Below are 57,361 nucleotides of genomic sequence, written 5' to 3' on the forward strand. Positions count from 1 at the left end.
AGGCGATAACGTGTCGATCACCGTCAAGCTGATCAACCCGATCGCCATGGAAGAAGGTCTGCGTTTCGCCATCCGCGAAGGCGGCAAGACCGTCGGCGCCGGTGTTGTGGCCAAGATCATTGCGTAAATATTGAAGGTTAGATGGAGGGGTATAGCTCAATTGGCAGAGCGTCGGTCTCCAAAACCGAAGGTTGTAGGTTCGATTCCTACTGCCCCTGCCACCCGGCGGTTGCCATGTTGATGTGACGGGTGGTTTGAATAGAAGGTAAAGCGAGCCCGCCGGGGGTGAAAACTCCAGGTGGGCTTAAGCGTCTGAGAGGACGCGTGAAGAAGAACAGGAAATCAGGCAATCATGGCCACTTCTCAAGTCGAAACCGTCAGCACAACTGCTGACAAGGCCAAACTGGCCCTAGCGCTGGCTTTGGTGGTCGGTGCATTGGCGGGCTTTTACCTGCTTGCCAAGCAAGGGCAAGTTGTCCAGTGGGGCGGCCTGATCGCTGGCTTGGTGGCTGCTGTGGTTGTTTTCTTGACTTCCGAGCCCGGCAAGCAGTTTGTGGCTTTTGGCCGTGATTCCTGGCGCGAAGTCAGAAAAGTGGTGTGGCCGGCCCGCAAGGAAGCCATGCAGATGACGGCTTACGTGTTTGCCTTCGTGGTGATCATGGCCCTCTTTTTATGGCTCACGGATAAAACACTCGAATGGGTGTTTTACGACCTGATTTTGGGGTGGAAGAAATAATGAGCGATATGAACGGTGACGTGGTCAGCGAAGTGGCGGCTGGCGCATCCCTGCATCCGGCTCCCGGCATGCAGTGGTATGTGGTGCATGCCTATTCGGGCATGGAAAAAGCCGTTGAGCGCAATATTGTCGAGCGCATCAACCGTGCCGGCATGCAGGCCAAGTTTGGCCGCTTTCTGGTGCCCACCGAAGAGGTGGTTGAGATCAAGAACGGCCAGAAAAAAACAACGGAGCGCCGTTTCTTTCCTGGTTATGTGTTGGTCGAAATGGTCATGGATGACGAAACCTGGCACTTGGTGAAACACACCAACAAGGTCACCGGTTTTGTCGGTGGGGCTAAAAACCGCCCTGCGCCCATTTCTGAAGAAGATGTGCAGAAAATTGTCGACCAGATGCAGGTGGGCACCGAGAAGCCGCGCCACAAGGTCGAGTTTGAAACGGGCGAATACGTTCGCGTGAAGGACGGCCCGTTCACCGACTTCAACGGCACAGTCGAAGAGGTCAATTACGACAAGAACAAAGTGCGGGTATCGGTCACGATTTTCGGTCGTGCCACACCTGTTGAACTGGAGTTCAGCCAGATCGAAAAGACCTGAGTTTTCGGTCGGCAGTTAAAAATTTCGCGCCTTGCAACTCGGCGCGAAGGGTTCTTCGGAATCATGATTGAGTTGTGTAACCCCCGGGGAGCCCGGGCCTGCTTCTTTGCGGTGCCCAGGCGTTATGACCCGCAAGGAGAAAAGTATGGCGAAAAAAATCGTCGGCTTCATCAAGCTGCAAGTGCCAGCTGGTAAGGCCAACCCGTCCCCCCCGATTGGCCCGGCTCTGGGTCAGCGCGGCCTGAACATCATGGAATTCTGCAAGGCATTCAATGCCCAGACCCAGGGTGTTGAGCCCGGCCTGCCATTGCCTGTGGTGATCACTGCATTTGCAGACAAGAGCTTCACCTTCATCATCAAGACCGCCCCGGCCGTCACGCTGATCAAGAAAGCCATCAAGCTGGACAAGGGCTCTGCCACGCCGCATACCGTCAAGGTCGGCAAGATCACTCGCGCCCAGCTGGAAGAAATTGCCAAGACAAAAATGAAAGACATGACTGCCGCCGATCTGGATGCAGCCGTGCGTACTATTGCCGGTTCTGCCCGTTCCATGGGTGTGACGGTGGAGGGTGTTGTATGAGCAAGCTGACCAAACGTCAGAAAGCTGTTGGGGACAAGATCGACAGCAACAAGTTGTACCCTGTGGCTGATGCCCTCGGTCTGGTCAAGCAATTCGCTGTCGCCAAGTTCGATGAATCTATCGATGTGGCAGTGCAGCTTGGTGTGGATGCCAAGAAGTCCGATCAGGTCGTTCGCGGCGCTGTCGTGCTGCCTAACGGCACCGGCAAGACCAAGCGGGTTGCCGTGTTTGCGCAGGGCGCCAAGGCTGAAGAAGCCAAAGCCGCCGGTGCCGACATTGTCGGTATGGATGACCTGGCTGCTGACATCAAGGCTGGCAAGATGGACTTCGACGTTGTGATTGCATCTCCGGATGCCATGCGTGTCGTGGGTACCCTGGGTCAGATCCTCGGCCCACGTGGCTTGATGCCCAACCCGAAAGTCGGCACGGTGACGCCTGATGTGGCCACAGCGGTGAAAAACGCCAAGGCTGGCCAGGTTCAGTTCCGCGTCGACAAAGCCGGTATCGTGCATGGCACCATCGGTCGCCGTTCGTTTGATACCGACAAACTGCAGGGCAACCTGGCAGCGCTGATCGATGCACTGACCAAGGCCAAGCCTGCTTCGAGCAAAGGCGTGTATTTGAAGAAAGTCGCGGTTTCGTCAACGATGGGTGTGGGCGTTCGCGTCGACACGCAAACCATCGCAGCGTAATCGCAAAAATTTGGATGGCCTCGCAAGGGCTGTTCAAAGTGGTGGGCTGCCGGGGCTGAACTTCCGGCAGGCCATCCAGGACCGTTGGTGTGGCAGATGAAAGTCCGTCACTTAATCCTCGAAAGACAGCCAACGCAGATGGCGGTCCCGCTGCTTGAATGGTTTTGAAAAGAATCTGAAAACAGTTGGTCGCTGAACATAGGCGTGTTGATGGGGTGGCGCGAAGGCATCACCCGAAAGACACAATACTAAGGAGTAGACCTTGAGTCTCAACCGCAGTGAGAAACAAGCCGTCATTGATGAAGTGACCGGCCTCGCCGCTAAAGCTCAAACGCTCGTGGTGGCGGAATACCGTGGTATCACGGTCGCTGACATGACCAAGCTTCGCAGCCAAGCCCGCGACAAAGGCGTGAACCTGAGCGTGTTGAAAAACACCCTGGCTCGCCGTGCCGTGGCAGGCAGCGCGTTTGATGTCCTGTCCGACCAGATGACCGGTCCGCTGATCTACGGCTTTTCAACAGACGCTGTTGCTGCCGCCAAGGTGGTAGCTGACTTCGCGAAAACCAACGACAAGTTGGTGATTCGCGGAGGCGCAATGGCTGGAAAAGTCCTGGACGTGAACGGCGTGAAGCAGCTCGCAAACATCCCTTCGAAAGAAGTGTTGCTTGCTCAGCTGTTGGGCCTTATGCAATCGCCCATTTCGCGTACGGCACGAGTGCTGGCCGCGCTGGCGGAGAAAAAAGGCGGCGGCGAAGCGGCCGCATCGCCCGCAGCAGAAGCTGCAGCGGCGTAACTTGTACCCAACTTTTTTAGGAAATCAAAATGGCATTCGATAAAGACGCATTTTTGACCGCGCTCGACAGCATGACGGTCCTCGAACTCAACGACCTGGTGAAAGCCATCGAAGAGAAATTTGGCGTGAGCGCTGCAGCCATGTCAGCTCCTGCCGCTGGCGGCGGCGGTGCTGCTGCAGTTGCAGAAGAGAAGACTGACTTCACGGTCATGCTGCTCGAAGCCGGCGCCAACAAGGTGTCCGTCATCAAGGCAGTTCGTGAAATCACCGGTCTGGGCCTGAAAGAAGCCAAAGACCTGGTCGATGGCGCCCCCAAGGCTGTCAAGGAAGCCGCTCCAAAGGCCGACGCAGAAGCTGCCAAGAAAAAACTCGAAGAAGCCGGCGCGAAAGTCGAACTCAAGTAATTCTTGTGTTTCGCGAAGGCTGGAAGTCCGGATTCGGCTTCCAGCCTTTCGTGCTTTCAAGGAGTGCCGTTCAAGCGCGTACTGGCGTGCTTTATGGCCTTCCTGGAATCACCGGCAAGCAGATTTCATCGAATCTGCTTGCCAGTGTTTCCTGACCCCGACTGCAGGAAATGCCTTGGTTCGGGCAACGTGCAATGCGTTGCCGTCCGCCATGGTTGGTAGTGGCCAACCACCAAGTCTGTTTGAGTACGTGGTGTATTCATTCAAGACAGTCGCCAGAGCTTAACAAACCAGTTGTTGTACTTGTTTGTGTCCCATCAAAGCGGAGAACTCATGGCCTATTCATATACCGAACGCAAGCGAATTCGCAAAAGTTTCGGCAGCCGCGAGAGCGTGCTGAAAGTCCCTTATCTGTTGCAGATGCAGAAGGACGCCTACACGGCGTTCCTCCAAGCTGACCGCGCACCTCAAAAGCGCGAAATCGAAGGCTTGCAGGCTGCCTTTGACAATGCTTTTCCCATCGTCTCGCACAATGGTTTTGTCGAGATGAAGTTTCTCGAGTACAACCTGGCCAAGCCCGCCTTTGATGTGCGCGAATGCCAGACACGCGGCCTGACTTTTGCCTCGGCCGTCCGCGCCAAGGTCCAGCTGATCATTTATGACCGCGAGTCGTCGACGTCGCAGTCCAAGGTGGTCAAGGAAGTCAAGGAGCAGGAAGTCTACATGGGCGAAGTTCCGCTCATGACTGACAAGGGCTCGTTCGTCATCAACGGCACTGAGCGCGTGATCGTGTCCCAGTTGCACCGCTCGCCTGGCGTGTTTTTCGAGCATGACAAGGGCAAGACCCATAGCTCGGGCAAGCTGCTGTTTTCGGCGCGCATCATCCCTTACCGTGGCTCCTGGCTGGACTTCGAGTTCGACCCGAAGGACATCCTGTACTTCCGCGTCGACCGTCGCCGCAAGATGCCGGTCACCATCCTGCTCAAGGCCATCGGCCTGAACCCGGAGTCCATCCTCGCGAACTTCTTCGTGTTCGACAATTTCCGCTTGATGGACAGCGGTGCGCAGATGGAATTCGTCGCCGAGCGCATGCGCGGCGAGGTCGCCCGCTTCGACATCACCGACAAGAACGGTAAGGTTGTTGTTGCGAAAGACAAGCGCATCACCGTGCGCCACACACGCGAGCTGGAGCAAAGCGGTACGTCCACCATCAGCGTCCCGGAAGACTTCCTGATCGGCCGCGTCGTCGCCAAGAACATCGTTGACGCAGAGACCGGCGAGATCATCGCCAAGGCCAACGATGAATTGACCGAAATGCTGCTGAAGAAGCTGCGTGTTGCCGGCGTGCAGGACCTCCAGGTGCTGTACACCAACGAACTCGACCAGGGCGCCTACATTTCGCAGACCCTGCGTTCCGATGAAACCGCGGACGAGTTTGCTGCACGCGTGGCGATCTACCGCATGATGCGCCCCGGCGAGCCGCCTACGGAAGATGCCGTTCAGGCCCTGTTCCAGCGCCTGTTCTACAACCCGGACACTTACGACCTGTCCAAAGTCGGCCGCATGAAGTTCAACGCCCGTGTGGGCCGCGACACTTCCACCGGCCCCATGGTCATGACCAATGAAGATATCCTCGCGGTCGTCAAGATCCTGGTGGATTTGCGAAACGGCAATGGTCAGGTTGACGATATCGACCACCTGGGCAATCGCCGCGTGCGTTGTGTCGGTGAACTGGCGGAAAACCAGTACCGTACCGGCTTGGCACGGATTGAAAAAGCCGTGAAAGAGCGTCTGGGTCAGGCCGAGCAAGAGCCGCTGATGCCACACGACCTGATCAACAGCAAGCCGATTTCTGCCGCGCTGAAGGAATTCTTTGGTGCATCGCAGCTGTCCCAGTTCATGGACCAGACCAATCCGCTGGCCGAGATCACCCACAAGCGCCGTGTTTCGGCCCTTGGCCCGGGTGGTTTGACCCGCGAACGTGCCGGCTTTGAAGTGCGTGACGTGCACGTGACCCATTACGGCCGCGTGTGCCCGATTGAAACGCCTGAAGGCCCGAACATCGGCCTGATCAATTCGCTGGCCCTGTATGCCCGCCTGAACGAGTACGGTTTCATCGAGACGCCGTATCGACGCGTGATTGACGGCAAACTCACGGACCAGATCGATTACCTGTCTGCCATCGAAGAAGGCAAATATGTGATCGCCCAGGCCAATGCGCTGCTTGACGACGCAGGCAAGTTGACAGGCGACCTGGTATCTGCCCGCGAAAACGGCGAATCCGTGTTGGTCGGAGCAGAACGCATCCAGTACATGGACGTGTCCCCCGCGCAGATCGTGTCGGTGGCGGCCTCGCTGGTTCCTTTCCTGGAGCACGACGATGCCAACCGCGCGCTGATGGGTGCCAACATGTCGCGTCAGGCGGTGCCTGTGCTGCGTCCGGAAAAGCCATTGGTGGGTACCGGCATCGAGCGCGTGGCCGCCATTGACTCCGGCACGGTCGTCACGGCTAACCGCGGTGGCGTGGTGGACTATGTGGACGCCACCCGTATCGTGGTGCGCGTGAACGACGCGGAAGCGCTGGCTGGTGAAGTGGGTGTGGACATCTACAACCTGATCAAGTACCAGCGTTCCAACCAGAACACCAACATCCATCAGCGCCCCATCGTCAAGATTGGCGACAAGCTGGCCAAGGGTGACGTGATTGCCGACGGCGCATCGACCGACCTGGGTGAGATCGCCATCGGCCAGAACATGCTGATCGCCTTCATGCCCTGGAACGGCTACAACTTCGAGGACTCGATCCTCATTTCCGAGCGCATCGTCGCCGAAGACCGCTACACCTCGATCCACATCGAGGAACTGGTGGTCATGGCGCGCGACACCAAACTCGGTGCGGAAGAGATCACCCGTGACATCCCGAACCTGTCCGAACAGCAACTCAACCGTCTTGACGAGTCCGGCATCATTTATGTCGGCGCTGAAGTCCAGCCGGGCGACACGCTGGTTGGCAAGGTTACGCCCAAAGGCGAGACCACGCTGACCCCGGAAGAAAAGCTGCTGCGCGCCATCTTCGGCGAAAAAGCCAGCGATGTGAAAGACACCTCGCTGCGCGTGAGCCAGGGCTCGCAGGGCACCGTGATCGACGTGCAGGTCTTCACCCGTGAAGGCATCGTGCGCGACAAGCGTGCCCAGCAGATCATCGACGACGAGCTCAAGCGCTTCCGTCTGGACCTGAACGACCAGCTGCGTATCGTGGAAGCCGATGCGTTCGACCGTATCGAAAAACTGCTCAACGGCAAGGTCGCCAATGGCGGGCCGAAAAAGCTCGCCAAAGGCACGAAGATCGACAAGGCCTACCTGGCCGATGTCGAGAAGTACCACTGGTTCGACATCCGCCCGGCGGACGACGAAGTGGCTGCGCAGCTCGAGAGTATCAAGAACTCGATGGAGCAGACGCGCCACAGTTTTGACCTGGCTTTTGAAGAAAAGCGCAAGAAGCTCACGCAGGGCGACGAGTTGCCAGCGGGCGTGCTGAAGATGGTCAAGGTCTACCTGGCTGTCAAGCGCCGCCTCCAGCCTGGCGACAAGATGGCCGGCCGTCACGGCAACAAGGGTGTGGTGTCCAAGATCGTTCCGGTCGAAGACATGCCCTACATGGCCGACGGCACGCCTTGCGACATCGTGCTCAATCCGCTGGGCGTGCCCTCGCGGATGAACGTGGGCCAGGTGCTTGAAGTTCACCTCGGCTGGGCCGCCAAGGGCCTGGGCCAGCGCATTGGCGACATGCTGCAGGCCGAAGCCAAAGTGGCTGACCTGCGCAAGTTCATGGACACGTTGTACAACAAGTCCGGCCGAGTGGAGGATCTCTCCAAGCTGTCCGACGGCGACATCCTGCAGATGGCCGGCAACCTGACAGGCGGCGTGCCGTTTGCCACGCCGGTGTTCGACGGTGCGTCCGAGGCGGAGATTATGGGCATGCTGCAGCTGGCTTACCCGGACGACATCGCCAAGATCAAGGGCCTGACGGCAACGCGCACTCAGGCGCAGCTGTACGACGGACGCAATGGCGACCCGTTCGAGCGCACGACCACTGTGGGCTATATGCACTTCCTGAAGCTTCACCACCTGGTGGACGACAAGATGCACGCGCGTTCGACCGGCCCTTACTCGCTGGTCACGCAGCAGCCGCTGGGCGGCAAGGCGCAGTTCGGTGGACAGCGTTTCGGCGAGATGGAGGTCTGGGCGCTGGAAGCGTACGGCGCCGCCTACACGCTGCAGGAAATGCTCACCGTCAAGTCCGACGACGTGCAGGGCCGTACCAAGGTGTACGAAAGCATTGTCAAGGGCGAGCACGCGATCACCGCCGGCATGCCGGAGTCGTTCAACGTGCTGGTGAAAGAAATTCGTTCGCTCGGTATCGATATCGAGCTGGAACGCAGCTAATCAACAGGAAAGAAAAGGATTTAACTCATGAAATCATTACTCGACCTGTTCAAGCAATTCACGCCGGATGAGCATTTCGATGCCATCAAGATCGGCATGGCTTCGCCCGAGAAGATCCGTTCGTGGTCTTTCGGCGAAGTGAAGAAGCCTGAAACCATCAACTACCGTACCTTCAAGCCAGAGCGCGACGGTCTTTTTTGCGCCAAGATCTTTGGCCCCATCAAGGACTACGAATGCCTGTGCGGCAAGTACAAGCGCCTCAAGCATCGCGGTGTGATCTGCGAGAAGTGCGGCGTTGAAGTCACGCAGACCAAGGTTCGCCGCGAACGCATGGGTCACATCGACCTGGCTGCACCATGCGCGCACATCTGGTTCCTGAAGTCGCTGCCGTCACGCCTGGGCCTGGTGCTCGACATGACGCTGCGCGACATCGAACGCGTGTTGTATTTCGAAGCTTATGTGGTGACCGATCCCGGCATGACCCCGCTGAAGAAATTCAGCATCATGTCGGAAGACGACTACGACGCCAAGCGCAAGGAATACGGTGACGAGTACACCGCCAAGATGGGCGCCGAAGGTATCAAGGACCTGCTCGAAGGGCTGGACCTCGACGTCGAGATCGACAAGCTGCGCAACGACTTGACTGGCTCCGAAATCAAGATCAAGAAAAACGCCAAGCGTTTGAAATTGATGGAAGCCTTCAAGAAGTCCGGCATCAAGCCGGGCTGGATGGTGCTGGACGTTCTGCCTGTGCTGCCGCCGGACCTGCGTCCGCTGGTGCCGTTGGATGGTGGCCGCTTCGCGACCTCCGACCTGAACGACCTGTATCGCCGCGTGATCAACCGCAACAGCCGTCTGCGCCGCTTGCTGGAGCTGAAGGCTCCCGAGATCATTGCCCGCAATGAAAAGCGCATGCTGCAGGAAGCTGTGGATTCGCTGCTCGACAACGGCCGCCGTGGCAAGGCCATGACGGGCGCCAACAAGCGTGCACTGAAGTCTTTGGCCGACATGATCAAGGGCAAGTCGGGCCGTTTCCGCCAGAACTTGCTGGGCAAACGCGTCGATTACTCTGGCCGTTCAGTCATTACCGTGGGCCCGACGCTCAAACTGCACCAGTGCGGCCTGCCCAAGCTGATGGCGCTTGAGCTGTTCAAGCCTTTCATCTTCTCGCGCCTCGAAGCCATGGGCATCGCGACAACGATCAAGGCTGCCAAGAAGGAAGTCGAATCCGGCACGCCAGTGGTGTGGGACATCCTGGAAGAGGTGATCAAAGAGCACCCGGTCATGCTGAACCGTGCGCCCACGCTGCACCGCCTCGGCATTCAGGCCTTTGAGCCCATCCTGATCGAAGGCAAGGCGATCCAGCTGCACCCGCTCGTCTGCTCGGCCTTCAACGCCGACTTCGACGGTGACCAGATGGCTGTCCACGTACCGCTGTCGGTGGAAGCGCAGATGGAAGCCCGCACCCTGATGCTGGCTTCGAACAACATCCTGTTCCCTGCCAACGGCGAGCCTTCCATCGTTCCTTCGCAGGACGTTGTGCTGGGTCTGTACTACACGACCCGCGACCGCACAAACGGCAAGGGTGAAGGCCTGGTGTTTTCCGACACCGGTGAAGTGCGCCGCGCCTTTGACGCCGGTGAACTCGACCTGAACGCACGCATCAGCGTGCGCCTGACCGAGTACACCAAGAACAAGGAAACCGGCGAGTTCGTGCCATCGACCAAGCTGTGGGAAACCACGGGTGGCCGTGCACTGCTGTCGGAAATTCTGCCCAAGGGTCTGCCCTTCTCGAACCTGAACAAGGCGCTGAAGAAGAAAGAGATCTCCAAGCTCATCAACGTTTCTTTCCGCAAGTGCGGATTGAAAGAGACCGTGGTGTTTGCCGACAAGCTGCTGCAGTCGGGCTTCCGTTTGGCAACCAAGGCCGGCATTTCGATCTGCATCGACGACATGCTGATCCCCAAGGAAAAGCCGAGCATCATTGCGCGCGCCCAGAAGGAAGTCAAAGAGATCGAGCAGCAGTATGTCTCGGGCCTCGTGACCTCCGGTGAGCGCTACAACAAGGTGGTGGATATCTGGGGCAAGTCCGGCGACGAAGTGTCCAAGGTGATGATGGCCCAGCTCTCGAAAGAGAAAGTCATCGACCGCCATGGCAAGGAAGTCGAGCAGGAATCCTTCAATTCCATTTACATGATGGCCGACTCCGGCGCCCGCGGTTCCGCTGCCCAGATTCGTCAGGTCGCCGGTATGCGCGGTTTGATGGCCAAGCCTGACGGCTCGATCATCGAAACGCCGATTACGGCCAACTTCCGCGAAGGCCTGAACGTGCTGGAGTACTTCATCTCCACCCACGGTGCCCGAAAAGGCCTGGCTGACACCGCGCTGAAAACCGCCAACTCCGGTTACCTGACACGCCGCCTGTGCGACGTGGTCCAGGATCTGGTGGTGACGCAGGACGACTGCGGAACGCAGGACGGCTCGCTGATGCGCGCTATCGTTGAAGGCGGTGAAGTCATCGAATCCCTGCGCGACCGTATCCTCGGCCGCACCACGGTGGAAGATGTGCTGCACCCCGAAAACCGCGCGGTGCTGGCGAAAGCCGGCGTCATGTTGGACGAAGACCTGATCGAGGAACTCGAAGCGGCCGGTGTGGACGAAGTCAAGGTGCGCACGGCATTGACCTGCGAAACCCGCTTCGGCCTGTGCGCCAAGTGCTACGGCCGTGACCTGGGTCGCGGTGGTCTCATCAACATCGGCGAAGCAGTCGGTATCATCGCTGCGCAGTCGATCGGTGAGCCGGGTACGCAGCTGACCATGCGTACCTTCCACATCGGTGGTGCAGCGTCGCGTGCGGCCATTGCCTCCAGCGTGGAAGCCAAGTCCAACGGCGTGATCGGTTTCAATGCGCCGATGCGTTACGTGACCAACACCAAAGGCGAGCTGGTTGTGATTGCCCGTTCCGGCGAGATCGTCATTCATGACGAGCATGGCCGTGAGCGTGAGCGCCACAAGGTACCTTATGGTGCCATCCTGGCGGTCAAGGCTGACCAGCAGATCAAGGCCGGTGCCATTCTGGCCAACTGGGATCCGCTGACGCGCCCCATCATTACCGAGTTCGCCGGCAAGGTGGCCTTCGAGAATGTGGAAGAAGGCGTGACGGTGGCCAAGCAGCTCGACGAGGTGACCGGTCTGTCCACCCTGGTGGTGATTGATCCGAAACGCCGCGGTGCGACCAAGGTGATTCGTCCCCAGGTCAAGCTGATTGACGCTTCCGGCCATGAAGTCAAGATCCCCGGCACCGATCACTCGGTGACGATTGGCTTCCAGGTGGGTGCACTGGTTCAGGTGCGTGACGGCCAGGATGTGGGCCCTGGCGAAGTGCTTGCACGTATTCCGGTTGAAGGCCAGAAAACGCGAGACATCACCGGCGGTCTGCCGCGTGTGGCCGAGCTCTTTGAAGCCCGTACGCCGAAAGACAAGGGTACGCTGGCAGAGATGACCGGTACCGTGTCGTTTGGTAAAGAGACCAAAGGCAAGGTTCGTCTGCAGATCACCGACCCGGAAGGCAAGGTCTGGGAAGACCTCGTGCCCAAAGAGAAGAATATTCTCGTGCACGAAGGCCAGGTTGTGAACAAGGGCGAGTCGATCGTGGACGGCCCGGCCGATCCACAGGACATCCTGCGTTTGCTGGGCATGGAGGAGCTGGCCCGCTACATCGTCGACGAAGTGCAGGACGTTTACCGCCTGCAGGGCGTGAAGATCAACGACAAGCACATTGAAGTGATTGTTCGCCAGATGCTGCGCCGTGTTGTTGTCGAAAGCGTGGGTGATTCCAGCTACATCGCCGGTGAACAGGTCGAGCGTTCCGCCATGCTGGATGCCAACGATGCCCTGCGCGCCGAAGGCAAGATCCCGGCAACCTTCAGCAATCTGTTGCTTGGTATCACCAAGGCATCGCTGTCGACCGATTCGTTCATCTCTGCGGCTTCCTTCCAGGAAACCACCCGCGTGCTCACCGAGGCTGCCATCATGGGCAAGCGCGACGAGCTGCGTGGTTTGAAAGAGAACGTGATCGTCGGCCGCCTGATTCCTGCCGGTACCGGCATGGCCTACCACGAGGCGCGCAAAGCCAAGGACCAGATGGACGACGCCGAGCGACGCGCCATTGCCGAAGCGGAAGCTGCCGAACTGGAGGCGATGCCCGAGCAGAGCAGCGAAGGTGCTGCCAGCGAATAATCGCTGTTTTCTGACGCTATAAAAAGCGAAGCGCCTCGCGCCCTGTAGACAAGGGTCCGAGGCGCTTTTTATTGGGCATTCAAGGCTGCGTTGGCCGCCCTGCACGCCAGATGGCCGAAAAGCTGTACGGGCTCTGGCTTGTCGGCTAAAGTCGCGGTGCCAGTTTTTTGGCCCGCTGCGAAAGGAAAATGCCTCATGTCCACCCAGTCCCTGGTTCTCATCGCTGTATTTGCCTTGCTGCTGTTCTGGGCCGTCGGCGCCTACAACCGGCTGGTGCGGCTGAAAAACATCATTGCCAATGCCTTTGGCCAGATCGATGTACAGCTCAAGCGCCGTTATGACCTGATTCCTAATTTGGTCGAAGCCGCCAAGAAATACCTGCTGCATGAGCGTGAAACGCTGGAAGCTGTGATCGCGGCTCGCAATCAGGCTCGATCAGCCAGCGACGCAGCACGCAGCCGCCCCACGCGCGCGACGGAAGTCCTGGCGCTGGCTGCCGCCGAAGAGGCGCTGAGTGGCAGCCTTGGCCGCCTGTTTGCAGTGGCTGAGGCTTATCCCGAACTCAAGGCCGACGACACCATCCGTGAGCTCAGCGAAGAACTGACCAGCACCGAAAACAAGGTTGCGTTCGCCAGGCAGGCTTATAACGATGCGGTCCTGGACTACAACAATGCGCAGGCCCAGTTTCCCGCGCTTCTGATTGCCCGGCTGTTCGGTTTCGCGGCGTCGGCCATGTTGCAGGCTACGCAGGCACCCGTCGAGCGCGAGACGGTACGCATCCAGATGTAGGCCTTAACCCGGCATGCGTTTTTTTGAACACCAGGAGCAGGCCCGCGCCGAAACCCGGCATCTGCTGATGCTGTTTGCCTTGACGGTGGTTGCGCTGGTGTTGGTCGTCAACGCTGCATTGGGCTTGACCTGGTACCTGCTCACACCTGGCTTCAGCGGTTATCCGGCGTATTTTTTCAGTGTCAACACGGCGGTAGCCCTGCTTTTTATCCTGGGCGGTTGGTGGCTGGAAACCTCCAGCCTGCACGGTGGCGGGGAAAAACTGGCGCGTCGCGTGGGCGCGCGGGAGGCCTGGCCGTCCAGCCGGCTCGATGAGCAAAAGCTTTGCAACATCGCCAGCGAGCTGGCCATTGCCGCCAGCATGCCTGCGCCCCAAGTCATGGTGTTGAACCGTGTGGAGAGCATCAATGCCTTTGCCGCCGGCTGGGATGAAGAAGACGCGGTGATTGCCGTGACGCGCGGCGCGCTTGATGGTTTGACCCGTGACGAGCTGCAAGGCTTGGTGGCCCATGAGTTGAGCCATATCCGCGAAGGCGACACCCGGCTCAACATGCGCCTGGCCGGCATGGTGTTTGGGCTGGAGATGATTTTCAACCTGGGTGTGGGCATGTGCGAACGCGATGAGAACAACCGCCGTTCGGTGCTGGTATTGCCCGGGCTGGCCATCATGGGCGCCGGATTTCTTGGATGGCTCGCTGGCCGCGCGCTGAAAGCTGCGGTGTCGCGCCAGCGCGAGTTTCTTGCCGATGCGCGAGCGGTTCAGTTTACGCGCAGCAAGGATGGCCTGGGCGGTGTGCTGCGCAAGGTGGCCAGAGAGCAGGGCGCAGGCGCCACGGCCAGCTTTCATCCGGCGGTGCAGCACATGTTACTGGTCGGCCAGGCCAGAGCGCATTGGCTGGATTCCCATCCGCCGCTGTCCGAGCGAATCCGCCGGATCTATGGCCGTTCCATGCCGGTGCTGGCCCAGGACGACATGGCCCCGACCCGGCCCGGGGCCCTGTTCTGAGCTTTCATCGCGAATAAGCAAATCACAAAAGGTTCGAATGCCGGTGCAGCGCAGGAAGTGCTTTGTACTGGATACTCCCTATGGCTCGCCGGACCCGGCGCGTTAAATTGACCTGCTGTAGCAACTGCGAGGAGAAGCTGTGAAGATTGCCCTACCCACTCTGGCACTGGCGTTCTGTACGCTTGCTGCGCCTTCCCTGAGCCATGCCCAAAATGCACCGGCCCAGGCTCTGCATGTGCGCAGTCTCGCCGCCACCTGCGCCAACTGTCATGGCACCGATGGAAAAGTGGTGCCTGGCTCCCCTGTTCTGTCCATCGCCGGCATGGAGAAAAACTACATCGTGGCCCAGCTCAAGGCCTTCAAATCCGGCACCCGGCCAGCTACTGTCATGCACCAGATCAGCAAGGGGTTCAGCGATGCCCAGATCGAGGTCCTTGCCGGCTACTTTGCCGCGCAGAAAAAATAAGGAGAACACTCATGCAAAGACGTTCCTTTCTCCAGTCCACTGCCGCGTTGAGCCTGCTCGGCCTGGGCGCATGCGCCACCACTTCCGTTCCGGCCAAAGCCAAAGTGGTCGTGATTGGAGGTGGTTATGGCGGCGCCACTGCGGCCAAATATGTACGCCTGCTGTCTGATCACAAAATCGATGTGGTGCTGATCGAGCCGCAAGCGGTCTTTGTCTCCTGCCCCATTTCCAATCTGGTGCTGGGCGGCAGCAAGCAGCTTGCCGACATCACCACGCCCTATGTGGGCCTCACAAAAAATCACGGCATCACCGTTGTCCGGGACATGGCAAACGCTATCGATACCGCAAAGAAAACCGTGACGCTGGCTGGCGGCGCAACCATCGCTTACGACAAGCTGGTTGTGTCTCCGGGTGTGGATTTGATGTATGACAGCATCCAGGGCCTGAAGGAAGCCCAGGCTTCCGGCCAGATCTTGCAAGCCTGGAAAGCAGGTCCCGAGACCGTGGCGCTGCGTAAACAACTCGAAGCCATGCCCGACGGCGGGGTGTACGCCATCACCATTCCCGAGGCGCCTTACCGCTGCCCGCCCGGTCCGTACGAGCGCGCTTCCGTCATTGCAGGCTATTTCAAGGCCACCAAGCCGCGCAGCAAGGTGCTGATCCTTGACGCCAATCCGGACGTCACGTCCAAAGGCCCGTTGTTCAAGAAGGTGTGGGCCGAGCAGTACAAAGGCATCATCGAGTACCGCGGCCAGCACAAGACAACGGCGGTTGACGCGAAGGCCGGTGTCATCAAGTTCGACGTTCAGGACGATGTGAAGGCCAACGTCATCAATGCCCTGCCGTCCATGCGTGCAGGTGCCATCGCGGTGCAGACCGGCCTGAACAACATGGCCAACAACCGCTGGTGCGGCGTCAACTACCAGACCTTCGAGTCCACCGCTGCGAAGGACGTTTTTGTTCTGGGCGACTCCATTCAAATCGCGCCCGGCATGCCAAAGAGCGGCCACATGGCCAATAACCAGGGCAAGGTGGCGGCCGCGGCAATTGTTGCGCAGCTCTCGGGTTGGGACGTCAATCCGACACCGATGCTGACCAACACCTGCTACAGCTTTGTCGACAGTAAAAATGTCATCCACGTTGCCAGCGTGCATGAGTACGTGGCTGCCGAGAAGACCTTCAAGACAGTGGCCGGATCGGTCGGCGTCAGTACTGGCCCCACCGAGCAGGAAGGCGCTTACGCCATGAGTTGGGCCAGCAATATCTGGGCCGATAGTCTGGCTTAGCCCCCACGGTCGCTCACTGCGTGTAGCTCCCGAGGCCTTGCAGGCCGCGCCTCGCCAGAGGCTTCGTCTTTGTCGCCCGTCCAAAGCTGCACGGGCAGCTTTGGAGCCGCGGGCTCCAGCCCCTTGGGGGCCGCTGCGCCTGCGGCCCGGCTAAGCCGGTTCCGCGGCCCCTGCTTGAAACAGAGGGAAGTGGCACCCTCCGGCTGGTCTAATACGGGAGAACGCCTGTTTCGGGCGAATAGATTCGCCGCATGCAAGAAAACTCCACTCAAGTCCCTTTGTGGCGCCAGCTTCAGGGAGCCGCTTTTTTACTGATGGCCGTTCGTCAGGGCCGCTCCATGACTGCCGCGCTCGAGGATGTCGATCACACGGTCAGGCCTGGCGTGCAGGCGCTCGGCTTCCATGCCCTGCGCTGGCTTGGCCGGGCTGAAGCCCTGCGCCGGCAGCTGGCACAGCGGCCGCCGCCTCCCGAGGCTGATGCCTTGTTGTGCGTTGCGCTGGCTCTGGTCTGCACAGAAAGTGAGTCCGGCGCGCCCGCTACGGAGCATCCATCCGGCGACAGCAGCCCCCGCTATACCGCCTATACCCTTGTGGACCAAGCCGTCGAAGCCGCCAAAAGGGACGAGGCTACCGTGCACCAGGCCAGCTTCATCAATGGTTGCCTGCGTCGTTTCCTGCGCGAGCGCGATGCATTGATGGCTGCCACGGAAAGGCATCCGCAAGCGGTGTGGAATCACCCCCAGTGGTGGATTGACCGGGTGCGCAAGGATCATCCCGCGAGCTGGCAGGAAATTTTGCGGGCAAATAACGCCAAAGCACCGCTGATTCTTCGTATTAATACAAGAAAAACGACTTTGGCCCAGTATTTACGGGCGCTAGCAGCTATGAATATAGTAGCAAACCCGATCGGCCCGTGCGGCGTGGTTCTGGCATCGCCAAGTCCGGTGACGGCGTTGCCGGGTTATGCGGAAGGTCATTTTTCGGTGCAGGATGCCGCGGCGCAGATGGCGGCGCCGCTGCTGCTCGAAGGCCTCTCCCCTTCTGAGGGCAGTACGCGCCTGCGTATTCTCGACGCTTGCGCGGCGCCCGGTGGAAAAACAGCCCACTTGCTGGAGCTTGCAGATTGCGAGGTTCTGGCTCTTGATATCGATGCACGGCGCTGCGAGCGTATTGGCCACAATTTGCAGCGGCTGGGGCTGATTGCGGATATCAGGGTGGGGGATGCGGCGCATCCCGATGGCTGGTGGGACGGGGTGGCCTATGACGGCATCCTGCTCGATGCGCCGTGCACGGCCTCAGGGATCGTACGGCGCCATCCGGACGTACGCTGGCTGCGCCGGCCGACCGACATTGCCCAGCTTGCCGCATTGCAGTCGCGCATGCTGGAAACGCTCTGGCCGCTGCTCAAACCCGGAGGCCGTTTGTTGTACTGCACTTGCTCGGTTTTCCGGGCCGAAGGCGAGCAGCAGGCGCAAACGTTTGTTGCGCACCACAAAGACGCCCAATTCATGCCGTCGCCCGGTCATTTGCTGCCCCAAAGTAGCACCCGGGTGACCGACTTCCCGGACAATTTGCAAGGTGAGCACGACGGTTTCTATTACGCGGTTTTTGAAAAGCGCAAAGCCTGAAACGGTGTTGCGGTGGCTACGGGCGTTTTTGACATGCACCCTGATGGTTTTTGCCGGCCATGGGGCCTGGGCAACCGAGATCACTCAGCTCAAAATGGAGCGCTCCGACGAAGGCGTTTATCTGTCAGCCACGGTCAAATTCGACCTGTCGCCGGTGGTTGAAGACGCCCTGCTCAAGGGCATCCCCATGTTTTTTGTGGCCGAAGCCGATATCTACCGCGGCCGCTGGTACTGGTATGACAAACGCGTCACCACCGCCACCCGCACCGCGCGCCTGGCCTACCAGCCGTTGACCCGGCGTTGGCGCCTCAATGTGCTGCCAGGCGCCATCAGCGTCACGGGCCTGCGTGCGGCCTTCAGCCAGAACTACGACACCCTGGACGATGCAATTGCCTCGATCCAGCGCTTTTCGCGCTGGCGCATTGCCGATGCCTCGGAAGTCGACGCCGACGTCCGGCACAACGTGGACTTCCGTTTCCGCCTGGACTTGTCACAGCTGCCGCGTCCTTTCCAGATCGGCGTGGCCGGCCAGAAAGACTGGGCCATTGCAGTTGAAACAAACCGCGAGCTTGTTGCCGAGCCGATTCGGGACATGCCCAAGGATGCCGCCAAGGAGCCCGCTAAAGAATCGGCCAAAGAGGCGGTGAAGTGAGCTCCGCGGGTCGCGGCTCCTCCCTCAAATCAAGCCCCGCCTTTCGCTGGACTGTGGGCGTAGGTGTTGGCGCCATGGCCGCGCTGGGCCTGGTGCTGATGTTTTTGCTGACCCAGGCCACTGGCAATCGCGAACTCTACGAGCGCAACTACCCCCTGCTACTGGGCTTGAACATCGCGGTGGCGGTCTTGCTGCTGCTGGTGATCGGCTGGATTGTGCTGCGCCTGGTTATGCGGCTGCGCAAAGGCAAGTTCGGCAGCCGCCTGCTGGTCAAGCTGGCCGCCATCTTTGCCCTTGTGGGGCTGCTGCCCGGCATGATGATCTACGTTGTGTCCTACCAGTTCGTTTCGCGTTCCATCGAAAGCTGGTTCGATGTCAAGGTCGAGGGTGCACTCGACGCTGGCCTCAACCTGGGCCGCGTCACGCTGGACACGCTGGCCGCCGAGCTGGGCAACAAGACCCGTGCCGCAGCAACCCAGCTGATGCAGACGCCCGATACCTCTGCCGGCTTGGCCCTGGAGCGCCTGCGCGAGCAGCTTGCCGTCAGCGATGTGGTGCTGTGGACGGCCTCCGGCCAGTTGATCGCCAGCGCGGGCGACTCCCGGTATTCACTCAAACCGGAGCGCCCGCCAACCCAGTTGCTGCGCAACGCCCGCAGCCAGCGCGTGGCCACGCAAATCGAAGGACTTGATGAAGTGACCTTGCCCGGTGCCGAGCCGGGCAGCGCAGCGAGCCTGGCGGCAGGGGGCACTCCGCCACGCATCAAGGCGCTGGCGCTGGTCAGTAACCCGAACGTCGGCTTGTTTGGAGAGAGCCGTTTCCTGCAGGTAACGGAAGTGCTGCCGGCCAGTCTGGTTGCCAACGCCTTTGCCGTGCAAGAGGCCAACCGCGAATACCAGGAGCGTGCGCTGGCCCGGGGAGGTCTGCGCAAGATGTACATAGGCACACTCACGCTCAGCCTGTTCCTGGCGGTGTTTGGAGCAGTGCTGCTGGCGGTGGTTCTCGGTAACCAGCTGGCGCGGCCCCTGCTGCTGTTGGCAGAAGGGGTTCGGCAGGTGGCCCAGGGCGACCTGACGCCCAAGGCAGCCCTGCAGGGCAAGGACGAGCTGGGCGGTTTGACCCGCTCCTTTGCCGACATGACCCAACAGCTGGCCGACGCGCGCGGGGCGGTGCAGAAAAGCATGGACCAGGTCGACGCTGCGCGCGCCAACCTGCAGACCATTCTGGACAACCTCACCGCCGGTGTCTTGGTGCTGGACCTCAAGGGCCGTATCCAGACCAGCAACCCCGGAGCCACGCGTATCCTGCGCGTACCGCTGGCGGCCTACCATGGCCGCACGCTCAGCGACATTCCCGGGCTGGAAGCGTTTGCACAGGGGGTGCAGTCGCAGTTTGACACCTACTTTGGCGAAAACGTGCAACACGACATCGAGCACTGGCAACAATCCTTTGAGCTCAATGCAGCGCAACCTGGCGCGCCGGACAACGCCATCACCCTGATTGCCCGCGGGGCCAAAATGCCCGGCAACGAATGCCTGCTGGTGTTTGACGACGTGTCCGAGATGGTGTCCGCCCAGCGCGCCCAGGCTTGGGGAGAAGTGGCGCGTCGCCTGGCCCACGAAATCAAGAATCCGCTGACGCCGATCCAGCTGTCGGCCGAGCGGCTTGAAATGAAACTTACCGGCAAGGTTGCTGAGTCAGAGCAGATCCTCCTGACCAAATCCGTCAAGACCATTGTTGACCAGGTCGACGCCATGAAACGGTTGGTGAACGAGTTCCGCGACTATGCACGCCTGCCGGCGGCAGAGCTCAAACCACTGGATCTGAACGCACTGGTGACCGACGTATTGCAGCTGTATGCCAGCGAAAACGCCGTGGTGCCTGTCAGGACCGAGCTTGACCCGGCTTCTCCCGAGATCAAGGGGGATGCGCAACAGATTCGGCAGGTTATTCACAACTTGTTGCAAAACGCCCAAGACGCGCAAGAAGGCAGGCCTAGCGGCAGCGTCCTGCTTAAAACGGAATACTCCGAAACCTCGAAACGGGTGCGCCTGACGGTACGCGACAACGGTACCGGCTTCCCGGAACACGTGCTGAAACGGGCGTTTGAGCCCTATGTGACCACCAAGGTCAAAGGCACAGGTCTGGGGCTCGCAGTGGTCAAAAAGATTGCCGATGAGCACGGCGCCCGCGTTGATATTTCAAACCGGGTGGTCGACGGCGCCGTGCAGGGCGCTCAAGTATCGTTATCATTCGCGGTTGTGACTTAACAACAGTGCGGCCCGGGAGCCGGGGATCGCACAATTGACAACTGCAGGCAGGGGTAGCGATTCAACATGGCAAACATTCTGGTAGTCGACGATGAGCTGGGCATACGCGACCTGCTCTCAGAAATTCTTAACGACGAAGGGCATCAGGTCGAGCTGGCAGAAAACGCTGCCCAAGCGCGTGCCGCCCGGTCCCGGTCCCGGCCCGACCTGGTTCTACTTGATATCTGGATGCCCGACACCGACGGCGTCACCCTGCTCAAGGAATGGTCGTCTAGCGGGCTTCTGACCATGCCGGTGATCATGATGAGCGGCCACGCGACCATAGACACCGCCGTCGAGGCCACCAAAATCGGCGCGATGGCCTTCCTGGAAAAACCCATTACCCTGCAAAAGCTGCTGAAGGCCGTGGAGCAGGGCCTGGTTAAGTCGGCCGGCCGCAAGCCATTGGCGACGACGCCTGCCGCGCTGCTGCATGCCGTAGACATGACGGTCGAAGCGGCCATGACCGGCAACGCCATGCCCGCCGCGGTAGACCTCGGCCCCCAGGCCACCCAGAGTTTTTTGCTGGAAAAGCCGCTGCGCGATGCGCGCGACGAATTCGAAAAAGCCTACTTCGAGTTTCACCTCGCCAAAGAAGGTGGCTCCATGACCCGCGTGGCCGAGAAAACGGGGCTGGAGCGAACCCATTTGTACCGCAAGCTCAAGCAACTGGGCGTTGACCTGACCCGGGGCAAGCGCGCTGCCTGATATATAATGTGAGGCTCAGTCAGGCCCGGTAGCTCAGTCGGTAGAGCAGAGGATTGAAAATCCTTGTGTCGGTGGTTCGATTCCGCCCCAGGCCACCAGTCTTCATGCGCCTCAGCACCCTGTGTGGGTTCTGAGGCGTTTCTACATGCCAGGCCGCTTGTTTGTTTATTCAGGTGGGGCGTCAGTGCAGAAAGCTGCACTATTGCGCCGTGCCCATCACATCTGCCAGCCAATCCACGAACACGCGTACTCTAGGTGACAGGTGCCGGTGGTGGGGGTACATCACCGAAACAGGGAGGGGCGCGGGTTGCCACTTGCCGAGCACTTGGCAGAACGTGCCATCTTTCAGTCGCGATTCCACGTGATAGCGCGGCAATTGGACAAAGCCGAGATGTGCAGCGCAACAGGCGACGTAGGCATCGGCGTCCGTCACGCTGACTGAGCCTGGCAGGCGAACCGTACGTGCTTGGCCATCCACCAAGAAGTCGAAGGGCAGGGCCTTGCCGGTCGCAGTCGAGAGAAAGTTCACGGCGCGATGCCCGGCTCGCAGTTCGTCGATGGTCTTGGGCACGCCATGGCGCTTCAAGTACTCGCTGCTGGCGCAAGTCACCTGCTTGAGTGACGCAACGCGCCGCGCCACCATGCTCGAATCGCGGGGCTCGCCGGCGCGCAGCACGCAGTCCACCCCCTCGCGAACCAGGTCGACCAGGCGGTCGCCCATGCCGATTTCGAGTTCGACCTCGGGATAGCGGTCGAAGAAATCCTGGATCCGCGGCAGCACGAAATGTTTGGCCAGCGTGCCCTGCAGGTCGACGCGCAGCTTGCCCTTCGGATTGCTACCCGCAACGGCGAAGGCGGTCTCCGTCTCTTCCATGTCGGCCAGCAGCCGCACGCAGCGCTCGTAGTACGCCTCGCCGTCTTGCGTGGGGCTGACGTGCCGCGTCGTGCGGTGTAGCAGGCGTGCTCCCAGGCGCTTCTCCAGCTGCTGGATGGCGTGCGTCACGGTGGCGCGCGGCAGCTGCAGGTCGTCAGCGGCCTTGGTGAAGCTGCCGAGTTCCACGATCCGGTTGAACAGGCGCATCGCGTCGAGGCGGTCCATGTCAGCGCGCTTTCATTGTTGGTGTCTATTGGACAGTGATGGCAATTTTAGGTCATTTATCTGTCTTCGATTGAATAGAACAATTCAGTCATCCCATCAACTACCGGAGCAATTCAATGAACCCCAGCAACAACTCCCAAGTCGCCATCGTCACCGGCGCCTCGCGCGGCATCGGTGCCGCCGTCGCCCAACGGCTGGCAACGGACGGCTATGCCGTCGTCGTCAACTACGCGGGCCGGGCCGAAGAGGCGAACGGGGTCGTCAAAGCCATCGAAGCCCAAGGCGGCCGCGCCATCTCGGTCCAGGCCGATGTGTCCGAGCCGGCCGCCGTACGCACGCTGTTCGATGAAGCCGTCGCCGCTTTCGGCCGCGTCGACGTGCTGGTGAACAACGCCGGCATCATGCCGCCGGCGCTGCCGCATCTGGCCGCAACCGACGACACCACCTTCGATCGCCTGTTCGCGGTCAACGTGAAGGGCACGTTCAACGCATTGCGAGAAGCCGCCCAGCGGCTGGAGGCCGGCGGCCGCATCATCAACTTCTCCTCCAGCGTGATCGGCCTGGCGCTGCCGGGCTATGCGGTGTATGCGGCGACCAAGAGCGCGGTCGAAACCATGACTCACATCATGGCCAAGGAGCTGCGCGGCAAGAACATCACCGTCAACGCGGTGGCGCCCGGCCCCACGGCCACCGCGCTTTTCCTTGACGGCAAGACGCCCGAGGCGATCGAGCGCCTGGCCATGGCCGCGCCGCTGGAGCGCCTGGGCACGCCGGAAGACATCGCTTCCGCAGTCGCGCTGCTGGTCGGTCCCAGCGGCGCCTGGATCAACGGCCAAACGCTGCGCGCCAACGGCGGGCTGGTCTGAATCTGGCACTCACGCCCACTGAAAGGACACTCAGCATGAAATCCGTCATCCTCGTCACAGGCACTTCCACCGGGATCGGCCACCTCACCGCCCGCGCGCTTGCGGCCGCCGGCCACATCGTCTATGCCAGCATGCGCGACACGAAAGGGCGCAACGCGTTCAAGGTGCGCGAACTGCGCGACTGGAGCTTCGCGCAAGGCCATGACCTGCGCGCCGTCGAACTGGACGTGCTGTCGCAGCCCTCTGCCGACGCCGCCGCGGCGCACATCCTGGCCGAACAGGGCCGTCTGGATGCCGTCGTGCACAACGCGGGTCACCTGGTCGTGGGGCCGGCCGAAGCCTTCACGCCCGAGGAAATCGTCAAGGTGATGGACACCAACTTCCTCGGTCCCCAGCGCGTCAACCGCGCGGTGCTGCCCGCCATGCGCAGCCGCGAAAGCGGGCTGGTGCTGTGGGTCAGCAGCACCACAGTGCGCGGCGGCTTCCCGCCGTTCCTTGGCCCTTACGCGGCGGCCAAGGCGGCGATGGATTCCATGGCCGTGACGATGTCGTACGAGCTCTCGCGTTTCGGCATCGAAACGTCGATCGTCGTGCCCGGCGCCTTCACCCGTGGCACCGCGCATTTCCCGAATGCCGGCAAGCCCGCCGACGACAAGACGAGTGCCGCCTATGCGCGTTACGACGGCGTGATGGACCAGGTGGGCGAGCGCCTGTCGGCCCTCACGCCCGACAACGCTGACCCGCAAGTGGTGGCCGACGAGATCGCACGCATCGTCGGGCTGACGGCGGGTACGCGGCCTTTCCGTTCGGTGATCGATTTCATCGACGACGGCGCGGGCGCGGTTACCGAAGTCGCGGAGCGTGTGCGTGAGGAATTTGCACACCGCATCGGCATCGCCGACCTGCTCAAGCCCAGCGTATGAATGCCGACGCCCAACTGATCGCAGGCCGCGTGCTGATGGCCGCAGCTTTCATTGGCCCCGCGCTGTCGCACCTGGCCGACTCGGTGAACCGCCGTGTTGCAACCGAAGTGGCCATGGCCCTGGTGGAAGTGGTCGCCGGCCTGGCGCTCGCGGCCGGCCGGCAGCTGCGGTGGGTCGCACTGGCAGTGGCGGCGTTCTTGGTGGTCGACGCGTTCCTCGCGCACGACTTCTGGAACGCCGTGCCAAGCGATCATCGCAATCAGTTGCTGCACTTCTTCAAGAATCTGGCGCTGGCCGGTGCCTTCTCCATGCTCAAGTAGGTCCGCCGTTCTGCGCGCGCCGCCACCTCAAGCGGAGCGGGAAAAATTCGACAGTAGCCCCGAGCAGTTGCTTCGGGCGGCGAAAGGTCCGGAGGCTCTGGTGTCCGCTTCCGGCCAGCAGCGCACATTCAACGCCGAGTAAAACGCAGCCAAGTTGGTCGGGTGGGAGGGGGTTCGATTGCCACAACCGATGATTGGTTTGGTGTACCCCAGCGTGTACCCCAAGAAGGTGGACGGCGGCTAGAGCAAGGATTCGTGCCGCTTAGAGCGGTTTTTTCGATTTCGCCCCAGGCTACCAATATTCCATGCGCCCCAGCGCCCTTTTTGGGTTCTGGGGCGTTTCTACAATCCAGGTGAGTTTTCTACAAAAACACCGGAGGCAGAGTGGAAATTCAGCTCGAAGCGTTTGGCACACTGAAACCCATTGCCTTCGCAAGTGGCTGAACTGCGGGGTAGCCAATGTCCGCGAGCATGACGGATAGCGATGGTTCCGCGGTTGGCAGGCGGCAAAGCATGCTGGCAGAGAGCTGTTTTCTCGCTTCGATCTCTTGCCGTCTGCGCGGGGCTTCACGCCTGATTACTGCGTTGGGCCGATCGGGGGCCTTGCGCCGGGTTGAAAGGGGTTCGTCACAGCGCTGAATCGCCTCCCACTTCGGCTTCGTTTCTAACGCTAAGTGGACTTTTTAACCTTCGTTGGCGTCTTCATGGGCCGCATGTTCCCAAACCTGGCGATGATATCCAGCACGCTGGCGACGGCCGAGCTGGGGGCCGGTGAATGTCGGTAGGCCACCGCCATTGGCCGCATCAGTTTGGGGTTCAGATGACGTATCTGCACGTGCGGAGATTGGTCCTGGTCATCTACTTCCTCCAGCGGCAAAATGGCTGCGCTTTGACTGGCCGTCGCCAGGCTTTTGAGCGCGCCGGGGTAGCTCATCGTCAGGTACGGTCGGGGGTTGTGCCCTGACTGGCCAAACCAGGATGCGATCAGGCCGTGCATCTGGGTGGCCGGCGCAAAAGTCGCCCACCGCCGGCCCGCCAGCCACTGGGGCGTGATCAGCTTCGGCGGCTTCCAGGAAGAGGGGAGCAAGGCCACCAGCGGGTCTTCGCGCCAGGGCACCAGATGTATCCCGGTGACGGTGGTTTGAGGACTTGCCACGATCCCAATGTCCAGCGTGCTGGCTTTCAGTCGCAGCATCGCATCGGATGAACCCACGGCTTCCAACTTCACTTCAACACCCGGGCTTTTTCGCGCCAGTGCCTCAAGCATCATTGGCAGCAGTCGCGTGCTGACACCTGCTGAAACCCCGATTCTCACCAAACCCTCACGTCCGCTGGCACGGCGGCGCACCAGTTCAATCATGTCGTCACTGGCCGCCAGCAATTTGCGCCCCTCCTGAACCAGGGCATCACCCATCGGCGTCAGCTCAGCGCGTCTTCTGCCGCGCACCACGAGAGAGGCTTGCAGGCGCATCTCCAGCTCCTTGATATGCAGGCTGACGGTGGGCGGCGCCAGATGCAGCGCCTGGGCCGCTGCGGCAAATGTGCCCAGATCCGCGATGGCGATGAGTGTCTGCAATTGGTCAAGGTTCAGGTTACGCATCAGAAATTCTGAAGTTAATCATCATTCAATTCAACTTTACAGATGATAGACCAGGCGCGAGCATTCGTCTGCCATGCCTCATAAAACCCAGCCCACCCATCCGGACCTCGATGCCATCGACTCAGCGCAACACCATCCGCCCGCAGCCATCTGGAGACGGTTGCTCTCCGGCGTATGGCATCTGCTTTGCAAATGGAGCGAAAGCATCGGGGCCACCATGGAGCGCGCCGAGAAGCGCATCATGGAGAACTTCAGGGTACCGCCCGGGGGATGAGGAGCGCCTGCGCGACGGCGGGGTCGTCGTAGTCCGTAATGATGTCGTCGCCCTCCCACTCGTGGATGCCGTCCAGACGGAAGCGGAAGCCTTCCTCCAGGAACAAGTCCCAGTTCACGCGTGTCTGCTTCACGTATTTACCGATGCCCGCGAGAGTCTCGTGGTCGTAGACCTTGCTGGCGTGGAACAGCAGGGCAATGCGCAGGATGGCGGGCAGCTTTGTCCGATCGAGCTGGTCCATGGTCGTGATTTTGGGCATGGAAGGCTGATCTCGGTACATCGCGCCAATTGCTGCAATGCAGAAACAAATTTCACAACCCCCGCTCGTCAATTTCGCAAACTACTGCGACGACGCACCGGCTAGCATCAATTTTTTTGGTTATTGCGATGCAGACATCTTCGAGGTTCCCTGTCGCGGGGCATCGCTAACTGAATATATATGGGAGGGTCGGCGCGCGAAGGTGCCGTTCACATTGTGCGCAACAGCTTCCAGGCAACCAACGAGGCACTCGATGACTGAGCGAACCCGCTATCCGAGTCTTAACGGCAGGAGCGTACTTATCTCCGGCGGTGCGACCGGGATCGGCGCGACCCTCGTGGGGTATTTCGCCTCGCAAGGGGCCAAGGTGGGGTTTCTCGATATCGACGTTGAGGGCGCGTCGGCTTTGCAAGCCAAGCTTGAGCATGAGGGAATGCGCGGCGTTCATTTCGAAGAGTGCGATGTCACGGACACCCCCCGGTTACGGACCGCAGTGGGTGCGCTTCGCCAGCGGATCGGCCCGATCCAGGTGCTGGTGAACAACGCGGCGAATGACCAGCGCCATCTCATTGAAGAGACAACGCCCGAGTCATGGGATAGCGGCGTGGCAGTGAATCTAAAGCACTACTTTTTCGCCGCGCAGGAGGTTTTCAAAGACATGAAAGCCCTGGGCGGAGGCTCCATCATCAATCTCGGCTCGGTCAGCTGGATGCTCAAGACCGGTGGGATGCCCGTGTATACAACGTGCAAGTCCGCGGTTCAAGGACTCACCAGAAGCCTTGCACGCGACTTCGGCCCCTTTCGCATTCGCGTCAACACGATTGTTCCGGGGTGGGTCATGACCGAAAAGCAGATCCGGCTATGGGTGACGCCACAAGCCAAGATCGAGCTGGCGAAGGCGCAGTGCCTGCCGGGTGATCTGCTGCCCGAGCACATTGCGCGCGCCGCGCTGTTTCTGGCCTCTGACGACAGCAACATGATCACAGCGCAGGACCTGGTTGTCGACGGTGGCTGGACATGACCCCCGATCCAGGTCTTTCAACCACTCCCGCGCTCATGCTGGTGACGGGTGCAACCGGCAAAGTCGGGCGACCATTCATTGACCGTCTGTTAAGTGATGTGCGTTACGACAGGTTCCGGGTTCGTGCGCTATGCCACAACCGGAAGTTGCCGCCTCATCCTCGAATCGAATGCGTACACGGCTCCATCCAGCATCGCGCCGACGTTCACCATGCGCTGGAGGGCGCAACGCATGTTCTCCACCTTGCGACCAGCAAGGAAACGCCGGACGACGTGATGGATGTGGCTGTCAAGGGCATGTTCTGGCTGCTCGAGGAATGCCGCACAAGCAAAACATTCCGCCAATTCCTGCTCGTGGGCGGAGACGCTTCAGTAGGTCACTTTTACTATCCGCGCAGCGCTCCTGTCGTCGAGAGCCAGCCGCACAGCGCCTATCCAGGGTGTTATGCGCTGTCCAAGGTGCTGGAGGAGGTGATGCTGCAGCAATACCAGATCCAGTACGGACTCAACAGCTGTTGCCTGCGTGCACCCTGGATCATGGAGAAAGATGACTTTCGCTACACCCTGTCCTTCGGTGACGATGTCTTCGGCGGGCCGCGATGGCATGAACTGGTGGGGGAATCAAAAGCCTGCGAATACGTGGCATCGGCAGCGGTTCCGGTCATGCTGGACCCGGAGGACAGGCCGGTGAGGCGCAATTTCGTGCACGTGGACGATCTGGTGGAAGCACTTCTGCTGGCGCTCGACGCGCCGCAAGTCCGCAACCAGCTGATGAACGTCTGCATGGACGAGCCCATTGACTACGGGGCACTGGGAGATTACCTGCAGCGCACGCGCGGCGTACCGCTGGTTCCTCTGCGGACGCCCTACCACTCGACATGGCTGGACAACAGCAAGGCGAAGTTCCTTTTGGGCTGGCGCCCCCGGTACGACATGGCGCGGCTCGTGGAGGCCGCATGGGCTTACCTACGCCCCGCCGATGAGCCCCGTGTTGTCTGGTACCCCGGATAGGAAAGCTGCTTCGTCCGCTGCAGCACCGGGCGAAGCTGAAAAATGAGTGCTGGCTCGCTTCGACGAAAACAACTTCAGGAGACACGACATGAAACCTCTTCAACGACGAACATTCGCGGCAGTTCTGGCTGGCGCCAGCCTCATGCTGGCGTGGAGCCCGTTCGCCCATGCCCAGGCCGCAGGCAAGAAGCTGGTGATCGGATTTGCCCAGACGGGCGCCGAGAGCGAGTGGCGCACAGCCAATACAGACTCTGTCAAGGCCGCCGCGAGCGCGGCCGGCTATGAGCTGAAGTTTTCCGACGCGCAGCAAAAGCAGGAGAACCAGATCAAGGCGATCCGCTCTTTCATTGCCCAGAAGGTGGACGTCATCATCCTCGCGCCGCTGGTCACGACGGGCTGGGATACCGTGCTGCGGGAGGCCAAGGCCGCCAAGATCCCTGTCATTCTGGAAAGCCGCAATGTGGTGGTGAAGGATGCCTCCACCTGGACCACCTTCGTGGGTTCGGACTTCGTTGAGGAAGGCCGGCGTGCGGCGCAGTGGCTGCTTGGACACACCAAGAACACCACCGGAGACGTGAACATCGTCGAACTGCAGGGCACTGTGGGGTCCGATCCCGCCATCGAACGCAAGAAGGGCTTCGAGGAAGTGCTCAAAAGTAACCCGCGCTACAAGATCATCCGCTCGCAGACCGCCGACTTCACCCGCGCCAAGGGCAAAGAGGTGATGGAGGCCTTCCTGAAAGCCGAGGGCAAGAAGATCAACGTGCTCTACGCGCACAACGACGACATGGCCATCGGCGCGATTCAGGCCATCGAGGAAGCCGGCCTGAAGCCGGCCAAGGATGTCCTCGTGATTGGCGTGGATGCGGTCAAGGGCGCTTTCGAGGCGATGATCGCCGGCAAGATGAATGTCAGCGTCGAGTGCAACCCCTTGCTCGGTCCCCAGCTTATGGAAGCGGCAGCCAAAGCCGCCTCGGGGCAAACGTTGCCACGCTGGATCAAGTCCATCGAAGGCGTGTTCCCGGCCGAAGTCGCAGCCAAGGAATTCCCAAACCGCAAGTATTAGCGATACGGGTTTTGACAGTTGTAGGACCGAAGAAGCGATTGGCCTGGGAGTCGCAGTTCACTACGATCAACCAGCGCGGTTTCGCAATCGCGCCAGTGCCGCCAGGCCGGCACTCCACAACCAGGAGACAGCAATGCATACGAGACGAGACATTCTTGCCGCAAGCGCCGGCGCAGCACTGGCGGGTATGGCGGGACCAGCGATGGCGCAGACCCATGAGCCCGCCTGCTTCAAGCCATTTTCCTCCAGCACGAAGACCATCCAGTATCCGGCCAAGAAGGGGCCCTACCGCATCGCCCTGGCCAACGGCTATGCCGGCAACAGCTGGCGCATCCAGATGATCAAGTCGCTGAAGGCCTATGCGGCGACGCCGGAGATGAAGCCGCACATCAAGGAGTTGAAGGTCGTGTCGACCGGCACGGACGTGGCCGCGCAGTTGGGCGCCATCGACAACTTCATCAACGCCGGCTTCGACGCCATCCTCACCATCGCGGTGTCGCCCACCTCGTTCAAACCGGTGATCAAGCGTGCCAAGGAGGCTGGCGTGGTGCTCATCCCGTTCGACAATGTGCTCGACACGGACGAGGTGATCCAGGTGAACGAGGACCAGTTGGAGATGGGCCGCCTCATGGGCCGCTGGCTGGAGAAGAACGGCGTCACCAATGGCAAGGTGCTGGAGATCCGCGGCTTGCCGGGCAACTCGGTGGACCGCGATCGCCATCTCGGTTTCCGCGAGATCATGGACAAGCACAAGCAGGTTCAGATCATTGAAGTGGTGGGCAACTGGGACGACGGCACCTCGCAGAAGGTGGCGGCCGACGCCATCGCCGTGCACGGCCGCTTCAATGGCATCTACACGCAGGCCGGCTCCAACGGCACCATCCGCGCGCTGATCGAGGCCAAGCACCCGTTCGTGCCCATTGGCGCGGAAGGGGAGAACGGCTTTCGCAAGATGGTCCACCAGCACCATAAGGACGGCCTCAAGGGCGCCTCGGCCGCGCAGTCACCCGGTCTGGTCTCGGTTGCGCTGAAGGCGGCCATTGCCGCACTGCAGGGCCACAAGCTGCCGCAGTACATCTCGGTACCTATCCCTTATGTGGAGTACCAGAACATGGCGCCCGGCAAAAACTTTTACCCGGATTTGCCCGACACCTTCTACGTGGCCAACGAGTTCCCGCCGTGCAACATCAACCTGACGGCGCCGGACATCATGAAGCAGAGCGAGGGAAATACCTGAGTTAGTCCTGGAGGTTTCAATGCCGGGCTCTGCGGCCGCGCCCGGCCTTTTTTCCTATTGGAGGTTTTTTCTTTCGTGACCCAGAAACCTTTGCTCGAACTCCAGGGCATCACCAAGCACTACGGTGGCGTGTGTGCGCTTGACGGCGCGGACTTCTCCTGCGCGGCAGGCGAAATCCACGCCGTCCTGGGTGAGAACGGCGCCGGCAAGTCGACCCTGATCAAAATCATCGCCGGCGTTGTCCAGCCCGATGCGGGCCGCATTTTGCTGGACGGCAAGGAGCTGCGGCTGGACTCTCCCAACGCCGCGCGCGACCGCGGCATCGTCTGCGTGTTCCAGGAGCTGTCGCTGGTTCCGGACCTGTCCGTGTGCGACAACATCTTCCTGTCCAGGCCCCCGATGAAGTACGGCCTGATCGACGCCAGGGCTCAGCAGGAGCGCGCGGCCGAGCTGCTGTTTCTGCTGGGCTGCGCCGACATCCATCCCATGGACCGCGTGCGCGACCTGCCGCTATCCCGCCGGCAGGTCGTTGAGCTCGCCAAGGCGCTCGGCGCGCGGCCGCGCCTGCTCATTCTGGACGAGGCGACCTCCGCTCTCAGCAGCGAAGACGTGGAGCGCCTGTACCGCCTGCTCTTCGGCCTTCGGGACCAGGGCGTCGCGGCCCTGTTCATCTCGCATCGCATGCACGAGGTCAAGACGCTGGCGGACACCTGTTCGGTCTTTCGCAGCGGCCGCCGCGTCGATACTTTCGTCAGCGGCACCCGGTCCGACGCCGAAGTGGTCCAGCTCATGATCGGACGTGACGTCGCCAAGGCCTATCCGCCCAAGACCGGGCCGGCCCCGGATGCGCCGCCGGCTGTCACCGTCAAGTCCCTGAGCTGGGATTCCGACCTGCGGGACATCTCGCTGGAAATCAGGCAGGGTGAGATCGTTGGCCTCGGCGGCCTGGACGGGCAAGGCCAGCGAGAGCTGCTGCTGGCGCTCTTCGGCGTACTCAGAGGCGTGCACGGCGGGGTAGAGGTCTTCGGCCAGCAGGTTGCCGGCCTGGCGCCCCACATATGCAAACAATCCGGGTTGGGAATTGCCCTCATCCCCGAGGATCGCAAGACCGAAGGGCTGGTCTTGCCGATGAGTATTCGCGAAAACGCGAGTCTCGCCCATCTGGAGGCGCTCGGTCGCTACGGCCTGCTCAGCGGGGTGGCCGAGAAGACAGTCGTGGCGCAGATGGTGGACAAGCTGCGTATCAAGCTCGGTTCCGTGGAAGACCCGGTGCAGACCTTGTCCGGCGGGAACCAGCAGAAGGTGGTGATCGCCAAATGGCTGATGACCCAGCCGCGCGTGCTTTTGCTGAACGATCCCACGCGCGGCATCGACGTGGCTACCAAGCAGGAGATCTATGTCCTGCTGCGTCAGCTGGCTGCCCAGGGGGTGGCCATCCTGCTCTACTCCACCGACTACGAAGAATTGATTGGCCTGGCGGACCGCGTTCTGATCATGTACGAGGGACGAATAGCGCGCACGCTCGCCGGGGACGAGATTACCGAGCAGGAGATCGTGGCTTCGTCCCTCAACGTCTCGCTCGTGTCGCCCGAACCGGAGGCCATCGCATGAACAGTCGGGAAGAATGGCTGCGGGGGCTGCGCCGTAACAGCGGCCCGCTAGGGGCTCTGGTGGTGTTCGTCCTGATGTTCTCGCTGTACCTGCTGGAGCACCCGCGCTCGATATCGGTGGGCATTGTCACCACGGCTTCGAACAAGGCTGCGCTGTTGGCCATCGTCGCGATGGCCCAGACGCTGCCTGTCATCACGCGCGGCCTGGATCTGTCGGTCGGGATGGTGATGGTGCTCACCAGCTGCCTGGCCTCGGTCGTTGTGAACGGCGCGCCCTGGCAGGTGGCGCTCGGGGTGGTGCTGGTGCTGGTAGCCGGCGCGGCGGCCGGTGCCCTGAACGGCGCGATCATCGTGTTCGGGCGCCTGCAGCCGATCATCGTCACGCTTGCCACGGGCGCGGTGTTCTTCGGTCTGGCCTTGCTGCTGCGTCCCTCGCCCGGCGGGGAGGTCAGCGAAGGGCTGTCGGACGCGCTGACCGGCCGCCTATTCGGCACGGTTCCCACAACGCTGGTGCTGCTGGTCGCGGTGATTTTGCTGGGCTGGATGCCGTTCAGACGCACGGTCATCGGCCGGTCCTGCTATGCGGTCGGCTCGTCCGAGCAGGCGGCCTTTCTCTCGGGTGTTCCGTTACAGCGGGCCAAGTTCATCGCCTACACCGCTGCGGGGCTGCTTTCCGGGCTGGCCGGACTGCTGCTGTCGCTGATCTCCCTGTCGGGCGAGGCCAGCTCGCCGCAGGCGGGCCTGTACACCCTCAACTCGATCGCAGCCGTGGTGATTGGCGGAACCTCGCTCTACGGCGGCACGGGCGGCATGGTGGGATCGGTGATAGGTGCCTTTGTGCTGCGCACCATCGGCGACCTGCTGTTCGTGTTCGATGCGCCGGCGCTGTGGCAGCCGCTGTTCGAAGGACTCATCCTGCTGGGCGCAGTGTGCATCGGCGCGCTGCACGTGCTCCGCCTGCGAAACCGCCTGGACCTGTTCTGATGATCAGCCTCTCTGTCGATACCCCGCGCCCCGCTGCCTCCGCCAGGAACCTGCTCCAGCGACTGCTGTTGAGCCCGCCGGCCATGGTGGCCTTGTGTTCGCTGGCCCTCTTGCTGGCCGCCAGCGCCGTCAACAGCAATTTTCTGATGCCAGGCTACCTGCTGCTGCAGCTGCAGATCGCCGCATTCCTCGGCATCGCCGCTGCCGGACTCATGGCCGTCATCCTGTTGGGCCACATCGACCTGTCGGTGCCCTGGACCATCACCACGGGGGCGATGATGGCCGCGGCCGCCGGCGCTACCTACGGCGCCGGCTGGGCGATCCCCGCGGGCATCGCCTGCGGCGCGCTGATCGGCCTGGTCAATGGGTTGGGGGTGGCGATCCTGCGCATTCCTTCGATGATCTTCACACTGGGCGCAAACGCCGTGCTGCAGGGCCTGATGGTCCTGTATTCCGGCGGCCATGCACCGGTGCACGGAGCCACTGAGCTGATGCGTGCTCTGGGCGTGGGCAAGACGATGGGCGTGCCCAATGCCTTGTGGACCTGGGTGGCGGTGTCCTTGCTGTTCTACCTGGTGCTGACACGCACTGCCTTCGGCCGCTACGTGTACGCCATCGGCAACACCGAGCGTGCTGCGTACCTGTCCGGCGTGCGCACCGGCAAGGTGATCGTGCTGTGTTTTGTCGCCTGCGGCGCGCTGGCGGCGCTCGCCGGCATCCTGCTCGCCGGTTACTCGGCCAACGCTTACCAGGCCATGGGCGATCCCTACGTGCTGCCCGCGATCGCCGCGGTCGTGCTGGGCGGCACCAACATCCTGGGCGGCCGCGGCAGCTACCTGGGCACCGTCATGGGCGTCGTGTTCATCGTGCTGCTGCAAAGCGTGCTCGCGGTGCTGCAGATGCCCGAGGCGGGCCGCCAGATCATCTACGGCGCGTTGATCCTGTGCATGCTGCTGCTTTACGGCCGCTCGGCCAGGGTGAGGTGACCGTGGCCGAACGCTACGGCATCCGGGGCGACTTCCTGCTGCACGATGCGCGCTTTCGCGACCTGGTTCCGTCGAATGGCTTCGTGGAGAAGCTGTTTACCGGCACGCGCTGGGCGGAGGGTCCTGTGTATTTCCCGGCCGGTGACTTCCTGCTGTTCAGCGACATCCCGAACAACCGCATCCTGCGGTGGGTGCCCGACGGCGCGGGCGCGGGCAGCGTGGTGGAGTTTCGCAGGCCGTCCAACTTCGCCAACGGCCATACGCGCGACGGCGAAGGCCGCCTCGTCAGCTGCGAGCATGGCACGCGCTGCGTCAACCGCACCGAGCTCGATGGCAGGCGCACCGTGATCGCAAGCGCCTTTGAAGGCAAGCGGCTGAACTCGCCCAACGACGCCGTTGTCGCGCCCGATGGCGCCGTGTGGTTTTCCGATCCGACCTACGGGATCCTGTCCGACTACGAGGGTTACGCGGCCGAGCCCGAGTACGGTGGCCGCTACGTGTTCCGGGTCGACCCTGGGACCGGGCAGGTGGAAGCCGCCGCCACGGACTTCGTGCAGCCCAACGGTTTGGCGTTTTCTCCGGACGGCACGCGGCTGTATGTGGCGGATTCGGGCGCGTCGCACGATCCGCAGGGGCCCAGGCACATCAGAACGTTTGAAGTGACGACTGGCGGCCGGCTGCGAGGTGGCGAAGTCTTCGCCACCGTGGATGTGGGGATACCGGACGGCCTGCGCGTGGACCTGCATGGCAATGTGTGGACCAGCGCCGGCGACGGTGTGCAATGCTTCTCACCGCAAGGGAATTTGCTCGGCCGGATCCTCATCCCGGAGCCGGTGGCCAATCTGGAGTTCGGCGGGCCCCGAGGTAACCGCCTCTTCATCACCGCCACGACGTCGCTGTACGCCTGCTTCCTCGCAACGTCTGGTGTCTGGGCACGCAGCTTACGAGTCGCCTAACTTAATCTGCTATAAATAGGATAGCGAACTATCCTCATACCTAAAGGGGAAGGCGACACTTTTCTTTGAAGTTCTTGATGAAAGGGTCGAAAACGGGCTCAATCTGCGGGCTTGCGGTCACCGGTTTTGCGCCGCTCGTAAGTCCGCATCAACGGTGTGACGGACACCCCGTGCGCCAGCACGGACGCCACCACCACGGCCAGCGTGATCGACAAAAGCCGGTTGGCCAGCACCGGTTCCAGCTCGTGGGTGATGGCGTACATCAGGTAGTAGATGGAGCCGATGCCGCGTATGCCGAACCAGGCGATCAGGCGGCGTTGCAGTGGCGCCACCGGCGTGCCCAAGAGGCCCAGATAAACCGCCAGTGGCCGGATGACGAGAAACAGCACCGCAATGAACCAGACCGCTTCGCTGCGAAACTCGACGACGGCCAGCAGGGCGCCGACCGTCAGTACAACGCAGACCTCGGCAAAGTGTTCAAGCTGCGCATTGAGGCGCTGCACGGCCTGCATCATGTGCGCCGGGGCGCCCCTGTTCGTCTGCGAGGCGACGCCCCGAATGCCTGTCAGCCGTCTGCCAGCGGGCGGCGGCTTTTACCGCTTTTACTCGCCTCTACCAGCCCACCAGGCTCAGACCCACGCTAAGTACATTGCGCTTGCGGTTGTAATCGATCAGGCTGTCACCGTAGCCGCTGAACAGCTGAACGTGGTAACGCAGGCTGGCACTGTCCGCAATTGAGGTCGACGCCTTCATCCACTCAAGCTTGGCTGAGCCGCGGGCATCGGAGCGCAGCGAGTGGCGCAAAGTCAGGCCCAGGCTGTGGGTCCGGTTGATTTGCCAGAGGCCGGCCAGCTCGGCTCGGCCGATGTAGTTGGCAATGTCCGGGTTGTCGTCGTTGCCCGACGACTCGTGCAGCCGCTGCCAGACCCGCGCTTGCACTTCCAGCCTGCCTTCGCCACTCAGCTCTTTTTCAGCTGCTCCCATCAGGTACACGCGGTTCCAGCTGCGCGACAGGGGCAGGCTCTGCCCGTTGGACTGGTGGACCAGGCCCAGGCCGCTCAGGCGGTATTTCCAGCCGCCGGCCAGGTCGATCCGGTGCGGGTAGATGTACACCACTTCGGGCTCATGGTCGGTGGTGCGAAACGGACGCGAAACCCCGCTGTTGAAGAGCTGCCAGTAGCTTTGCTGGGTGTAGCCGATCCAGACCGAGTCGCTGCCGTCTTCGTCATCATTGCCCGAGGCAAACAGGCCCTTGGCAACTTTGGTGCGCACCGACAGCTGCAGCTTGGTTTCATTGCGTTTGTAGTTGAACGGTGTAGTGACTGTGTGCCCGACCGACGGTGAAGACGGCGTGTTGTTCACGCTGTCCGAGCCCGTCCACATCAGGCTGATGGGGCGGTAGGCGCGCAGGCCGAAGGTGTCGCAATCGGTGCCGCGCTGCAGCTCCCAGAAGCGGGACAGCTCGGAATAGCTGGTGTTGCGGCAGCCTACCTTCTTGCCGTCGGGGGCTTCGGTGGCCATCGCCGGCAGCAGCAGCACCTGGGCCGCCGGCAGCCCGGTATCAGGGTTAGCCGGTGCGGTGGTCAGGCTCGCTGGCGGGGTGTCGGCAGCTTGTTGCGAAGCGGCCCAGCTCCTGAAGCAGGCCAGCTGCGCGCTTGCATCTGCCCCCAGCGCCTGGCAAGCCTGCCAGCCGAGCCGGTTGCTGCGATCCGGCAACACCGGTGCAGCGTTGCCCGTCTGGGCCTGGGCCAGGCCGGAGACCAACAGTCCTGCGCACAACAGGGGCGTGGCAAGATTTTTCAGCGTGCTGCCTACCACCCCGAAACCTTTTCCATCGTGAAGGGAATATCCGGCGCGTTGGCCGGCGCGCTGCTGCTTACGTCTTTCCATGTACCCACCACTTTTTTTCCGCATGATCCTTCTACCATTTCACCATTCCAGGTGCCTGTGATGCTGACGCCATTGGACGATTCGTCCAGGGTCAGGAAGCCCTCCTCGAGGTCGCCCGCCAGTTGCGCTCTGGACGCATGCCCGGCTCGGGACGCTGCGTTGCCGGTGGCCGGCCCAAGGTCGCGGCTGACATGACCCGCCACGCTGTCGCTGAATTCAGCATGCCGTTCGATCAGCATTCTTGCATCGGCAGGTAAACCCTGGGGCGCGGGCTGGAACCTGACTCGCCAAAGCCCGTGGATCTGGGTGGGCTTGAGCTGCTTGGCAGGTGTGCATGCAGCACTGCCTGATGGCGATGGCATAGCGCTGTTTTGGGCTTCAGCCCATAAGGGCAGGGCGCAGACAGCTATAAAAAACAGAGCAGATTTGAAGGTCGGTGCGTGAGTCATGGCATGAGCAATTGATTTGTTCAGACAACGTTCCGGGCGATCTCCGCTTCGCTGTTGGCTTGCGCCGTGTCAGCGGCGCGCTTGGCAAACTCGGCGCGCAGCGCCTTGATTTTCTCGCGCGGATCTTCCTTCACGGTGGTTTTGTCCAGCCCCATTTCGGCGATGAAGCGGCTTGGAACGCCGGCGACGGTGTCCCGGCCTTTTTTGCGCCGGCGCAGCCAGTTCACGGCCAAGGTGCGTTGTGCCCGCGTGATGCCCACATACATCAGGCGACGCTCTTCCTCCAGCCGCTGCGTGATGCTTTCCTCGCTGTTGCTGCCGCTCTCGTCACCGTTTTTGTCTTCCAGCTTGAAAGGCAGTGAGCCTTCGTTGCACCCGGCCAGCACCACGTGCGGCCACTCCAGCCCCTTGGCCGCATGCAGTGTGGACAGCGTCACCACGTTCTGGTCGCCTTCGCGCTCGCTGATGGTCGACAGCAGGGCAATTGTCTGTACCACTTCCAGCATGGTTTTGGTTTCGGCGGCAACCACGGCACCGGAGGTGTCGTCAATCTGCCCGCCGCAGCGCTGAGCCATCCAGTCGCAAAAATCGATCACGTTGGTCCAGCGTGCAGCGGCAATTTTCTCGCTTTCCTCGCCGTCGTACAGGTGTTTTTCGTAACCAATGTCCTTGAGCCAGTCGGTCAGAAAGGTGCGCGCTGCTTCTGCGCCCACGGTGTGGCGTGCGCGGTATTCCAGGTCGTTGAGGTAACGGCCAAACTCGTGCAGCGAAGCCACCGCCTTGGCGGGCAGCACAGAACCCAGGGAGTTGCTGAACAGCGCTTCAAACAGGCTGAGCTTGTACTGGCTGGCAAAGGTGCCCAGCGCGCCCAGCGTGGTGTGGCCAATGCCCCGTTTTGGCGTGGTGACGGCGCGCATGAAGGCCGGGTCGTCATTGTTGTTGGCCAGCAGGCGCAGCCAGCAGCACAGGTCCTTGATCTCGGCGCGGTCGAAAAAACTTTGCCCGCCGGAAACCTTGTAGGGGATGTTGGCCTTGCGGAAGGCCTTCTCGAAAGGTTTGGCCATGTGGTTGGCCCGGTACAGAACGCAGAAGTCTTTCCACTCCTTGTGCTGGCTGCCCTCGGCCTGCAACGTGCCTTCGGCCCGCAAGCTCTGGATGCGCGCCACCACGCGTTCGGCTTCATGTTCCTCGCTGTCGCAATCGACCACACGCACTGGTTCGCCTTCGCCGAGTTCGCTGAACAGTGTTTTGGGGAAAAGCTTGGGGTTGGGCGCGATCACGTTGTTCGCTGCGCGCAGGATGGCGCTGGTCGAACGGTAGTTCTGCTCCAGCTTCACGACCTTCAGGTTGGGGTAGTCCAGCGGCAGCTTCTTCAGGTTGTCCAGCGTTGCGCCGCGCCAGCCGTAAATGGACTGGTCATCGTCACCCACAGCGGTGAAGCGCGCGCGGCTGCCGACCAGCAGCTTGAGCATTTCATATTGTGTGGCATTGGTGTCCTGGTATTCGTCGACCAGTACGTGGCCCAGGGCCTGCTGCCATTTCCCGCGCACCGACTCATGCGCCTGCAACAGCTTGAGCGGCAGGCCGATCAGGTCGTCGAAGTCCACGCTCTGGTAGGCGCTCAGTCGTTCTTCATAGCGGCTCATGATGCGGGCAATGACGCGCTCTTCATCGTTGCCGGCCTGGGCCTCGGCCTGGGCGGCGTTGAGCCCGCTATTTTTCCACGCGCTGATGGTCCATTGCCACTGCCGCGCAGTGGCGGCGTCCGTGGTGCCACCAGCGTCCTTCAGGATGCTGGTCACGTCATCACTGTCCAGGATGGAAAACTGTTTTTTCAGCCCCAGTGCTTCGCCATCCTGGCGCAGCATGCGCACGCCCAGCGCGTGGAAGGTGCAGATCAGCACCCCCTTGGCGGCTTTTCCCACCAGCGACTTGGCCCGCTCGCGCATTTCGGCCGCTGCCTTGTTGGTGAAGGTGATGGCCGCAATCTGCTCGGGCTTGAGGCCTGACTGGATCAATCGGCCTATCTTGTGCGTGATCACCCGCGTCTTGCCGGAACCGGCGCCCGCCAGCACCAGGCAGGGGCCGTGCATGTAGTTGACAGCTTCCTGTTGCGCGAGATTGAGGCCGTGGGCGGGAGGGGCAGAAGGCGGTGTGGACGACATGCGTGAGGAGGCAGGCAGGGAGCAGGCGGATAAGACAGGTAAGGCGAGTAAGGCGGTAGCGCTGATGGCAGCCCCAACGGCTGGCAGGGCTGGAAAAAGTGGACGGAAGCGGGCCATCATAGCCAGTCAGCCGCCTGCAACCTTCGCGGGAGACAATACGTTTTGTGCTAAGCGTCCTCCTCGTCACCTTTCCTTTCTTCGCGCTCGTGCTCTGCGGTTACCTGGCCGCGCGGCGCGGCCTGTTGCCGCAGGTCGCGATTCCAGGGCTCAATACCTTCGTGCTGTATTTCGCGCTGCCCTGCATGTTGTACCGTTTTGGCGCCAACACGCCGGTGGCGCAGCTGCTCGACGGCAGCCTGGTGGCGGTGTACCTGCTGTGCGCGCTGATCATGGTGGCCTTCACGGTGGCTGTGACACGCAGCCAGCGCATCGGCTGGAACGACGCGTCCTTCGGCGCGCTGGTCGCGGCTTTTCCGAACACCGGCTTCATGGGGGTGCCGCTGCTGGTGGCGCTGCTCGGTGCGCAGGCGGCCGGCCCGGCCATCGTGACCATTGTGGTGGACCTGCTGGTGACGAGCTCGCTGTGTATCGCCCTGTCGCGGCTGGACTCGGCCGACATTCACGGGGCGGAGGTGGCCGCCACAAAAGCGCTCAAGGGTGTGGCGCTCAACCCCATGCCCTGGGCCATTGTGCTGGGCGCCTTGTCTTCCGGCCTGGGGCTTGCGCTGCCTGCGCCGGTCATGCAGACGGTGGCCCTGCTGGCCGACGCAGCCTCACCGGTTGCCCTGTTCACCATAGGCGCGGTGCTGGCGCGCTCGCAGATGAACAGCGTCGAAACGATTCCCCTGAAAGACTACGTGCTGGTCGCACTGATCAAGCTGGTGCTGCACCCGCTGCTGGTGGGCTTGATGGGGCTGGGCGCGATCCAGCTCGGTGTGCCGCTGGAGCCTTTTGCGCTGACAGTGATCGTGCTGGTGGCGGCTCTGCCGAGTGCCAGCAATGTCTCGCTGTTGGCGGAACGTTTTGGCGCCAACAATGGGCGCATCGCCCGGATTATTTTGCTGTCCACCGTGCTGGCGTTTTTCAGTTTTTCCGCAGCGGTGGCCCTGCTGACGTGAGCTTCCGGAGTTTGGGGTTTGTAGCAGGCCCTTGTCGCTTTCCCATTGATCCCTTTCCGTAGGTGAAAGTGTCAACTAAATCGAGACAAGCTCCGGGTCCGCGCCGATTGACATGTTATCTGCCATTCTCATTTCGGCTGCGTGCAACGAAGACTGACCTTGGCAAGATGATCGTTTGCAAAGGAGAGCGTGGTGTGCGGATCGGAGTGCTGCGGGCATAGGGCCTCACTCTGGGCCTCGCTCGCGGCCCATTCGTTTGCAGCCAACAGGCAGGTGCGGTGCTCCTCCGACACAGCCGATCCGTGGACCCAACCGGTCGAGCAGACTTTTGGTAGAGAAGCAAGAACTTGCAGGGAAGACAGTTCCAGAATTTGAGCCTTCTTGGCGCCGATGCCAAAAGCGCCCACGCTCCCCTCAGTGACCTCAATTTCCTTCAGAGTGTCACCAGGCCATGGACTCGAATACAGAAAAACTAGGCCAGCGCCCAGAACAACGGCCACGGCACCTACGCTCAAGCGGGCAATGCTGCACATGGGCGATAACGTGAAGATGACCGGACCACCAACATAAGCGGCGGAGCCGCCTCCTGCTGTTGTGGGTACGCGTCGATTGACATGTTATCCCTCATGCGGCGCCTCTTCCCTTTAGGTGCGCCACATGCTCGCCCTTGCCATGCTTGCGTGCAACATCGATCGGCCGCCGTCCAAGAGCGTCCAAGGCATTTGAGTTGGCGCCGGCATCGAGCAGCGCTTGCAGAGTCGCAAGGTTTCCGTGACTCGCGGCCCAGTGCAAAGGTGTGTAGCCATTCTTCTCGCTCAGATTGAACTCCGCCCCATGGGAAAGGAGGAAGCGGACCATCTCAGCATGGCCCCATGCGACCGCTCCGAACAAGGCGGTCTCGCCAATTGAATCGGCCCAATTCACATCGGCGCCGTGGTCGAGCAATTTCTGCGCGCCGGCGATGTCGCCCGCCCAAGCTGCTTCGTGGAGCGATGACTCCGGCGTTCCCTCGTTCGCAGTGAGCGGGCCTGAATTCATGAGGGATAACGCCGACAGTGAATGGGCCGCAGCGGCGCACTCAACCTTGAAAAATAGCGACCACGCTGGTCGCCGTTGCGGGTCCATTCGACGAACCCGTTAGACCGCTGTTCTTTGTGCAATAGCATTGAGGTCCTTTATTGCATCAGAATCACCTGCTGCGAACGCTTCACGTGTTGCTCGGACAAGTTCTTCTTCGGCTTCAGCATTCTGCCTCAGCTCAAATAGCCGTTCAACAAGACCCTGGCGCTTTGTGTGAGTTGGTTCATCAGGAAATTTAGCGCACTGCTCAATAGCTAAACGGTAAAGCCGAATGGCTTCGTTCAAATCCGTCGTGAAGTCAGCCATCGTTTCACTGAGAAAGGGGTCGGGTTTGTCTGAGGCCTGCTGAGCCTCGAAAAGTGCTCGCAACTCAGCTAAAGCTTCTGCGGCCACACCCGAATTTACGTCACTCCCACAGTGTTCGGGTTGTGCTATGGCGGTCGTGAGTACCAGCACTTTGTCGTAGAGGTCTCGAGGCGGACGGCGCGGTCTCATTGGCGGTCTAACGTGATGTAGATCGGCGGATATTCTTGGAGTCCAGGATATTTGGCAGGATATCCTCGAATCTCAGTTCTGAACTCGAAGGGTTCATCAGACGGCGAAGCGCTCGCAGGCTCGCGGTGCCGCCAATTTTCAAGAAATTTGAAATCATTTTCTTTGCCTTAAACCTTGTCGCCTATCCTGTCCCAATTGGGTGGTGTCGAGTTTACTTTCCCGGCATCTTGCCTGATTGTCGATTTGACCCAGCGGCCAATGCGACTGAATGATCGCTTTTGTTGCATTCCAGCCGAGGCCGCAGATCTGGTTTTGCCAGTCCTCTGGCGAACGGCGGCCTGCAAGGTACAGGGGGCTCTTCATTCCAGCAGGGGCCGCGGATCTGGCTCCGCCAGTTCGCAGGCGCAGCGGCCCCCTCGGGGGGCAGGGAGCTACACGCAGTGAGCGACCTTGGGGGCTATATAGCCAGAGGATCCACGTCAATCGCCCAGCGAATCAGGCTCTTGAAATCGCCCTCCTGTCGCGTCTGGTGTAGCACTGGCTGCCATGCCGCCAGGAAGCGCTGCAGCGCGGCGCGCGAGGGGCTCTCGACCAGCATCTGCGCCCGTTCGATGTTGGCCACGCGCTGGATGGTCATGGGCACGGCTGGATAGGGCGTGACGGCCTCATGGCCAGGCAGTTGCTGCGCCTGTGCGGCTTCGGCCGCTGCATTCAGAAAGCCCTGCGCCACCGCCTGCTCCCGCGCCTCGGCGCGCACCAGCGCTGAAAAGCCGAAAGGCGACATGCCGGCCGCTTCCCGTTCTTTCAGTTCTTGTGCAGCAAAGGCAGGGTAGTCGTGTTTTTTCAGTGCACCGAACAGCGGATGCTGGGGGTGAAAAGTCTGCACCCACATCTCGCTGGCCTCGCCATGGTCGGCATCGCGCCCGGCGCGGCCTGCTGCCTGCATGAGCAGGCCAAACAGACGCTCGGGCGCGCGGAAGTCGCTGGAGAACAGGGCACTGTCGGGGTTGATGGCCGCCACCAGCGTGATGTGGCGAAAGTCGTGGCCCTTGGCGATCATCTGCGTGCCGACCAGTACGTCGACCTCGCGCGCATGAACGCTGGCCAGCTGCGATTCGAGCGCGCCCTTGAGGCGTGTGGTGTCTGCGTCGATGCGCGCAATGCGCAGGGGGCTGCCATCGGGGCGCGTCACACCCGCCAACAGCTCTGCGATGTGTTCTTCCAGCCGCTCCGTGCCTTTGCCCACGGGGGCAATGTCGATGTTGCCGCAGCTGGGGCAGGCGCGCGGCACGCGTTCGGTGAAACCGCAGTGGTGGCAGCGCAGGGTGCGGTCTATTTTGTGGAACACGCGGTAGGCGCTGCAATGCGGGCACTCGCTTTTCCAGCCGCAGTCGTGGCAGGCCAGCACCGGTGCATAGCCGCGGCGGTTCAAAAAAATCAGCGATTGTTCGCCGCGCGCGATGCGCTGGCCGATGGCGTCCAGCAGCGGCGGCGCGATCGTGCAGTGTTTGGGCTGGTGGTTCATGTCGACCAGCCTGACGGCGGGCAAGCTGCCCTGTTGCTCGGCTCCCCCGATCCGTTCGTTCATGGTCAGGCGTTGGTAGCGGCCAGCCACGGTGGCCTGCCAGCTTTCTAGAGAAGGTGTGGCTGATCCAAGTAACACCCGACACTGGACAGCAGCCTTGTCGGTCTCGCCCTCTTTTGTCGCGCTTTCCAGCATCGCGCGGTACACCGCCAGGTCGCGCGCCGAATAACGCGCGCCTTCCTGCTGCTTGTAGCTCGGGTCGTGTTCTTCATCCACGACGATCAGGCGCAGCTTGGGCAGGGAGGCAAAAATCGCCATGCGGGTGCCCAGCACCAGCCGGGCCTGGCCGGCATGTGCGGTCAGCCAGCTTTTGAGCCGCTGTGCCGGCGTCAGACCGCTGTGCAACGACACCACCTGGGCAGGCCCCAGATGCGCGAAGCGTTCTTCGAAGCGAGCCTGCAGCTGCGGCGTCAGGTTGATCTCGGGCACCATGACCAGCACCTGGGCACCGGGGTCTTCGGCCAGCACTTTGGCCGCTGCGCGCAGGTAAACCTCGGTTTTGCCGCTGCCGGTGGCCCCAAACAGCAGCGCAGGCCGGGTATCTGCATCAAATTCGGCAATTGCCCTTGTCTGCTCTTTGCTGAGTGCTATTAAATTCGTAGTGTCTTCAGGTGGATTCGATTGGATTGCCGCGGGCCGTTTGAGCCGGCGCGCCAGTTGCACAGTCGTCAGCTCACGCAGCTGGGGGGGGAGCGCTGCCAGTGCCACCTCGCCCAAAGAGCGCTGGTAGTAGCTCGCCGTAAACGCCACCAGCCGCCGCCAGGTGGCGGACAGCGGCGCCAGGCCTTCGAGCTCGCCCAGTACATTTCTGGCCTGTGTGGGCAGGAGGTCACCGCTGTCAGGCAAGCGTTCCCACACCACGCCCAGCACCTCGCGTTTCCCCAGAGGAACTCGCACCAAGCTCCCTGGCAGAAGTGGCCGCTCGCTGGCGTAGGTCAACGCCCCGGCCACGCTGCTATGGGCAGGCGTGGCAACGACGATGCTGAGCCAATAAGTCATGGGAAGGCTGGTTCCAGGTAATCCTAAATTCGTAAGTAGTGAGATACATTTTCGAAAAATGCCGTAAGTGCTTGATTTAAAACCGCTTTAAACACACTCCAAGGTTTCTGTGGATAACTTTGTTGATAGATTGGTCCTGCGAGCGCCGAGCCCTTATAAATCAAGGCTTTTCTTAATTTGCCCGCAAAAAAAGCAGTTTAAAGAATCCATATGAATCAAGCACTTAGCGCCGCTATTGCTTTGATAGCGAGGAGCTTGCCTTTTGCCTTTTCTTGCCGCACCGCAGCACGAATTTTGTGAATAAGTCCTGTCCGGGGAGTCGGCTTTTTGTGCTACACCAGCGAAAACCCCCCGTCAGTGGGGCGTTCCGGTGCGCATGCGGCGTGAATACGAATGGATTGCACGCACCAGCACCTCGACACTCTCCGGCGGCGTGTGCTGGCTGATACCGTGGCCCAGGTTGAAGATGTGCGTCGGGCCGCTGCTGCGGGTGTCCATGTGGGGAGTGCCAAAACTCTCCAGCACGCTGGCGGCCTCAGTTTCAATCTGGGCCGGGCTGGCAAACAGCACGTTGGGGTCCAGGTTGCCCTGTAGCGCCATGCGTGCACCCACCCGTTGCCGGGCCTGGGCCAGGTTCACCGTCCAGTCGAGTCCCAGAACCTCACAGTCGAGCTCGGCCATTTTTTCCAGCCACAGGCCACCGCCCTTGGTGAACACCAGCCGGGGAATGGTCACGCCGTCGTGGCTGCGTTTGAGCTGCTTGAGCACGCGCTGGGTATAGGCCAGGCTGAAGGTCTGGAAAGCTGCGTCGGCCAGCACGCCACCCCAGCTGTCGAAAATCATCACGGCCTGGGCGCCTGCTTCGATCTGCGCGTTCAGGTAGGCCGCCACTGCGTCGGCGTTGATGGCCAGCATCTTGTGCATCAGGTCGGGGCGCTGGTAAAGCATGGTCTTGACCAGGCGGTAGTCGTCCGAGCCTGCGCCCTCGACCATGTAACAGGCCAGCGTCCAGGGGCTGCCGGAAAAGCCGATCAGCGGCACACGGCCGTTCAAGGCCTTGCGAATTGAGGTCACGGCGTCGAACACGTAGCGCAGCTTCTCCATGTCCGGAACCTGCAGTTTGGCTACGGCTGCCTCGTCGCGCACTGGTGTTGCAAACCGCGGACCTTCGCCAAGCGCAAAACTCAGGCCCAGGCCCATGGCGTCGGGCACGGTGAGGATGTCGGAAAAAAGAATGGCGGCATCCAGCGGGTAACGCTCCAGCGGCTGCAGCGTGACTTCGGTCGCGTAGTCCGGCGAGGTTGCCAGACCCATGAAACTGCCGGCCTTGGCGCGGCTGGCGCGGTATTCGGGCAGGTAGCGCCCGGCCTGGCGCATCAGCCAGACGGGGGTGTAGTCGGTAGCCTGGCGCAGGCAGGCGCGTAGAAAGGTGTCGTTTTGAAGAGGTGCAAACATGCCCTGATTGTCTCAGGTGTGGGTGCCGGTGCCGGGCGGCCTATTGACAGCACCGGAAGCTGTTCGCAGCGCCGATTCGGGCCTACCATGCCTGTGATGGGGCGTGAGTTTCTTCCCGACCCGACAAGGAGGCCGACATGCGCATGAATGACCAGGAGTACTTTCGCAGCTGCATCGCCAAAGAGCGGCATCTGGCGCAATTGCTGGGCCATCAGCATATCGAAGAGTGTTATGAAAGCGCAGGCACCCTGTGGGACAACGCGCAGGCCTTGCCGCAGTGGACCCGTGACTGGCAGGCTTGCGGCCCCTTGATGACCCTGCACGGCATCACGGTGGTTTATGGCAAGGGGCCGGAACAGACGGCCAGCAGCTTTGCCAGGATAGGTTCGACCCTGGTGCAGTTTGCAGACCATCCGACGCGGGACCGCGCGGTGATGTACGGCATTGTCAAAGAGCTGATTGCCCTGCTGGAGCATGGCAAGGCTGTTGTTGTCGCCGCGTAGCGGGCGGACGGGGTTACAGCCTTACCGGCTTAGCGTTCTCATGAAGTCTTCCAGCTCATCAATGGGCAGGGGCTTGCAGAACAGGTAGCCCTGGTAACACTCGCAGCCGTGGCGGGAAAGAAAATCGCGCTGTGCCTCGGTTTCGACGCCTTCGGCCACCACACCCAGGCCCAGGCTTTGCGCCAGACCGATGATGGTGCGGGCGATGGCTGCATCGTTGGGGTCGCGCAGGATGTCGGTCACAAATGTCTTGTCGATCTTCAACTGGTCCAGTGGCAGCCGTTTCAGGCACGACAGGGAGGAGTAGCCCATGCCGAAGTCGTCAATCGACAGGGTCACGCCCATGTCCTTGAGGGCAGCCATTTTGCTGATGGTGACCTCGATGTCGTCGGCCAGCAGGCTCTCGGTCAGCTCCAGTTTGAGCTTGTGGGGGCTGACGCCGGTTTCCTTCAGCGCGGCCATCACCAGGTCCACAAAATCGCTGTGGCGGAACTGGCGCACGCTGACATTGACGGCAATGCTCAAGGCCGCCGTATCCGGGCGCTGCGACCACGCGGCCAATTGGCGGCAAGCCGTTTCGAGTGCCCATTGGCCCAGCGGCAGGATCAACCCGCCTTCCTCTGCGGCCGGAATGAACTCCGTCGGGCCGACCAGGCCGCGGCTGCTGTGTTGCCAGCGCAGCAGCGCTTCCACCCCTGTCATGCGGCCGTCTCGGCCCACCTGGGGTTGGTAATGCAGGAGGAACTGGTTTTCGCGCAGGCCCTGGCGCAGGTCGGATTGCAGCGCCGCCGTGGCCGATACTGCGGCCTGCATCACCGGGTCGAAAAAACAAAGCGTGTTGCGGCCGGCGACTTTGGCCTGGTACATGGCCAGGTCGGCCTGCTTGAGAAGATCGCCAATAGCGTGCTCTGTATGGTCGAAAGAAGTGATGCCAATGCTGCAGGTGCTGTAGTGCTGGTAACCGGCCAGGCTATAGGGTTCCCTCAGTGCCGCAAGAATCTTTTCGCCACTTTCCTTGGCTTGGGCCGCGGCGACCTGGGAATCCTCGTCCAGGTCATCCAGCAAAACCACAAATTCATCGCCCCCCAGCCGGGCCACCATGTCGGAGGGGCGCACGCAGGCCGACAGGCGCTTGGCCACCTTCTGCAGCAGCAGGTCGCCTTTCTGGTGGCCCATGGTGTCGTTGAGGGACTTGAAGTTGTCCAGGTCGATGAACATCAGCGCGCCGGCGCGCGGTTGCTGCTGGTTGTGGCCCAGTGTCTTGTGCAGCCGGTTCATCAGCAGCTGGCGATTGGGCAACTGTGTCAGGGCGTCGTAAAACGCAAGGTGGCGGATTTCGCTCTCGGTGGCTTTGCGTCGTGTGACGTCGCGGCCGACGGCCACCCAGTGGGTAAAAAAGACGCCGGCATCGTCTGCCACCGGGACAATATCGACCTCCATCCAGAAGTGCCGGCCGTTTTTTTTGTAGGTGATGATTTGGGCCTGCACCGGCTCACCCTGACGGAAAGCCAGCGCCATGCGCCTGAGCTCTGTGCGGTCGGTCAGCGGGCCGCAAAGCAGTCGCGGAGACTGTCCCATCGCTTCGCTTCGGCTGTAGCCGGTGTGCCGCTCAAAAGCGTTGTTCACGAAGATGATGCGCAGGCCCGGGCTGCCGGAAGGAACCGCCTCCGCAATGATCACGATGTCGTTGAGGCGCGAAATGCTGGTTTCCAGCAGCATGAGCTGCTCGCGGGTGTGGCGCTGTCTGCTGATATCGCGGAAATAAACGGCCAGTCCGTCCGGAAATGGATGAACGCGTACTTCAAACCATCTGTCCAGTGGCGCATAGAGGGCTTCGAATTCCACCTGCTGATGAGTGGCGACCGCGGCCTGGACCTGCTCTGAAAAAACGGTGTTGACCACGCCGGGAAACTCTTCCCAGATGTTTTTTCCGAGAAGCTCTTTGGCCCCCGAGCGGCGCAACAGCCGCGCACCCTCGCTGTTGACATAGGTGAAGCGCCAATCCGGATCGAGCGTGTAGAACCCTTCCGTGATGCTTTCGAGCGTGATGCCAAGACGCGTGGCCAGTCGCTGCGCGTCTTCTTCGGTCTGACGCATGGACGTGCTGATGCGGGTTCTCTCCGTGTCGAGGGCCTTGCGTTCGCTGTGAAGGCGGCGCAAGTCCAGTTGTCCGGCAATGAGGCCCGCCAAAGACTCGAGGTCCTGCGCCTGTTCCGCGCTCAGGCTTCGCGGTGTTTTGTCCATCACCGCCAGCACACCCGTCAGTTGGCCGCCTTGCCCGACCAGTGGCAGGCCCCGGAAGAACTGAATGCCTGGCGCACAGCGCGCCGGAAGAAGGGGCTGGCGTGACGGGCTTTCGAGTATCGCGGCGCACAGGGTTACCAGTCCTTCGCGTTCAGCTGCGCTGAAACCGGTGCCGGCGCTGAATACAACCTGACCGTTCTCAAGCACCACCACCATGGCTATAGGCGTCTGGCAGCAACGCGCGGCCAGCGCGGCGAAGCGGTTGGTATCCGGCGGCGCGGAGAGCGGGGCTTCTTTATCGGGGGTGAAGTGGGCTGTGGGCACAGACACGGGCGGGCACCTGCTTTTGGAGAGCAAAAGAAGATGCTGAGGGATGGCAGCGTTTTTTTCGCGGAAGATTTGCAAGTCTGCGCATTAAACCGTTGCAAAACGTAGCGCGGTGCACCTCGCAAGTGTTTCTCCTACAGCGTGATGCTGGAGGTGCTGATAGCGCGCCGGGGCTTGAGCCTGTTCGCGCTGGCCGATATCAAAAAAGCCGCTACCCCTGCGCCTGAGGATGTTTGAGCAGCAGACGCTCCAGTGCGTTCAGTGTTTCATACGATTCGGCGAAATCGGCAAAAAATTCGGCGTTATCGGGAGGCGCAGCGTGCCCTTTCCAGTTGACCCGTAGCAGGTCGAAAATTTCGCCGAAGCTGCGTTGGCCGTCGATAAGGCGCAGGATGCGTGCGCCGTATTTACCGGGGTTAACCGTCACGGACACGCCCGAATGCTGGTGGCTGAGAAGAAAGGGCTGGCCGCGGTTGCTGTCAAACACCTGGGCTGCCACCTCACCCGTCAGCGGTTCGTGAAAGAAAAAGGGAATGTACGAAGGATCGCCATAGGGCGCGGCGCATCCGGCGTCGCGGGTCAGGTAGAACGAGTGGGTGATGATGTTGCCCATCATCAGCTCGGCCATTTCATATTGTTGCCGTCGCGGCATGTCGCTCAGCCCGGCGGTGAAGGCCGCCGGATTGCGGCCCAGCACCATCTGCGGCAAGTAGGGTGAACGACCGCGCTGCACGTCGCTGAAGGACAGGTGCATGCCATGGCCATCTGCGTCCTCGCCCAGCCATTCAAACAGCTCGCCCACCGAATACGAGCGGTCCTGTGAATGCAGCAACAGGTCGTACAGGCCGGCATCGCCGGCATGGTGGTCGTGGTAAAGGTCTTCACCACGCCGAAACCAGTTGCTGGCGGGCAGGCTTGCAAGCAGTTCGCGGGTGTTCGTGATTTTGCGCTGCGCGTCCGCCTCGGCGCCGTTGACCAGCCGCATCAGCGCCTGCATTTGGTACACCCCCGTACGGCCGGTGGTGGCGTACACCATCAGTCCCATGGCGCCGGGTTGCTCGCCGCCCTTGAGCACGCTGCGCAAGGCGCGAAAACCCAGGTCCGGGTCTGCCAGGTGATGCAGCACACCGCTGCAGTTGATGTAATCGAAGGGCGCCAGGCCCAGGGTCGGCAGGTTGAGCAGCGAATCGTGTATCCAGACGATGTTTGTCAGGCCGCGGATGCGAGCTCGCTCCTGAGCCAGTGCGATGCTGGCGGCGCTCATGTCCAGGTGCACGATGCTGGCGTTGGTGTTGCGCAATTGCTCGGCCAGGAAAATCGTGGCGTCGCCTGTACCGCCGCCGGCCACCAGCGCCCTGAAATTATTCTGAAACGACTGCTTTCCCGCAAAGCAGTAGTGGTTGATCATGGGCAGGTCTTCCAGCCAGGTCTGCGCCAGACGATGGTGATCGTCTTGCGGGTCGCACGGCGGATAGGGCAGGGTCTCGTACTGGTTTCGGACCTCGGGCAGATAGTTGTCGGGCATGGCAGCTTCCGGAAAACAAACGGCAAAGGCGTATTGTCTCCGCCCGCAGACTCACGCCAGAAAACTCATTGGGCCAGTAGCAGTTGCAGTTCGGGTCCCTATCAGTGACGGCGTGGTCCGGCTTTGCCGGGCCACAGCGGTCGCCCCCTGCAAGGGGGGATCCGGCTACACGAAGTGAGCCGAGAAGGGGGTGAACCTACCTAACCGGCAGAAATTGCAGAAAGGACGCGCCGGCCAGGCCCTGCACGTAGCTGATCACGGCGCGGCGGTATTTTTCGGTCAGAACTTCCGAAAGCAGATCCAGGCGGCCGATCATCTTGCCGAATTCTCGTTCGAAGCTGAGGTTGCGCTCACGCTCGGAAATTTCATCCGCCAGCAACAGAGGCTGACCGGACGCGTTGCGGCGCGTGGCCAGCAGCCAGACTGCCGATTCGATGTTGCGCGCTGCGTTGTGGATGTATTGGGCGTCGAGGCTGTCAATCAGGTAGAAGTCGGTTTTACCGCCGTGCGCAACGATCAGCATGTCGGCACTGGCATAAATGAAAGCCGCCACACGGTCGCCGCGAAAGTCGGGGCTCAGTGCCAGCGACATTGCGGCGATGTCCCGCTTCCCCTGCAGCTCGGGCCAGGGCGCGCGGCTTTCAATGGCGCTGCGCACGCGCTCGATGGCTGCCTCGCGGCTGGCGCTGCCGGTTCTGCGCCATTCGGCAGGGTTGCGCCGGTACAGTTTGTCGAGCAGCCGGTACAGGCTGTCAAGGTTGTCGCGCATGCCCAGCGTGGCCATGCGATTGGCGTCGGACTGGGCCAGCTCACCTGAAGTCAGGGGGGCGACTCTGGTCTCACCGCGTTGGACGGGCGCGGTTTGGAGGCACCCGGCGAGCAGCAGGACCAGCAGACACGGGAGGGCAAGAAGCAGGGGCCGGCGCGGGGTGGGCATGCGCCGATTATCCCGGAGCGGGCGCCGGGCGCAAGCGCCTGTGCTTGTTCAGCCGGGACGGGCAACCAGCAGGCCGCGCGATTGCAGGACCTTGTGGTCGATCTTCAGGCAATGGTCCTGTACCACCAGCAGGCCTGCTGCCTCCGCTTTGGCCGCCGCCGCCGGGTGGCTGATGCCTAGCTGCATCCAGACCGCCTTCGCGCCTATGGCAATGGCTTCGTCAACAACCGGTGGAATGTCTTCGCTGTTGCGAAAGCAGTTCACCAGGTCGATGCTTTCATGGCGGGCCGCTTCCGTCAGCGTGGCATAGGCCTTTTCGCCGAGCACTTCGTTGGCATTGGGGTTGACGGGAATGATGCGGTAGCCACTGGCCTGCATATAGCGGGCAACATCGAAGCTGGCGCGGTGGGGTTTCGGCGACAGGCCCACCACCGCAATCGTGCGGTAGTGAGTGAGGATGTAGGGCATGCGTTCGGCGGGAGGGATGACGGCCATGGGTTTACTCAGGCTTTGTATTTGATGGAGCAGCCGTAGGCCTGGGTGGACGCCATGCTGATGGCCTTGCCGCCCAACGCTTCGTTGAGCCCCTGGCGAACATAGTTGGTCGCTGTCTTGATGTCATCCACCCGTGCAGATGGAATGCTGTCGATTGCTCCGGCATAGGCCAGCCGGCCCTGGGGATTGACGATGTACATGTGCGGCGTGGTTTTGGCGCCGTAGAGTTGTCCGATTTTCCCCGACGCGTCCATCAGCGTTGCGGTGGCGGCTGCATTTTTACCGCCCATCCAGTTGGCAAGTTCGGCGGGTGCCAGGTAGTCGCCGCTGCCGGCTTCGGTCGAATTGATGGACAGCCAGACCACGCCCTTGCCGGCAAACTCTTTCTGCAGGCTTTGCATGTTGCCGCTGTAGTGTTTTTGCACAAACGGGCAGCCGGGGTTGGTCCACTCCAGCACCACCAGCTTGCCCTTGTAGTCGCTGAGGCGGCGGGTTTTTCCGGCGGTGTCTACAGCGGAAAACTCCGGGGCGGCCTGGCCGACTGTGGCGGTGGCAGCACGGGCGTGCTGCATGAAGCTTGTGGCCACCAGTGCGCTTGAGAAAACCCGGCGATTGACGGAATGATTCAACATGGCTTGAACTCCTTCAGTGGTGAAAGACAGAGGACAGACAGTTTCTACAGTTTGGCCAGTTCGGCCCGGACATCCCCGACCGACAAAATTTCCGACAGCACCACGGGTGCGCGCCCGGATTTGTAGATGACATAAACCGGCACGCCGTTGCGACCCAGCTGCGCCAACGCCGCGGTGACTGCCGGGTCGCGGCGCGTCCAGTCGGCGCGCAGCAGCGTGACGTTTTTGGCGTCGACGTCGGCCAACACTTCAGCGTTGGCCAGCGTGGTTTTCTTGTTGTACTGGCAGGTGACGCACCAGGCCGCGGTGAAGTCGACAAATACGTTCTGCCCCTGCGCCGTGAGCTGGTCCACCCGGCCGGGTTCCCAGGCCTGCCACCGGCCCGACGCTGAGGCAACTGCCGGCGGTTCCACGGGTTTGATGACGTTTTGGCCAATTGCCCATATGCTGAAAGCACCGAGCGCTATCGAAAGCGTAGCGGCTATGGTGCGTGACCGGCCTTTGAGCGTTAGCGACCAAAGCACCAATGCCATCACCACCAGCAGGGCCAGCAAGGCTCCGGCGCCGTCGATACCACTTTGCTGGCCCAGTACCCAAACCAGCCAGGCGACAGTGGCAAACATCGGAAACGCCATCAGCTGCCTGAAGGTCACCATCCAGGCGCCCGGACGCGGCAGGGCACGTGCCACCGCCGGCACGGCGCTGGCGGCCAGGTAGGGCAGGGCCATGCCGACACCGATGGCGGCAAACACCGCCAGCGCCTGGAATGCCGGCAAACTCACGGCGTAGCCCAGCGATGCGCCCATGAAAGGCGCCGTGCACGGCGAGGCAATGGCCGTGGCCAGCACGCCCGTGAGGAATGCATTAAGGGTCGGGTTTTTGGCCTGCAGGCCGGCAACGCGGCCGGGCAGGAAGCTGCCAAATTCAAACAGACCCGCGAGGTTCAGTCCAATCAGGGTGAAGAGAAAGGCCAGCGCGGCCACCACAGCCGGGCTTTGCAGATGGAAGCCCCAGCCTAGCTGCTCGCCGGTTGCGCGCAGGACCAGCAGCAGGGTACCCAGCGCCACAAATGACAGCACCACGCCGGCTGTATAGGCCAGACCGCCGGTCAGACGCGCGGCCCGGCTTTTCTCTTTGGCGAAACTCATCACCTTGATGGCTAGCACCGGAAACACGCAGGGCATCAGATTGAGAATCAGCCCGCCCAGCAACGCACCGAGCAGGGCGGCAATCAGCGTCAGTGGCTGTGCGCTGGCGCCTGTAGGCGAAGCACCCAGCGCCGCGTTGGCTTTGAGCGCAGCTTCCAGCGCCGGCGGCACGGTGGCCGCGGCGGCCACCGCCGGCCAGTCTCCCTTGACGGGCGCCTCGACGCGGTAGGCGGTTTTGTCCAGTGCCACCACCACCGGCATGACGCGGGGGCTTTCCGTCCGCTGGGCCGAAAGCGGCACCTGCGCTGTCCAGACCGCACCCTGCCAGGCTTGCTGCCAGGCGCCGGCGGGCTCGATCACGCTGCCGGTTTCAGGGAAAAATTCCAGCGTCTTGCCCTGAATGCCGGCCGGCAAACCACTGAGCGAGACCTTGATGGTGTTGGCGCTGACCTCGACCCGGCTGCCCGTTCCGGCCAGCGGCTGCGGGCTGGCGGCAAAGGTTGCGGCAAAAAGGCTGCTGCTGGAGCCGGTGGAGCTTCTCGCAGGGATCTTCAGCGCAAATTCGCCTTCCTGGGGAATACATTCCTTCTTGCAAACCAGCCAGCTCGCTTGAAGCCGGACGTCAAGGCTGGCTGCGTTGAACCCGGGCGCGACCGTCAGGGGGACGGGCAGCAGGACGGTACCTTCATAGCCGTAGTTGGCAAGCGTGCCGATCGGAATTTTTTTCGGGGTCGGCCAGGCAATCTCGCCGGCCGTGACACCTGCCGGCAGCGTCCACTGAAGCAGGGTCGGAAGGCCTGAATCGCCTGAATTCTTCCAGTAGGTGTGCCACTCGGGAATGTGCGCCAGCTGCAGACCCAGCCAGACTGGCTTGCCCGGCTCCACGCCGTCGGGAGCCCAGGCCAGCAATTCGGCACGAACCTGCTCGGTAGTGACCACCGAAGTGATGGCGGCCTTGCTTATATAGCTGTTTTGAGCTGAAGCCCATGGCGCACCTGCGCAAGCAGCTATCAAAAACAGAGCAGAAGCGAGGCGACGGGAAATCATGGTCATTGTGGGAGCGGTGCCACCGCCTTTAGTTCCTGAGGTGCCGGGAGAGCGGGCCCCAGGCGGTATTGTCCAGCAGGGCGCGCGTCTGCGTCTGAGGTGGGTCAATCGGCATCCGGCAACAGCGAGGGTTGTGCGAAGACCGGGGGCAGTTTTTTGGGCGACCGGATGCGCAACTGCTTGTTGACGTTTTCCCGGCCGAAGACCACCTCGATGTCGCTGACTGCCACGCCAAACAGCGGCGCCAGGAAACGCAGCATGTGATCGGTGGCCTTTCCCGCCTGCGGGGCCGCCGTCACGCTGACCTTGAGCTGTGTGCCCTTGGGTTTGCCAATCGCGTCACGGCTGGCCGACGGTTTTCCCAGGATGTTGACCACCAGCACTTCGCCATCCCAGGCAAAAAAGGAGTCGCCGGTGATGTTTCTCGGTCGCGTCATCGCTATGCAAGTGGATATGGAGGTTCAGGTTTTAGCGGCTGGCCGCGTCTGCCTCGGCCTCAGGCCACAAGCTCGGGAACAGAAACCTCAGGGCATGTTGCGGCAAGCCAAACCTTACCTTGCCCTGAGGCGAGTCGGACGCCAGGAGGCCACGCTTGACCAATGCGCCCAGCGCATCTGTGGCACCGCGTTCGCTCATGCCCAGCATGGATTTGAAATCGCCTCGCGCCATTTCCTCGCCGCTGAGAAACAGGTAATGCAAACCTCGCAGGGACTCTTGACGCACACCTGATTTTTCTACGGTGGCTTCAAACACCAGGCATGCCTCAAGGCGATCTTTCATGGATGCAAAAGCCAGCATGCCCGACATGAACTCGACCTGATCCAGACAAATGGTCAGCACGTAGTCGATCCATGCAATCAAGGCTTGTTCACTCAGGTTGCCTCTGCCGTCCAAATCCCCGCGCCGTGGCTCGTCGGCGTCCGCAAGCAATGCGTAGTAGCGCTCGGTGCTGCGCGCGAATCCGCGCAGCGGTGACCACAGGCCGCCGGTGTAGCCAAGAGCGCCAAGCAAGGTATGCGTATGCAGCCGCATCACACGACCATTGCCGTCGATGAAGGGGTGGATCCAGCCGATTCGCTGGTGAGCCGCGGCCAAGGCTATCAGGCTGGCCTCACCTCGTCGCACCTTGCCATAAACCCTTGCCCAGTGCTCTGTAAATTGCACCACGCTGTCATGTGCCGGGGCTATGTGTTTTCCAACCGTGACATCACGTGTACGTAGCTGTCCTGGCACGATGGATTCGTTGTCTGGGGTCAATAGATCGGCGAGGGGCAAGCGACCAAAAAGTTCGCGGTGTATGTCGAGTACGGCGTCGGCCCTGTACAGAGCCTGGGCGCCTTCTGCTCCGCTGTAGCGAGCCTCCAGCGCTTCTTCAGCGTCTATATGTGCCACTGCCAGGCGTTGCTTCGCGGCCAGTGCGGCATTTTTTGAGAAGTCTTTTCTCAGTGCCCGATCAATCTCATGCGGCCGGGTGTGCTGGCCCTCAATGCGGTTGGTGTAGTACGAATTCATGCTGCGCAGCATTCGACACAGCTCAGGCGGCACGCGAGTGCCCGCCAGTGTGCCGGCCAGTCGTGACAGGTCGTGCGCTTTGGCCAGAAGTGGCTCACTTCGGGCTTCCGATGGCAGCAGCGGCTCAAACTGGTGTGGTTGCGTATACATGCTTACATTATGCCAACATTGAAAAACTTGTAAACCATTGATAAATAATGATTTTTTATCACAT

General features: G+C 61.5%; 50 protein-coding genes, 2 tRNA genes and 1 pseudogene. 33 read left to right on the forward strand and 20 right to left on the reverse strand.

Annotated features, from left to right (window positions below):
- The 19 genes and pseudogenes from B0B52_RS07475 to B0B52_RS07565 form a co-directional block, all read left to right on the forward strand.
- A pseudogene (locus tag B0B52_RS07475) lies at positions 1–127 on the forward strand (elongation factor Tu); the annotation flags it as partial.
- 18 nt (positions 128–145) lie between these two features.
- A tRNA-Trp gene (locus tag B0B52_RS07480) sits at positions 146–221 on the forward strand.
- Between the two features lie 131 nt (positions 222–352).
- Positions 353–736 (forward strand): preprotein translocase subunit SecE, encoded by a 384-nt coding sequence (gene secE, locus B0B52_RS07485; protein ID WP_077593007.1) that lies wholly within the window; start codon positions 353–355, stop codon positions 734–736.
- An 8-nt stretch (positions 737–744) separates the two neighbouring features.
- On the forward strand, positions 745–1,332 hold the full coding sequence (gene nusG, locus B0B52_RS07490; RefSeq protein WP_254425667.1) for a transcription termination/antitermination protein NusG: 588 nt from the start codon (positions 745–747) through the stop codon (positions 1,330–1,332).
- Positions 1,333–1,477: 145 nt separating this feature from the next.
- Positions 1,478–1,912: a 50S ribosomal protein L11 gene (gene rplK, locus B0B52_RS07495; protein WP_077593009.1), complete on the forward strand. Its 435-nt coding sequence runs from the start codon at positions 1,478–1,480 to the stop codon at positions 1,910–1,912.
- Positions 1,909–2,604 carry a 50S ribosomal protein L1 gene (rplA, locus tag B0B52_RS07500; RefSeq protein ID WP_077593010.1) on the forward strand — a complete coding sequence of 232 codons (696 nt, stop codon included), beginning with the start codon at positions 1,909–1,911 and terminating at the stop codon, positions 2,602–2,604. Before rplK ends, rplA begins: the two co-directional genes overlap by 4 nt.
- A 262-nt stretch (positions 2,605–2,866) precedes the next feature.
- Positions 2,867–3,397: a 50S ribosomal protein L10 gene (gene rplJ, locus B0B52_RS07505; protein WP_077593011.1), complete on the forward strand. Its 531-nt coding sequence runs from the start codon at positions 2,867–2,869 to the stop codon at positions 3,395–3,397.
- A 29-nt stretch (positions 3,398–3,426) separates the two neighbouring features.
- Positions 3,427–3,801 carry a 50S ribosomal protein L7/L12 gene (rplL, locus tag B0B52_RS07510; RefSeq protein WP_077593012.1) on the forward strand — a complete coding sequence of 125 codons (375 nt, stop codon included), beginning with the start codon at positions 3,427–3,429 and terminating at the stop codon, positions 3,799–3,801.
- A 333-nt stretch (positions 3,802–4,134) separates the two neighbouring features.
- Positions 4,135–8,247 carry a DNA-directed RNA polymerase subunit beta gene (gene rpoB, locus B0B52_RS07515; RefSeq protein ID WP_077593013.1) on the forward strand — a complete coding sequence of 1,371 codons (4,113 nt, stop codon included), beginning with the start codon at positions 4,135–4,137 and terminating at the stop codon, positions 8,245–8,247.
- Between the two features lie 27 nt (positions 8,248–8,274).
- Positions 8,275–12,486, forward strand: coding sequence for a DNA-directed RNA polymerase subunit beta' (gene rpoC / locus B0B52_RS07520; protein ID WP_077593014.1), 4,212 nt, complete (start codon positions 8,275–8,277; stop codon positions 12,484–12,486).
- Positions 12,487–12,681: 195 nt separating this feature from the next.
- The gene (locus B0B52_RS07525; RefSeq protein WP_077593015.1) at positions 12,682–13,275 is read left to right on the forward strand and encodes a LemA family protein; all 594 of its coding nucleotides are present in this window, start codon (positions 12,682–12,684) and stop codon (positions 13,273–13,275) included.
- Between the two features lie 13 nt (positions 13,276–13,288).
- Positions 13,289–14,281: a M48 family metalloprotease gene (locus B0B52_RS07530; RefSeq protein ID WP_077593016.1), complete on the forward strand. Its 993-nt coding sequence runs from the start codon at positions 13,289–13,291 to the stop codon at positions 14,279–14,281.
- Between the two features lie 139 nt (positions 14,282–14,420).
- Positions 14,421–14,747, forward strand: coding sequence for a cytochrome C (locus tag B0B52_RS07535; protein WP_077593017.1), 327 nt, complete (start codon positions 14,421–14,423; stop codon positions 14,745–14,747).
- 11 nt (positions 14,748–14,758) lie between these two features.
- Positions 14,759–16,033 (forward strand): NAD(P)/FAD-dependent oxidoreductase, encoded by a 1,275-nt coding sequence (locus tag B0B52_RS07540; RefSeq protein WP_077593018.1) that lies wholly within the window; start codon positions 14,759–14,761, stop codon positions 16,031–16,033.
- 251 nt (positions 16,034–16,284) lie between these two features.
- The gene (gene rsmB, locus B0B52_RS07545) at positions 16,285–17,661 is read left to right on the forward strand and encodes a 16S rRNA (cytosine(967)-C(5))-methyltransferase RsmB (RefSeq protein WP_077593019.1); all 1,377 of its coding nucleotides are present in this window, start codon (positions 16,285–16,287) and stop codon (positions 17,659–17,661) included.
- A gap of 28 nt (positions 17,662–17,689) precedes the next feature.
- The gene (locus tag B0B52_RS07550) at positions 17,690–18,313 is read left to right on the forward strand and encodes a DUF4390 domain-containing protein (RefSeq protein ID WP_254425662.1); all 624 of its coding nucleotides are present in this window, start codon (positions 17,690–17,692) and stop codon (positions 18,311–18,313) included.
- Positions 18,310–20,583: a PAS domain-containing sensor histidine kinase gene (locus tag B0B52_RS07555; RefSeq protein ID WP_077593021.1), complete on the forward strand. Its 2,274-nt coding sequence runs from the start codon at positions 18,310–18,312 to the stop codon at positions 20,581–20,583. Before B0B52_RS07550 ends, B0B52_RS07555 begins: the two co-directional genes overlap by 4 nt.
- A gap of 66 nt (positions 20,584–20,649) precedes the next feature.
- Positions 20,650–21,330 (forward strand): response regulator, encoded by a 681-nt coding sequence (locus B0B52_RS07560; protein ID WP_077593022.1) that lies wholly within the window; start codon positions 20,650–20,652, stop codon positions 21,328–21,330.
- Between the two features lie 22 nt (positions 21,331–21,352).
- Positions 21,353–21,428 (forward strand) — tRNA-Phe (locus B0B52_RS07565).
- Between the two features lie 101 nt (positions 21,429–21,529).
- Here the strand turns inward: B0B52_RS07565 and B0B52_RS07570 are convergent.
- A complete protein-coding gene (locus B0B52_RS07570; RefSeq protein WP_077593023.1) occupies positions 21,530–22,429 on the reverse strand; it encodes a LysR family transcriptional regulator in 900 nt (299 codons plus the stop codon).
- 116 nt (positions 22,430–22,545) lie between these two features.
- Between B0B52_RS07570 and B0B52_RS07575 the strand changes: the two genes are divergently transcribed.
- From B0B52_RS07575 to B0B52_RS07585, 3 genes are read left to right on the forward strand one after another with little or no spacing between them, the layout of a single operon-like run.
- Complete coding sequence (locus B0B52_RS07575) at positions 22,546–23,295, forward strand: SDR family oxidoreductase (RefSeq protein ID WP_077593024.1); 750 nt, start codon at positions 22,546–22,548, stop codon at positions 23,293–23,295.
- A gap of 35 nt (positions 23,296–23,330) precedes the next feature.
- Positions 23,331–24,218 (forward strand): SDR family oxidoreductase, encoded by an 888-nt coding sequence (locus B0B52_RS07580; RefSeq protein WP_077593025.1) that lies wholly within the window; start codon positions 23,331–23,333, stop codon positions 24,216–24,218.
- Positions 24,215–24,538 (forward strand): DoxX family membrane protein, encoded by a 324-nt coding sequence (locus tag B0B52_RS07585; protein ID WP_077593026.1) that lies wholly within the window; start codon positions 24,215–24,217, stop codon positions 24,536–24,538. Before B0B52_RS07580 ends, B0B52_RS07585 begins: the two co-directional genes overlap by 4 nt.
- Positions 24,539–25,208: 670 nt before the next feature.
- Here B0B52_RS07585 and B0B52_RS07590 read toward each other — a convergent pair.
- Positions 25,209–26,138, reverse strand: coding sequence for a LysR family transcriptional regulator (locus B0B52_RS07590; RefSeq protein ID WP_077593027.1), 930 nt, complete (start codon positions 26,136–26,138; stop codon positions 25,209–25,211).
- Positions 26,139–26,211: 73 nt separating this feature from the next.
- On the opposite strand from B0B52_RS07590, the gene B0B52_RS22110 reads away from it, so the two are divergent.
- Positions 26,212–26,412 (forward strand): hypothetical protein, encoded by a 201-nt coding sequence (locus B0B52_RS22110; RefSeq protein WP_139351853.1) that lies wholly within the window; start codon positions 26,212–26,214, stop codon positions 26,410–26,412.
- Here the strand turns inward: B0B52_RS22110 and B0B52_RS07595 are convergent.
- Complete coding sequence (locus B0B52_RS07595; protein ID WP_174575478.1) at positions 26,390–26,692, reverse strand: hypothetical protein; 303 nt, start codon at positions 26,690–26,692, stop codon at positions 26,390–26,392. The genes B0B52_RS22110 and B0B52_RS07595 overlap by 23 nt on opposite strands.
- Before the next feature lie 232 nt (positions 26,693–26,924).
- Here B0B52_RS07595 and B0B52_RS07600 point away from each other — a divergent pair, with 232 nt between their 5' ends.
- The 8 genes from B0B52_RS07600 to B0B52_RS07635 all read left to right on the forward strand — a co-directional run bounded on the left by B0B52_RS07600 (position 26,925) and on the right by B0B52_RS07635 (position 35,541).
- Positions 26,925–27,692 carry an SDR family NAD(P)-dependent oxidoreductase gene (locus B0B52_RS07600; RefSeq protein ID WP_077593028.1) on the forward strand — a complete coding sequence of 256 codons (768 nt, stop codon included), beginning with the start codon at positions 26,925–26,927 and terminating at the stop codon, positions 27,690–27,692.
- A complete protein-coding gene (locus B0B52_RS07605) occupies positions 27,689–28,702 on the forward strand; it encodes an NAD(P)-dependent oxidoreductase (RefSeq protein ID WP_077593029.1) in 1,014 nt (337 codons plus the stop codon). Before B0B52_RS07600 ends, B0B52_RS07605 begins: the two co-directional genes overlap by 4 nt.
- 88 nt (positions 28,703–28,790) lie before the next feature.
- Positions 28,791–29,768, forward strand: coding sequence for an ABC transporter substrate-binding protein (locus tag B0B52_RS07610; protein ID WP_077593030.1), 978 nt, complete (start codon positions 28,791–28,793; stop codon positions 29,766–29,768).
- 133 nt (positions 29,769–29,901) lie between these two features.
- On the forward strand, positions 29,902–31,005 hold the full coding sequence (locus B0B52_RS07615) for a sugar ABC transporter substrate-binding protein (RefSeq protein ID WP_077593031.1): 1,104 nt from the start codon (positions 29,902–29,904) through the stop codon (positions 31,003–31,005).
- A gap of 75 nt (positions 31,006–31,080) precedes the next feature.
- Entirely contained in the window at positions 31,081–32,616 is a 1,536-nt protein-coding gene (locus B0B52_RS07620) for a sugar ABC transporter ATP-binding protein (RefSeq protein WP_077593253.1), read from the forward strand.
- Positions 32,613–33,599, forward strand: a complete 987-nt coding sequence (locus B0B52_RS07625) for an ABC transporter permease (RefSeq protein ID WP_077593032.1) — start codon at positions 32,613–32,615, stop codon at positions 33,597–33,599. Before B0B52_RS07620 ends, B0B52_RS07625 begins: the two co-directional genes overlap by 4 nt.
- Positions 33,599–34,585, forward strand: coding sequence for an ABC transporter permease (locus tag B0B52_RS07630; RefSeq protein WP_077593033.1), 987 nt, complete (start codon positions 33,599–33,601; stop codon positions 34,583–34,585). Before B0B52_RS07625 ends, B0B52_RS07630 begins: the two co-directional genes overlap by 1 nt.
- Positions 34,586–34,587: 2 nt before the next feature.
- On the forward strand, positions 34,588–35,541 hold the full coding sequence (locus B0B52_RS07635; protein WP_077593254.1) for an SMP-30/gluconolactonase/LRE family protein: 954 nt from the start codon (positions 34,588–34,590) through the stop codon (positions 35,539–35,541).
- A gap of 98 nt (positions 35,542–35,639) precedes the next feature.
- On the opposite strand, the gene B0B52_RS07640 is transcribed toward B0B52_RS07635, so the two are convergent.
- The 4 genes from B0B52_RS07640 to B0B52_RS07655 form a co-directional block, all read right to left on the reverse strand.
- On the reverse strand, positions 35,640–36,056 hold the full coding sequence (locus B0B52_RS07640) for a cation:proton antiporter (RefSeq protein ID WP_139351854.1): 417 nt from the start codon (positions 36,054–36,056) through the stop codon (positions 35,640–35,642).
- Between the two features lie 97 nt (positions 36,057–36,153).
- Positions 36,154–37,431 (reverse strand): phospholipase A, encoded by a 1,278-nt coding sequence (locus B0B52_RS07645; protein WP_077593034.1) that lies wholly within the window; start codon positions 37,429–37,431, stop codon positions 36,154–36,156.
- Positions 37,353–37,793, reverse strand: coding sequence for a hypothetical protein (locus B0B52_RS07650; RefSeq protein WP_139351855.1), 441 nt, complete (start codon positions 37,791–37,793; stop codon positions 37,353–37,355). Before B0B52_RS07650 ends, B0B52_RS07645 begins: the two co-directional genes overlap by 79 nt.
- A gap of 107 nt (positions 37,794–37,900) precedes the next feature.
- Positions 37,901–40,045, reverse strand: a complete 2,145-nt coding sequence (locus B0B52_RS07655) for an ATP-dependent helicase (protein ID WP_077593035.1) — start codon at positions 40,043–40,045, stop codon at positions 37,901–37,903.
- A 164-nt stretch (positions 40,046–40,209) separates the two neighbouring features.
- Between B0B52_RS07655 and B0B52_RS07660 the strand changes: the two genes are divergently transcribed.
- Positions 40,210–41,163 (forward strand): AEC family transporter, encoded by a 954-nt coding sequence (locus B0B52_RS07660; protein WP_077593036.1) that lies wholly within the window; start codon positions 40,210–40,212, stop codon positions 41,161–41,163.
- Positions 41,164–41,291: 128 nt separating this feature from the next.
- On the opposite strand, the gene B0B52_RS07665 is transcribed toward B0B52_RS07660, so the two are convergent.
- The 5 genes from B0B52_RS07665 to hemE all read right to left on the reverse strand — a co-directional run bounded on the left by B0B52_RS07665 (position 41,292) and on the right by hemE (position 46,777).
- The gene (locus tag B0B52_RS07665) at positions 41,292–41,570 is read right to left on the reverse strand and encodes a hypothetical protein (protein WP_217349787.1); all 279 of its coding nucleotides are present in this window, start codon (positions 41,568–41,570) and stop codon (positions 41,292–41,294) included.
- Between the two features lie 217 nt (positions 41,571–41,787).
- Positions 41,788–42,201 (reverse strand): ankyrin repeat domain-containing protein, encoded by a 414-nt coding sequence (locus B0B52_RS07670; RefSeq protein ID WP_168173498.1) that lies wholly within the window; start codon positions 42,199–42,201, stop codon positions 41,788–41,790.
- 99 nt (positions 42,202–42,300) lie between these two features.
- Complete coding sequence (locus tag B0B52_RS07675; RefSeq protein WP_139351857.1) at positions 42,301–42,636, reverse strand: hypothetical protein; 336 nt, start codon at positions 42,634–42,636, stop codon at positions 42,301–42,303.
- Positions 42,637–43,195: 559 nt separating this feature from the next.
- Positions 43,196–45,322 carry a primosomal protein N' gene (gene priA / locus B0B52_RS07680; RefSeq protein WP_077593040.1) on the reverse strand — a complete coding sequence of 709 codons (2,127 nt, stop codon included), beginning with the start codon at positions 45,320–45,322 and terminating at the stop codon, positions 43,196–43,198.
- Positions 45,323–45,676: 354 nt separating this feature from the next.
- Positions 45,677–46,777, reverse strand: a complete 1,101-nt coding sequence (gene hemE / locus B0B52_RS07685; protein WP_077593041.1) for a uroporphyrinogen decarboxylase — start codon at positions 46,775–46,777, stop codon at positions 45,677–45,679.
- 137 nt (positions 46,778–46,914) lie between these two features.
- On the opposite strand from hemE, the gene B0B52_RS07690 reads away from it, so the two are divergent.
- Positions 46,915–47,280, forward strand: coding sequence for an aminoacyl-tRNA synthetase (locus tag B0B52_RS07690; RefSeq protein WP_077593042.1), 366 nt, complete (start codon positions 46,915–46,917; stop codon positions 47,278–47,280).
- A 21-nt stretch (positions 47,281–47,301) separates the two neighbouring features.
- Here the strand turns inward: B0B52_RS07690 and B0B52_RS07695 are convergent, their stop codons facing one another.
- The 8 genes from B0B52_RS07695 to B0B52_RS07730 form a co-directional block, all read right to left on the reverse strand.
- A complete protein-coding gene (locus B0B52_RS07695; RefSeq protein ID WP_077593255.1) occupies positions 47,302–49,740 on the reverse strand; it encodes an EAL domain-containing protein in 2,439 nt (812 codons plus the stop codon).
- 322 nt (positions 49,741–50,062) lie between these two features.
- The gene (locus tag B0B52_RS07700) at positions 50,063–51,376 is read right to left on the reverse strand and encodes a class I SAM-dependent methyltransferase (protein ID WP_077593043.1); all 1,314 of its coding nucleotides are present in this window, start codon (positions 51,374–51,376) and stop codon (positions 50,063–50,065) included.
- Between the two features lie 196 nt (positions 51,377–51,572).
- Positions 51,573–52,313, reverse strand: coding sequence for a hypothetical protein (locus tag B0B52_RS07705; protein WP_077593044.1), 741 nt, complete (start codon positions 52,311–52,313; stop codon positions 51,573–51,575).
- A 48-nt stretch (positions 52,314–52,361) separates the two neighbouring features.
- Entirely contained in the window at positions 52,362–52,808 is a 447-nt protein-coding gene (locus tag B0B52_RS07710; RefSeq protein WP_077593045.1) for a CoA-binding protein, read from the reverse strand.
- An 8-nt stretch (positions 52,809–52,816) separates the two neighbouring features.
- Complete coding sequence (locus tag B0B52_RS07715) at positions 52,817–53,440, reverse strand: thioredoxin family protein (RefSeq protein WP_077593046.1); 624 nt, start codon at positions 53,438–53,440, stop codon at positions 52,817–52,819.
- Positions 53,441–53,484: 44 nt separating this feature from the next.
- Complete coding sequence (locus B0B52_RS07720; protein ID WP_077593256.1) at positions 53,485–55,635, reverse strand: protein-disulfide reductase DsbD; 2,151 nt, start codon at positions 55,633–55,635, stop codon at positions 53,485–53,487.
- Positions 55,636–55,739: 104 nt separating this feature from the next.
- Positions 55,740–56,072 (reverse strand): DUF167 family protein, encoded by a 333-nt coding sequence (locus tag B0B52_RS07725; RefSeq protein WP_077593047.1) that lies wholly within the window; start codon positions 56,070–56,072, stop codon positions 55,740–55,742.
- Positions 56,073–56,103: 31 nt separating this feature from the next.
- On the reverse strand, positions 56,104–57,297 hold the full coding sequence (locus tag B0B52_RS07730) for a Fic family protein (RefSeq protein ID WP_077593048.1): 1,194 nt from the start codon (positions 57,295–57,297) through the stop codon (positions 56,104–56,106).
- Positions 57,298–57,361 lie beyond the last annotated feature (64 nt).

The sequence above is a fragment of the Polaromonas sp. A23 genome (genome assembly GCF_002001015.1).
Taxonomy (GTDB): Bacteria; Pseudomonadota; Gammaproteobacteria; order Burkholderiales; family Burkholderiaceae_C; genus Polaromonas.

Excerpts from the sequence above, each read along its gene's own strand:
- secE (WP_077593007.1), top strand. The coding sequence starts at position 353 with ATGGCCACTTCTCAAGTCGAAACCGTCAGCACAACTGCTGACAAGGCC.
- nusG (WP_254425667.1), top strand. The coding sequence starts at position 745 with ATGAACGGTGACGTGGTCAGCGAAGTGGCGGCTGGCGCATCCCTGCAT.
- rplK (WP_077593009.1), top strand. The coding sequence starts at position 1,478 with ATGGCGAAAAAAATCGTCGGCTTCATCAAGCTGCAAGTGCCAGCTGGT.
- rplA (WP_077593010.1), top strand. The coding sequence starts at position 1,909 with ATGAGCAAGCTGACCAAACGTCAGAAAGCTGTTGGGGACAAGATCGAC.
- rplL (WP_077593012.1), top strand. The coding sequence starts at position 3,427 with ATGGCATTCGATAAAGACGCATTTTTGACCGCGCTCGACAGCATGACG.
- rpoB (WP_077593013.1), top strand. The coding sequence starts at position 4,135 with ATGGCCTATTCATATACCGAACGCAAGCGAATTCGCAAAAGTTTCGGC.
- rpoC (WP_077593014.1), top strand. The coding sequence starts at position 8,275 with ATGAAATCATTACTCGACCTGTTCAAGCAATTCACGCCGGATGAGCAT.
- B0B52_RS07525 (WP_077593015.1), top strand. The coding sequence starts at position 12,682 with ATGTCCACCCAGTCCCTGGTTCTCATCGCTGTATTTGCCTTGCTGCTG.
- B0B52_RS07530 (WP_077593016.1), top strand. The coding sequence starts at position 13,289 with ATGCGTTTTTTTGAACACCAGGAGCAGGCCCGCGCCGAAACCCGGCAT.
- B0B52_RS07540 (WP_077593018.1), top strand. The coding sequence starts at position 14,759 with ATGCAAAGACGTTCCTTTCTCCAGTCCACTGCCGCGTTGAGCCTGCTC.
- rsmB (WP_077593019.1), top strand. The coding sequence starts at position 16,285 with ATGCAAGAAAACTCCACTCAAGTCCCTTTGTGGCGCCAGCTTCAGGGA.
- B0B52_RS07560 (WP_077593022.1), top strand. The coding sequence starts at position 20,650 with ATGGCAAACATTCTGGTAGTCGACGATGAGCTGGGCATACGCGACCTG.
- B0B52_RS07570 (WP_077593023.1), bottom strand. The coding sequence starts at position 22,429 with ATGGACCGCCTCGACGCGATGCGCCTGTTCAACCGGATCGTGGAACTC.
- B0B52_RS07575 (WP_077593024.1), top strand. The coding sequence starts at position 22,546 with ATGAACCCCAGCAACAACTCCCAAGTCGCCATCGTCACCGGCGCCTCG.
- B0B52_RS07580 (WP_077593025.1), top strand. The coding sequence starts at position 23,331 with ATGAAATCCGTCATCCTCGTCACAGGCACTTCCACCGGGATCGGCCAC.
- B0B52_RS07585 (WP_077593026.1), top strand. The coding sequence starts at position 24,215 with ATGAATGCCGACGCCCAACTGATCGCAGGCCGCGTGCTGATGGCCGCA.
- B0B52_RS07590 (WP_077593027.1), bottom strand. The coding sequence starts at position 26,138 with ATGCGTAACCTGAACCTTGACCAATTGCAGACACTCATCGCCATCGCG.
- B0B52_RS22110 (WP_139351853.1), top strand. The coding sequence starts at position 26,212 with ATGCCTCATAAAACCCAGCCCACCCATCCGGACCTCGATGCCATCGAC.
- B0B52_RS07595 (WP_174575478.1), bottom strand. The coding sequence starts at position 26,692 with ATGTACCGAGATCAGCCTTCCATGCCCAAAATCACGACCATGGACCAG.
- B0B52_RS07600 (WP_077593028.1), top strand. The coding sequence starts at position 26,925 with ATGACTGAGCGAACCCGCTATCCGAGTCTTAACGGCAGGAGCGTACTT.
- B0B52_RS07605 (WP_077593029.1), top strand. The coding sequence starts at position 27,689 with ATGACCCCCGATCCAGGTCTTTCAACCACTCCCGCGCTCATGCTGGTG.
- B0B52_RS07610 (WP_077593030.1), top strand. The coding sequence starts at position 28,791 with ATGAAACCTCTTCAACGACGAACATTCGCGGCAGTTCTGGCTGGCGCC.
- B0B52_RS07615 (WP_077593031.1), top strand. The coding sequence starts at position 29,902 with ATGCATACGAGACGAGACATTCTTGCCGCAAGCGCCGGCGCAGCACTG.
- B0B52_RS07625 (WP_077593032.1), top strand. The coding sequence starts at position 32,613 with ATGAACAGTCGGGAAGAATGGCTGCGGGGGCTGCGCCGTAACAGCGGC.
- B0B52_RS07630 (WP_077593033.1), top strand. The coding sequence starts at position 33,599 with ATGATCAGCCTCTCTGTCGATACCCCGCGCCCCGCTGCCTCCGCCAGG.
- B0B52_RS07640 (WP_139351854.1), bottom strand. The coding sequence starts at position 36,056 with ATGATGCAGGCCGTGCAGCGCCTCAATGCGCAGCTTGAACACTTTGCC.
- B0B52_RS07645 (WP_077593034.1), bottom strand. The coding sequence starts at position 37,431 with ATGGAAAGACGTAAGCAGCAGCGCGCCGGCCAACGCGCCGGATATTCC.
- B0B52_RS07650 (WP_139351855.1), bottom strand. The coding sequence starts at position 37,793 with ATGCCATCGCCATCAGGCAGTGCTGCATGCACACCTGCCAAGCAGCTC.
- B0B52_RS07655 (WP_077593035.1), bottom strand. The coding sequence starts at position 40,045 with ATGTCGTCCACACCGCCTTCTGCCCCTCCCGCCCACGGCCTCAATCTC.
- B0B52_RS07670 (WP_168173498.1), bottom strand. The coding sequence starts at position 42,201 with ATGAATTCAGGCCCGCTCACTGCGAACGAGGGAACGCCGGAGTCATCG.
- priA (WP_077593040.1), bottom strand. The coding sequence starts at position 45,322 with ATGACTTATTGGCTCAGCATCGTCGTTGCCACGCCTGCCCATAGCAGC.
- hemE (WP_077593041.1), bottom strand. The coding sequence starts at position 46,777 with ATGTTTGCACCTCTTCAAAACGACACCTTTCTACGCGCCTGCCTGCGC.
- B0B52_RS07690 (WP_077593042.1), top strand. The coding sequence starts at position 46,915 with ATGCGCATGAATGACCAGGAGTACTTTCGCAGCTGCATCGCCAAAGAG.
- B0B52_RS07695 (WP_077593255.1), bottom strand. The coding sequence starts at position 49,740 with ATGGTGGTGGTGCTTGAGAACGGTCAGGTTGTATTCAGCGCCGGCACC.
- B0B52_RS07700 (WP_077593043.1), bottom strand. The coding sequence starts at position 51,376 with ATGCCCGACAACTATCTGCCCGAGGTCCGAAACCAGTACGAGACCCTG.
- B0B52_RS07705 (WP_077593044.1), bottom strand. The coding sequence starts at position 52,313 with ATGCCCACCCCGCGCCGGCCCCTGCTTCTTGCCCTCCCGTGTCTGCTG.
- B0B52_RS07710 (WP_077593045.1), bottom strand. The coding sequence starts at position 52,808 with ATGGCCGTCATCCCTCCCGCCGAACGCATGCCCTACATCCTCACTCAC.
- B0B52_RS07715 (WP_077593046.1), bottom strand. The coding sequence starts at position 53,440 with ATGTTGAATCATTCCGTCAATCGCCGGGTTTTCTCAAGCGCACTGGTG.
- B0B52_RS07720 (WP_077593256.1), bottom strand. The coding sequence starts at position 55,635 with ATGATTTCCCGTCGCCTCGCTTCTGCTCTGTTTTTGATAGCTGCTTGC.
- B0B52_RS07725 (WP_077593047.1), bottom strand. The coding sequence starts at position 56,072 with ATGACGCGACCGAGAAACATCACCGGCGACTCCTTTTTTGCCTGGGAT.
- B0B52_RS07730 (WP_077593048.1), bottom strand. The coding sequence starts at position 57,297 with ATGTATACGCAACCACACCAGTTTGAGCCGCTGCTGCCATCGGAAGCC.